48 protein-coding genes and 4 tRNA genes (1 of these 52 running past the window's edge) are annotated in these 57671 nt (G+C 33.8%); 38 read left to right on the forward strand and 14 right to left on the reverse strand.

Translation table 11 applies throughout. The features are described from left to right. Window positions 1-14 precede the first annotated feature (14 nt). Together GKZ88_RS12705 and GKZ88_RS12710 are read right to left on the reverse strand one after the other, a co-directional pair. The gene (locus GKZ88_RS12705) at window positions 15-1772 is read right to left on the reverse strand and encodes an aromatic amino acid hydroxylase (protein ID WP_155102741.1); all 1758 of its coding nucleotides are present in this window, start codon (window positions 1770-1772) and stop codon (window positions 15-17) included. Window positions 1773-1908: 136 nt separating this feature from the next. Continuing rightward, window positions 1909-2319: a group III truncated hemoglobin gene (locus tag GKZ88_RS12710; protein WP_155102742.1), complete on the reverse strand. Its 411-nt coding sequence runs from the start codon at window positions 2317-2319 to the stop codon at window positions 1909-1911. A gap of 383 nt (window positions 2320-2702) precedes the next feature. Between GKZ88_RS12710 and GKZ88_RS22500 the strand changes: the two genes are divergently transcribed. Next, window positions 2703-6083, forward strand: coding sequence for an Ig-like domain-containing protein (locus tag GKZ88_RS22500; protein ID WP_155102743.1), 3381 nt, complete (start codon window positions 2703-2705; stop codon window positions 6081-6083). Between the two features lie 79 nt (window positions 6084-6162). Here the strand turns inward: GKZ88_RS22500 and ilvA are convergent, their stop codons facing one another. The 4 genes from ilvA to GKZ88_RS12735 form a co-directional block, all read right to left on the reverse strand. Then, window positions 6163-7407 carry a threonine ammonia-lyase IlvA gene (ilvA, locus tag GKZ88_RS12720; RefSeq protein WP_155102744.1) on the reverse strand — a complete coding sequence of 415 codons (1245 nt, stop codon included), beginning with the start codon at window positions 7405-7407 and terminating at the stop codon, window positions 6163-6165. 269 nt (window positions 7408-7676) lie between these two features. Further along, complete coding sequence (locus GKZ88_RS12725) at window positions 7677-8222, reverse strand: DUF4136 domain-containing protein (protein ID WP_155102745.1); 546 nt, start codon at window positions 8220-8222, stop codon at window positions 7677-7679. 46 nt (window positions 8223-8268) lie between these two features. Next, the gene (locus tag GKZ88_RS12730) at window positions 8269-10245 is read right to left on the reverse strand and encodes a urocanate hydratase (protein ID WP_155102746.1); all 1977 of its coding nucleotides are present in this window, start codon (window positions 10243-10245) and stop codon (window positions 8269-8271) included. A gap of 462 nt (window positions 10246-10707) precedes the next feature. Beyond that, on the reverse strand, window positions 10708-10893 hold the full coding sequence (locus tag GKZ88_RS12735; protein ID WP_071636586.1) for a DUF5522 domain-containing protein: 186 nt from the start codon (window positions 10891-10893) through the stop codon (window positions 10708-10710). 116 nt (window positions 10894-11009) lie between these two features. On the opposite strand from GKZ88_RS12735, the gene GKZ88_RS12740 reads away from it, so the two are divergent. From GKZ88_RS12740 to GKZ88_RS12765, 6 genes are all read left to right on the forward strand, one after another. Further along, complete coding sequence (locus GKZ88_RS12740) at window positions 11010-11342, forward strand: hypothetical protein (protein ID WP_155102747.1); 333 nt, start codon at window positions 11010-11012, stop codon at window positions 11340-11342. An 84-nt stretch (window positions 11343-11426) separates the two neighbouring features. Continuing rightward, entirely contained in the window at window positions 11427-12335 is a 909-nt protein-coding gene (locus GKZ88_RS12745; RefSeq protein WP_155102748.1) for a pyridoxal-phosphate dependent enzyme, read from the forward strand. Continuing rightward, window positions 12328-13233 carry a glucosaminidase domain-containing protein gene (locus tag GKZ88_RS12750; protein WP_155102749.1) on the forward strand — a complete coding sequence of 302 codons (906 nt, stop codon included), beginning with the start codon at window positions 12328-12330 and terminating at the stop codon, window positions 13231-13233. The genes GKZ88_RS12745 and GKZ88_RS12750 overlap by 8 nt, the downstream gene beginning before the upstream one ends. Window positions 13234-13268: 35 nt before the next feature. Beyond that, the gene (locus GKZ88_RS12755) at window positions 13269-13520 is read left to right on the forward strand and encodes a hypothetical protein (protein ID WP_155102750.1); all 252 of its coding nucleotides are present in this window, start codon (window positions 13269-13271) and stop codon (window positions 13518-13520) included. Window positions 13521-13566: 46 nt separating this feature from the next. After that, on the forward strand, window positions 13567-14853 hold the full coding sequence (gene hemL, locus GKZ88_RS12760) for a glutamate-1-semialdehyde 2,1-aminomutase (RefSeq protein WP_155102751.1): 1287 nt from the start codon (window positions 13567-13569) through the stop codon (window positions 14851-14853). A gap of 168 nt (window positions 14854-15021) precedes the next feature. Next, a complete protein-coding gene (locus tag GKZ88_RS12765) occupies window positions 15022-17493 on the forward strand; it encodes a zinc-dependent metalloprotease (RefSeq protein ID WP_155102752.1) in 2472 nt (823 codons plus the stop codon). Between the two features lie 56 nt (window positions 17494-17549). Here GKZ88_RS12765 and GKZ88_RS12770 read toward each other — a convergent pair whose 3' ends face one another. Then, window positions 17550-17990, reverse strand: coding sequence for a hypothetical protein (locus tag GKZ88_RS12770; protein WP_155102753.1), 441 nt, complete (start codon window positions 17988-17990; stop codon window positions 17550-17552). A gap of 196 nt (window positions 17991-18186) precedes the next feature. Here GKZ88_RS12770 and GKZ88_RS12775 point away from each other — a divergent pair, with 196 nt between their 5' ends. Both GKZ88_RS12775 and GKZ88_RS12780 read left to right on the forward strand, forming a co-directional pair. Continuing rightward, a complete protein-coding gene (locus tag GKZ88_RS12775) occupies window positions 18187-19209 on the forward strand; it encodes a 2-hydroxyacid dehydrogenase (RefSeq protein WP_155102754.1) in 1023 nt (340 codons plus the stop codon). Between the two features lie 66 nt (window positions 19210-19275). Further along, window positions 19276-19872, forward strand: a complete 597-nt coding sequence (locus tag GKZ88_RS12780) for a hypothetical protein (RefSeq protein WP_155102755.1) — start codon at window positions 19276-19278, stop codon at window positions 19870-19872. 55 nt (window positions 19873-19927) lie between these two features. Here GKZ88_RS12780 and GKZ88_RS12785 read toward each other — a convergent pair whose 3' ends face one another. From GKZ88_RS12785 to lysS, 5 genes are all read right to left on the reverse strand, one after another. Continuing rightward, window positions 19928-20068 (reverse strand): hypothetical protein, encoded by a 141-nt coding sequence (locus tag GKZ88_RS12785; RefSeq protein WP_155102756.1) that lies wholly within the window; start codon window positions 20066-20068, stop codon window positions 19928-19930. A gap of 10 nt (window positions 20069-20078) precedes the next feature. Next, the gene (locus GKZ88_RS12790) at window positions 20079-20465 is read right to left on the reverse strand and encodes a hypothetical protein (RefSeq protein ID WP_155102757.1); all 387 of its coding nucleotides are present in this window, start codon (window positions 20463-20465) and stop codon (window positions 20079-20081) included. 264 nt (window positions 20466-20729) lie between these two features. Continuing rightward, window positions 20730-23543, reverse strand: coding sequence for a VIT domain-containing protein (locus GKZ88_RS12795; RefSeq protein ID WP_155102758.1), 2814 nt, complete (start codon window positions 23541-23543; stop codon window positions 20730-20732). Between the two features lie 85 nt (window positions 23544-23628). Next, entirely contained in the window at window positions 23629-24681 is a 1053-nt protein-coding gene (locus tag GKZ88_RS12800) for a serine protease (RefSeq protein WP_196216478.1), read from the reverse strand. A 496-nt stretch (window positions 24682-25177) separates the two neighbouring features. Next, a complete protein-coding gene (gene lysS / locus GKZ88_RS12805) occupies window positions 25178-26881 on the reverse strand; it encodes a lysine--tRNA ligase (protein ID WP_155102760.1) in 1704 nt (567 codons plus the stop codon). A 433-nt stretch (window positions 26882-27314) separates the two neighbouring features. Here lysS and GKZ88_RS12810 point away from each other — a divergent pair, with 433 nt between their 5' ends. The 8 genes from GKZ88_RS12810 to GKZ88_RS12845 all read left to right on the forward strand — a co-directional run bounded on the left by GKZ88_RS12810 (window position 27315) and on the right by GKZ88_RS12845 (window position 37110). Further along, window positions 27315-28046, forward strand: a complete 732-nt coding sequence (locus GKZ88_RS12810) for a hypothetical protein (RefSeq protein WP_155102761.1) — start codon at window positions 27315-27317, stop codon at window positions 28044-28046. Window positions 28047-28123: 77 nt separating this feature from the next. Next, window positions 28124-28879: a hypothetical protein gene (locus GKZ88_RS12815; RefSeq protein WP_155102762.1), complete on the forward strand. Its 756-nt coding sequence runs from the start codon at window positions 28124-28126 to the stop codon at window positions 28877-28879. Between the two features lie 5 nt (window positions 28880-28884). Beyond that, entirely contained in the window at window positions 28885-29583 is a 699-nt protein-coding gene (gene lipB, locus GKZ88_RS12820; RefSeq protein ID WP_155102763.1) for a lipoyl(octanoyl) transferase LipB, read from the forward strand. Window positions 29584-29610: 27 nt separating this feature from the next. After that, complete coding sequence (locus tag GKZ88_RS12825; protein ID WP_155102764.1) at window positions 29611-30429, forward strand: AraC family transcriptional regulator; 819 nt, start codon at window positions 29611-29613, stop codon at window positions 30427-30429. 79 nt (window positions 30430-30508) lie between these two features. Then, window positions 30509-31108 carry an NAD(P)H-dependent oxidoreductase gene (locus GKZ88_RS12830; RefSeq protein ID WP_155102765.1) on the forward strand — a complete coding sequence of 200 codons (600 nt, stop codon included), beginning with the start codon at window positions 30509-30511 and terminating at the stop codon, window positions 31106-31108. A 173-nt stretch (window positions 31109-31281) separates the two neighbouring features. After that, a complete protein-coding gene (locus GKZ88_RS12835) occupies window positions 31282-32133 on the forward strand; it encodes a nuclear transport factor 2 family protein (RefSeq protein WP_155102766.1) in 852 nt (283 codons plus the stop codon). A gap of 263 nt (window positions 32134-32396) precedes the next feature. After that, window positions 32397-35510 (forward strand): TonB-dependent receptor, encoded by a 3114-nt coding sequence (locus GKZ88_RS12840; protein ID WP_155102767.1) that lies wholly within the window; start codon window positions 32397-32399, stop codon window positions 35508-35510. A gap of 10 nt (window positions 35511-35520) precedes the next feature. Continuing rightward, entirely contained in the window at window positions 35521-37110 is a 1590-nt protein-coding gene (locus tag GKZ88_RS12845; protein ID WP_155102768.1) for a RagB/SusD family nutrient uptake outer membrane protein, read from the forward strand. Window positions 37111-37212: 102 nt separating this feature from the next. Here GKZ88_RS12845 and GKZ88_RS12850 read toward each other — a convergent pair whose 3' ends face one another. Next, entirely contained in the window at window positions 37213-37881 is a 669-nt protein-coding gene (locus tag GKZ88_RS12850) for a ribonuclease HII (protein WP_155102769.1), read from the reverse strand. Window positions 37882-38438: 557 nt separating this feature from the next. On the opposite strand from GKZ88_RS12850, the gene GKZ88_RS12855 reads away from it, so the two are divergent. The 7 genes from GKZ88_RS12855 (at window position 38439) to GKZ88_RS12885 (ending at window position 48928) form a co-directional block, all read left to right on the forward strand. After that, the gene (locus GKZ88_RS12855; protein ID WP_155102770.1) at window positions 38439-41561 is read left to right on the forward strand and encodes a TonB-dependent receptor; all 3123 of its coding nucleotides are present in this window, start codon (window positions 38439-38441) and stop codon (window positions 41559-41561) included. A 9-nt stretch (window positions 41562-41570) separates the two neighbouring features. Then, window positions 41571-43136 (forward strand): RagB/SusD family nutrient uptake outer membrane protein, encoded by a 1566-nt coding sequence (locus GKZ88_RS12860; protein ID WP_155102771.1) that lies wholly within the window; start codon window positions 41571-41573, stop codon window positions 43134-43136. Window positions 43137-43404: 268 nt separating this feature from the next. After that, the gene (locus GKZ88_RS12865) at window positions 43405-45285 is read left to right on the forward strand and encodes a putative porin (protein ID WP_230392517.1); all 1881 of its coding nucleotides are present in this window, start codon (window positions 43405-43407) and stop codon (window positions 45283-45285) included. Window positions 45286-45332: 47 nt separating this feature from the next. After that, complete coding sequence (locus GKZ88_RS12870) at window positions 45333-46694, forward strand: pyridoxal-phosphate dependent enzyme (RefSeq protein WP_155102773.1); 1362 nt, start codon at window positions 45333-45335, stop codon at window positions 46692-46694. A gap of 84 nt (window positions 46695-46778) precedes the next feature. Next, window positions 46779-47261 (forward strand): 3'-5' exonuclease, encoded by a 483-nt coding sequence (locus tag GKZ88_RS12875; protein WP_155102774.1) that lies wholly within the window; start codon window positions 46779-46781, stop codon window positions 47259-47261. A 74-nt stretch (window positions 47262-47335) separates the two neighbouring features. Then, window positions 47336-48607 carry a DUF2851 family protein gene (locus GKZ88_RS12880; protein ID WP_155102775.1) on the forward strand — a complete coding sequence of 424 codons (1272 nt, stop codon included), beginning with the start codon at window positions 47336-47338 and terminating at the stop codon, window positions 48605-48607. A gap of 93 nt (window positions 48608-48700) precedes the next feature. Next, window positions 48701-48928 (forward strand): PspC family transcriptional regulator, encoded by a 228-nt coding sequence (locus GKZ88_RS12885; protein WP_007810860.1) that lies wholly within the window; start codon window positions 48701-48703, stop codon window positions 48926-48928. Window positions 48929-48979: 51 nt separating this feature from the next. Here the strand turns inward: GKZ88_RS12885 and GKZ88_RS12890 are convergent, their stop codons facing one another. Next, a complete protein-coding gene (locus GKZ88_RS12890; protein WP_155102776.1) occupies window positions 48980-50449 on the reverse strand; it encodes an amino acid permease in 1470 nt (489 codons plus the stop codon). Between the two features lie 259 nt (window positions 50450-50708). Between GKZ88_RS12890 and GKZ88_RS12895 the strand changes: the two genes are divergently transcribed. From GKZ88_RS12895 to rplA, 14 genes are all read left to right on the forward strand, one after another. Continuing rightward, window positions 50709-51599 carry a helix-hairpin-helix domain-containing protein gene (locus GKZ88_RS12895; RefSeq protein ID WP_155102777.1) on the forward strand — a complete coding sequence of 297 codons (891 nt, stop codon included), beginning with the start codon at window positions 50709-50711 and terminating at the stop codon, window positions 51597-51599. Window positions 51600-51610: 11 nt separating this feature from the next. Continuing rightward, on the forward strand, window positions 51611-52753 hold the full coding sequence (locus tag GKZ88_RS12900; protein WP_155102778.1) for an acyl-CoA dehydrogenase family protein: 1143 nt from the start codon (window positions 51611-51613) through the stop codon (window positions 52751-52753). Window positions 52754-52889: 136 nt separating this feature from the next. Next, window positions 52890-53084, forward strand: coding sequence for a 30S ribosomal protein S21 (rpsU, locus tag GKZ88_RS12905; protein ID WP_115889621.1), 195 nt, complete (start codon window positions 52890-52892; stop codon window positions 53082-53084). Between the two features lie 120 nt (window positions 53085-53204). Continuing rightward, window positions 53205-54098, forward strand: coding sequence for a tyrosine-type recombinase/integrase (locus tag GKZ88_RS12910; protein ID WP_155102779.1), 894 nt, complete (start codon window positions 53205-53207; stop codon window positions 54096-54098). A gap of 35 nt (window positions 54099-54133) precedes the next feature. After that, a complete protein-coding gene (gene raiA / locus GKZ88_RS12915) occupies window positions 54134-54436 on the forward strand; it encodes a ribosome-associated translation inhibitor RaiA (RefSeq protein WP_035652108.1) in 303 nt (100 codons plus the stop codon). Between the two features lie 90 nt (window positions 54437-54526). After that, a tRNA-Thr gene (locus tag GKZ88_RS12920) sits at window positions 54527-54600 on the forward strand. 54 nt (window positions 54601-54654) lie between these two features. After that, window positions 54655-54735, forward strand: a tRNA-Tyr gene (locus GKZ88_RS12925). A gap of 87 nt (window positions 54736-54822) precedes the next feature. Continuing rightward, window positions 54823-54894: transfer RNA gene (locus GKZ88_RS12930), tRNA-Thr, on the forward strand. A 55-nt stretch (window positions 54895-54949) separates the two neighbouring features. Continuing rightward, on the forward strand, window positions 54950-56137 hold the full coding sequence (tuf, locus tag GKZ88_RS12935; protein ID WP_031456758.1) for an elongation factor Tu: 1188 nt from the start codon (window positions 54950-54952) through the stop codon (window positions 56135-56137). 59 nt (window positions 56138-56196) lie between these two features. Then, window positions 56197-56267: transfer RNA gene (locus GKZ88_RS12940), tRNA-Trp, on the forward strand. Between the two features lie 18 nt (window positions 56268-56285). Continuing rightward, window positions 56286-56483: a preprotein translocase subunit SecE gene (gene secE, locus GKZ88_RS12945; protein ID WP_008466927.1), complete on the forward strand. Its 198-nt coding sequence runs from the start codon at window positions 56286-56288 to the stop codon at window positions 56481-56483. Window positions 56484-56493: 10 nt separating this feature from the next. Further along, window positions 56494-57045, forward strand: a complete 552-nt coding sequence (gene nusG, locus GKZ88_RS12950; RefSeq protein WP_029273444.1) for a transcription termination/antitermination protein NusG — start codon at window positions 56494-56496, stop codon at window positions 57043-57045. A gap of 68 nt (window positions 57046-57113) precedes the next feature. Next, the gene (gene rplK, locus GKZ88_RS12955) at window positions 57114-57551 is read left to right on the forward strand and encodes a 50S ribosomal protein L11 (RefSeq protein ID WP_026713295.1); all 438 of its coding nucleotides are present in this window, start codon (window positions 57114-57116) and stop codon (window positions 57549-57551) included. A 13-nt stretch (window positions 57552-57564) separates the two neighbouring features. Beyond that, window positions 57565-57671: the beginning of a 50S ribosomal protein L1 gene (gene rplA / locus GKZ88_RS12960; protein WP_035619180.1), read on the forward strand. Its footprint extends 583 nt past the window's final position; the window shows 107 of its 690 coding nt (coding positions 1-107); the start codon lies at window positions 57565-57567; the stop codon falls past the right edge of the window.

The following is a 57671-nucleotide window of genomic DNA, read 5'->3' on the forward strand; positions in this document are numbered from 1 at the left end:
CTGTGTGCAATAATTTAAGCGGTCTCTTTGTCAAAAATCAAATCCAATCCGCCAGCAATTAAATGCGCAACTTCAGGACGTTTTTCTTTCAATTGATCCAAATGAACCAATACTTCCTGAAGCAGTTGTTTTTCATCAGAATCCTTTAAAAGTTCTGCGATTTCAATTGTTAACAGCCAATCGTTAGAATGATTGTTTTTAACTTTTTCAAAAACAGATTTTAATTCGGTTTTAGCATCTTTATTATTTCTGATGTTTCGAACTGTGGCGTATAAAACTTCCAATTCATCACGCTCATCAGTATGTTTCGCTTTAATTGTTTTAGTTGTCGGAACGATATTGATTAAATCAAAACTATTCACATCGGCTGGACCTGAAAAAGCAGAAACCACTTTTTTACCAATTGCCATATCATAATTTCCCCAATCAGGCTGAAACAAAATCGTTTCGCCATGCGTTACAGTACAGTTTCTAAAGCTAATCAAGATAATTTCGCCGTGTAAATTTCGTGAACCTGTAATAATTTCGCCTTCAACAATAATATTGCCTTCAAATTCCAGTTTCACTGTTTCATTTTCAACGATGCTGTAAGCCTGTAAATCCTTCGGACTCATATCTTCAATCGCTAAATTGAAGCCTTTCAGTTTTCCAATCGGGCTTCCAAATCCGTGAGGATGCGTTAAAGTTCCGTGTCCAACTAATTCTTTTTCGCGATAAGCCAAAGCTGTTTTTCCAGTGGTCTGAATGTAAACTGGTTTTCCTTCTTCTTCAATTACATTGGTAAAAACACCAGAAATCTGCAAACCAGTACTCAATTCAATAGTTCCCAAAGCATTCGACTGAATCAGTTTCTGAATTCCAGAAAGTCCTCCGGTACGTAAAGCCATTTTATTTGCAAATTCTTCTAAAATCAAACTCAAATAAGAGAAAGTTGGCGTTACATACAGCTGTGGCTGTAATTGCGTAATATCAAAATTTTGATTGGCCGCTGAAATATCATAAGGGATTTTCTTAACATTCTCGGTCATACACCAAGCGCTTTCTCCAATAGAAGAAAGTAATCCGGCACCGTATATTTTTGGATTTTCAACTGTTCCAATTAATCCGTATTCCACTGTCCACCAATGTAAATTACGAATTTGAGCCATTTCAGATAATTCGCCCATGTTGTTTTGCAAATCGGCAACGGCTTTTTCGGCTTCGTCAATTTTTTCTTGTGGCGTATCTTCGGCTTCTTTCAAAATCGAAAGCAGACGAATCGCTTCGTACATCTGATAATCTTTATGAGAAGAAATTGCTTTGCATCCAATTTCGCCAAAACGTCTTAAATATTCTGCATATTCAGGATTCGCAATAATAGGAGCATGGCCGGCACCTTCGTGAATAATGTCTGGAGCTGGTGTGTATTCAATATGTTCTAATTGTCGGATATCCGAAGCAATAACCAAAACATTATAAGCTTGAAATTCCATAAAAGCATTTGGCGGAATAAATCCATCAACGGCAACTGCGGCCCATCCAATTTCGGTCAGGATTCGGTTCATTCCGTACATACTCGGAATAGAATCAATTTCGATTCCGGTTTTTTTCAAGCCATCTAAATAGGAGTGATGTGCAACTTTAGAAAGGTAATCTACATTTTTACGCATTACATAACGCCAAACCGCTTGATTGATAGGAGTGTAATCGCTATAGTCTTGAGGTTTAATGAATTGCTTTAAATGTTTAGGCAATCGCTCTAATAATGGATTTGTTTCTATAGATGCATTCATTTCGAAAACGTTGTAGATTAGAATGTAAAATTACGAATTTAGACCGCTAATTTCTGCTATTCATCACAAAATTTTTACTCGAAAGTGTGTTTTATTGCGTTTTTGTAGGTTTTTAAGTTTTGCGTATTTTATTTTTTTACGGCTTCTTTATTGAATTTCTCAATTCATTCTCAGCATTTCTAAAATATTCAATTTTATGATTAAACATAAAAGCCATATTAGTGGCACGCATTTTAGCCTCTTCTGTTAATGGACCTGCAAATTGTTTATCAATAGTAGTGTTGAAAATTTCAATCCAGCGGTCAAAGTGCGTTTTATCAACCGGCAATTGTTTGTGAGGAGGAAAAGGAGTTCCTGAATAAGCACGAACGTCAAACAAAATAGTCTGCCAGAAACCATACATTTTCTGTAAATGCGGTTCCCAGCGATCTTGCAGTTTGTCATTAAAAATGGGTCCAATAAGGTCATCTTTTCTAACATTATCATAAAAACTGTTCACCATTTGTTTGATGTCTTCTATAGTCGAAATATCTTTAAGCGCTGCCATTTTTTCTGTCTAAATATGAATTGCAAAAATACGACTTAACTTCTTCTTATTTCTATGATATTTGTCATTTTCGGCTCTTTTATTTTGATAAGATCGCTATTAATTAATGATTTTTAAGAGGTTTAAAAGATTGATTTTGAGGTTATTGTTTGTAAGATTTTTTTAAAAGTAAGATTTTGCTTGTTTTAAAAATGTATTTATTTGATAATTAAATAGTTGTAAAAAATATTGATAAGTTTTTGTAAAGGTGAAATTTTGTGTTGATGTGTATTTGTAAAGTTAAATAAATATGAATTTAATTAAAATTAACATAATATTGATATGAATTAATAAAATTATGCTTAATAAATAAGAAAAATTTAATTAACAAAAAACCAAAAAAAATGCACAAAACCACTCAAAAACCTACAAATCGAGTAATTGCTTTAATAATGCCAGTCATTATAATGCTTTTACTTATTACTAAAACAAATGCTCAGTCGGTTACTCCATGGATGACTACTGGCGATCAAACGAAATTAATTCAACAGCAGACTGCTGTAAATTTCGGAACCAATTCAGGAACTAATCCTTCTACAGTAACTGTTAATGCAGGAACTACTTATCAAACAATGGACGGCTTTGGTTACACACTTACCGAAGGAAGCTGTGAAGTAATCAGCGGTATGGCGGCAACACAGCAAAATCAGCTTTTGAATGACTTATATAATCCAACAACAGGTTTAAACGCCAATGTTATTCGTATTAGTATAGGAGCATCAGATTTAAGCAGTTCTTCTTATAGTTATAACGAAACTTCGGGAGATACAAATATGAATAACTTTAGTTTAAACGGACCAGATTTAACCTATTTAATTCCGATTATTAAAAAGATTCAGCTTATTAATCCGAACATAAAAATACTTGCAACACCTTGGTCGCCTCCGCGCTGGATGAAAACGAATAATTCGTGGGTTGGAGGGAACTTGCAAACACAATATTATGCCGCTTATGCCAAATATTTTGTCAAATATTTTGATGCAATGGCCGCACAGGGAATTTCAATTTGGGGAATCACACCTCAAAATGAGCCGGAAAATCCAAATAATGAGCCAAGTATGCTGATGAATTCAACAGAGCAAAAGAATTTTATCAATCAGCAGCTTGGTCCACAAATGGCGGCGGCAGGTTATGGAAATATAAAAATTATTGCTTTTGACCATAATTGCGATAATACTGCATATCCGATAGATGTTTTAAATAATAGCAGTTATGTAGATGGCGCAGCATTTCACTTGTATTTAGGAAATATCTCTGCAATGTCAACTGTAAAAACGCAAACAAATAAAAACGTTTATTTTACAGAACAATACACAGGTTCTGGAGGAAATTTCAGCGGCGATTTTGGCTGGCACATGCAAAACGTTGTTATTGGCAGTACAACTAACTGGGCGAAAACAGTTCTAGAATGGAATGCTGCAAACAACTCTAGTTTAGGACCTCACACGCCAGGAGGCTGTAATAGCTGTTTGGGAGCTGTAACGGTAACAAGCAGTACAACTTATACTAAAAATGTAGCGTATTATATTATTGGTCAAATCTCAAAATTTGTAAAACCGGGCGCTTTAAGAATTGCGTCTTCAAGTACAAGCGGCAGTATTCTTTCGGTTGGATTTAAAAATCCTGACGGATCGATTGCGCTTTTGGTTTACAATTCGGGATCATCTTCTAATACCATAAAAGTTGTTTCTGGATCTTCTGCATTTGATTATGCGGTTCCTGCAGGATCGGCAGTAACATTTAATTGGTCGGCGGGAGCTCCTGTTGCAGTGACAGGTGTTAGTGTGAGTCCGACCACTGCAAGCGTTGGGGTAAACAGCACACAACAATTGACAGCAACAGTTGCTCCGAGTAATGCAACAAATCAAAATGTGACATGGAGTTCAAGCAATACGGCGGTTGCAACTGTAAACTCAAGCGGACTTGTAACGGGGGTTTCTGCAGGTACAGCAACAATAACGGTAACAACTCAGGACGGGAATAAAACCGCGACCTCAGCGATTACGGTAACAATTGTTGCGGTAACAGGAGTTACAGTTTCACCAGCTTCGGCTTCAATTTTTGCAGGGCAGACACAGCAATTAACGGCAACAGTTTCGCCAAGCAATGCTTCAAATACAAATGTAACATGGAGTTCGAGCAATACAGCAGTTGCAACCGTAAATTCCAGCGGATTAGTAACAGGTGTAGCACAGGGAACGGCAACAATTACTGCTACAACTGTTAGCGGAAGCAAAACCGCAACAAGCTCATTTACAATTCAAGGACAACAGCCTTACGGAGGAACTCCCGCTTCGATTCCGGGAATAATTCAAGCCGAGAATTATGATTTAGGCGGACAAAATGTAGCTTATAATGATAATGAAACAGCAAATCAAGGAGGTGCATATCGTACTTCTGAAGGTGTTGATGTCACCGGAATTTCAGGAACTTCTGGCTATACTGTTGGCTGGACTGCTAATGGCGAGTGGCTGGAATATACTGCAAATGTTACTGCGGGAACTTATACAATCGACGCAACAGTTTCGACTATAAATTCAGGAAAACAGCTTCGTATTTTATTAGATGGAACTGTTTTGACAACGGTTTCAGTTCCAAATACAGGTTCTTGGGATACTTTTCAAACAGTTTCTATTCCAAATATCACTTTTGCAGGAGGAAATAATAAAGTTTTACGCTTCGAAATTATTGGCGGCGACTTTAATATAGATAAAATTGAAGTAAAAAGTGTAGCAGTTGTTCCAGTAACTTCTGTTGCAGTTAGTCCAACATCAGCTTCAATTTTAGTTGGAAATACAACACAATTAACGGCAACAGTTTCGCCTACAAATGCGACTAACAAAAATGTAACTTGGAGTTCAAGTAATACTTCTGTTGCAACTGTAAATTCATCTGGATTAGTTTCTGGAGTTGCTGCAGGTTCGGCAACAATTACTGTTACAACTGCAGATGGTGCAAAAACAGCCACAAGTGCGATTACTGTTACGGCCTCTTCAACTGGTTTCCCAGGATATTATAATATTATTTCAAGAAATAGCAATAAAGGATTAGATGTTGCGGATAATTCGACTTCGAGCGGTGGACGTATTCAGCAGTATGATATTACAAGCGGAGGCGGAAGCAATCAGCGCTGGAAATTTGTTTCGGATGGAAGCGGGAATTATTACATTATTGTAAAATCGACAGGAATGTATTTAGCTGTTGAAAATAATGGAACTGGTGACGGATTAAAAGTACAGCAGCGAACATTAGCGGCTTCAAATGAATTTAAATGGACCGTTACTGATCTTGGTACTGGTTATTATAAAATTATCAATTTAAACAGCGGAAAATCACTTGATGTAGAAAATGTCTCTACTTCAAATGGGGCAAATATTCAGGTTTGGGCTTATACAGGCGGACTAAATCAGCAATGGCAATTTGTTCAGGTTGAATCTACAGCCAAGAAAGCTTTGGTGCAGACAATTCCGGCAGAAGAAGAGAATCAAAATGACATGGTAATTTTTGTTAGTTCATCAAATGATTATTTAAAAATTGATACCAATCACAAAGGAAATGCGACAGTGGAAATATTCTCAGTTGAAGGTATAAGCGTTCTGAAGAAAAACATGAATTTTGAAGGAAGTCAGGCTGAAATTGAAATTTCAAGATTGCCAAAAGGCATTTATGTGGTAAGAGTAAATGACAGTACGGGAACTTATACTAAAAAAGTGCTGAAACAATAAATTACAAATCTAGAATTCAATTAGTAATTTTATATTTGATTTTAAAAGGCTGTCTACGGTTAATAGACAGCCTTTTTGTTTATCCAATTAATTGTGTGAACAAATCTTGATTATCATTTAAATATTGAAATTCAAAACCGTTTTTTGTCATATTCAGCTTGATATTCATAATGTCTTTTTTGTTTTTTAATTCCAGTCCAACTACAACCGAACCTACTTCGCGATTGTTTTTTTTGTGAAACTGAAAATAAGTGATATCATCATCTGGACCTAAAATATTATTTACAAATTCCTTTAAAGCTCCAGGACGTTGTGGAAACTGAATCATAAAATAATGCATTAAACCTTCATAAAGGAGAGAGCGCTCTTTGATTTCGGCAGTTCTTTCAATGTCGTTATTGCTGCCGCTTACAATGCAAACCACATTTTTGCCTTTAATTTTGTCTTTATAAAAATCCAAAGCAGCAATGGTCAAAGCCCCTGCAGGTTCAACAACCATTGCTTCTTCATTGTATAATCGTAAAATTGTCGTGCAGACCTTTCCTTCGGGAACCAGAATAATATCTTCCAGATTGTATCGGCAGATTTCAAAAGTCATGTCGCCAACTTGTTTTACCGCGGCTCCGTCAACAAATTTGTCAATGGTTTTTAAGGCTGTATTTTTATTTTCTTCAATTGAAGTTTTCATCGAAGGAGCACCTTTTGGTTCAACGCCAATGATTTTAGTATTCGGACTTAAATGTTTAAAAACCTCGGATAATCCGGAAGCTAGTCCGCCACCACCAATTGGAACAAAAACATAATCTATCGGTTCTTTATAGCTTTCAAGAATTTCCAGACCAACCGTTCCTTGTCCGGCAATTACTTTTTGATCATCAAAAGGATGAATAAATGTTTTGTGATTTTTGATGGCATCTGCAGTTGCTGAAGCATAAGCATCATCAAAAGTATCACCAGTCAAAACAATTTCTACAAATGATTTTCCAAACAATTGTACTTGTTTTACTTTTTGTTTCGGAGTTGTTTTTGGCATGTAAATTTTGCCATTTATTTTAAGAAGACTGCAAGAATAAGCAACACCTTGGGCATGATTTCCTGCACTCGCACAGACAATTCCATTTGCTTTTTCTTTTTCACTCAACGACGAAATCTTGTTGTAAGCGCCTCTAATTTTATAAGAACGAACAATTTGTAAATCTTCTCTTTTTAATAAAATAGTCGATTTAAATTCGTCTGAAAGATTTAAATTTTGCGTAAGAGGCGTAGCTGCAACTACATTTTCAAGTTGCTTTTTTGCGTTAAGTACTTCGTTGAATAAACTCATAATGTTTTGTTTTTTGCCACGAATTGCGCGAATTAGCACTAATTTTTTCTTGTCTTTCAGGAAAAAATAATTCGTGTAATTCGTGGCGCATTTTAATTATTATTTAAAATAAAAAAACCTCCCGTTTTGGGAGGTTTTTATAAATTATATTTTACTTATTTATATAACACCTCGCCATTACTGCTGAATTGCAATAATGCTGATAATAGCGATAATAATGTTATTAAAGTTTGTCATTTTTTAGCTGATTGAATAGCAAATGTACTTAATTATTTTTTTACTGGCGGATATTGAGCTAAAATTTTGGTTACAAACTCATTAATTCGGGCATCTTTTTTATCTATGTTTTTGTATAAAGTACCAATACCTTGACCTTGCCAAATCATTTCTTTCTTTTTAGCATCAATTAAATCAATAAACAAAGTTCCTTCAGTATATCTTGAAACAGATGTTCCTCCGTACATATAAGGACTGTAGCCCCATCCCCAGCCGTAACCCCATCCATAACCATATCCTCCATAAAACTGACTAACATTAACTTGTTCTTTAGCTTTAGTAAAAATGTTTATTAGTATATCTGGATTTTCGCTTTTAGTAAAACCTTTAGCTAGCATTTGATCGTCTATCGCTTTCAGAATTCTTTTTTTGTCCAAATCTGATATTTCGACCTTATCAATTCCGGGCTTAAAATAGGCGTAAGTTTTATAAGGCGTAAAATCTACGGTTTTGTCGTAGTCAGAGTAGGCACTAACCGTGTCACATGACGCAGCAAGTATCAAAAGCAGAAAAATCGGAATTAATTTGAATGTTTTCATAATTATTGGAAATTTAATGTTCTCTATTTTATGAGCGGCTTTACTTTTAAAAGAGACTTTCGTCAACAATATTAGGCAAAGTTACTTTTAGTAAAGGCTCAGCTTGCATGGCTCTTTTTATTGCAAAAATAGCTTCGTCATTTCTAGCCCAGCTTCTTCTTGAAATTCCATTGTTAACATCCCAAAAAAGCATTGATGCTAAACGCTTTGAAGCTTCTTTAGACCCATCAAGAACCATACCAAATCCGCCGTTTATAACCTCTCCCCAGCCAACGCCGCCGCCGTTGTGAATGGATACCCAAGTTGCGCCTCTAAAGCTGTCTCCAATTACGTTTTGAATTGCCATATCGGCTGTAAAACGTGATCCGTCGTAGATGTTTGAAGTCTCTCTGTAAGGAGAATCGGTTCCAGAAACATCATGATGATCGCGTCCTAAAACAACTGCACCAATTTCACCTTTTGCAATCGCTTGGTTAAAAGCTTCAGCAATTTTGATTCTTCCTTCAGCATCGGCATATAAAATACGAGCTTGAGAACCTACAACCAGTTTGTTTTCCTGCGCACCTTTTATCCATTTGATATTGTCCTGCATTTGTTGCTGAATTTCACTTGGAGAAGTCTTCGCTAATTCTTCTAGAACCTGGCTTGCAATGGTATCTGTTTTTTGTAAATCTTCTGGTTTACCCGAAGTACAAACCCAACGGAAAGGACCAAATCCGTAGTCAAAACACATTGGTCCCATAATATCCTGCACATAACTTGGATATTTAAAATCGATATTATTTTCGGCCATTACATCGCCACCTGCACGTGAAGCTTCGAGTAAAAAAGCATTTCCATAATCAAAAAAGTACGTTCCTTTTGCAGTATGTTTGTTAATGGCTGCTGCGTGACGACGTAACGTTTCCTGAACTTTTTCTTTGAAAGATTCGGGATTATTGGCCATCAAATCATTGGCTTCTTCAAAAGAAATTCCGACTGGATAATAACCTCCAGCCCAAGGATTATGAAGCGAAGTCTGATCTGAACCTAAATCAATTTTGATGTTTTCTTGATCAAAACGTTCCCAAACATCAACTACATTTCCTAAATAAGCAATAGAAACCGTTTCTTTATTGGCTTTCGCCAAAGTTACTCTCGCCACCAATTCATCTGTAGAAGTTACCACTTCATTAATCCATCCTTGTTCGTGACGGATTTTAGTTATTTTCGGATTTACTTCGGCACAAACTGTAATACAACCGGCAATATTTCCGGCTTTTGGTTGTGCGCCAGACATGCCGCCCAATCCAGAAGTTACAAATAGACTTCCTTCAGGATTTTGTTTTATTTTTCTGAAACCGTTTAAAACTGTAATTGTTGTTCCGTGTACAATTCCTTGTGGGCCAATGTACATATAACTTCCTGCGGTCATTTGTCCGTATTGCGAAACGCCCAATGCATTCATTTTTTCCCAATCATCCGGTTTAGAATAATTTGGGATCACCATTCCATTTGTAACTACAACTCTTGGTGCTTCTGAATGTGAAGGAAATAATCCCATCGGATGTCCTGAATACATGGTTAAAGTCTGTTCATCTGTCATCTCAGACAAATACTGCATCGTCAATAAATATTGTGCCCAGTTTTGGAAAACTGCTCCATTTCCGCCATAAGTAATCAATTCATGTGGATGCTGCGCCACGGCATAATCCAGATTGTTCTGAATCATGTGCATAATCGCTTTTGCCTGCAATGATTTTCCCGGATATTCATCAATCGGACGTGCATACATTCTGTAATCCGGACGCAGACGATACATATAAATACGCCCGTATTTTTCTAATTCTTCTGAAAATTCAGGAAGTAATTCGGCGTGATGCTGAGGTTCAAAATAACGTAATGCATTTTTTAAAGCCAGTTTTTTTTCTTCTGCCGAAAGAATTTCTTTTCTTTTCGGAGCATGATTAATAGCCGGATCGTACACTGCTTTTTGAGGTAATATATTTGGAATTCCTTGTTGTATTTGTTCTTTGAAAGTCATTTTTTTAAGATTCTAAGGTGCTGAGGATCTAAGATGCTAAGATATTGCGGTTAGATTAACAACAGATTAATTTTTTGTTTTTTTAGATTATGTCGTCCCGCTGGGACTTAAATTCTGACCGATACATTTTATTTCTATAAATATTACGCTCCTAAGGAGCTGTACTAAGCCTTGGAAAGGCGAAATATTTGTAGAAAACAATACGGTCGGTTGATAAAAGCTCCATCGGAGCGAAATACCTGTCAATGTAAATTCGATCTGAAATAATTATCTCATTTTCAAATTAACGCATTGGCACATTGACAAATTTTCTAATTAAAAAACTAGGGATAACGGATATCCGACCTATGATAGGATTTGTGGATTTTAATCCTGAATTTTCTCGAATGGATATCCATATAATATTTTAAATTGTTGAATTAGCTAATTGGCACATTTTCAAATTGACTAATTAAAAATTGACTAATTAGTCTTCTTTCTTATTTCACCTGTTCGTTTATCAAATCCGTACGGACAGTGACGACAGCCGCTTTTGCAGCAATATCCTCTTTTTAAATGATGTTTTTCAGTGAAGCATTTATAACCTTCGGGCGTATAGTAAAAATCTTCACCTTCGATTAATTTATTTTCATTACTTTGCTCTTTCATAAATCTGCTTCGCGTTCGTGTTTTGATAATTTTAAAATCAAAAATATAAATATTTGATTATGATTTTAATGAAATCGAATAATTTTATAGCTACAAATTTATAAATTTTACAGCCAATGTTTCTGATTGTTGCCAAATATTTAATTCCGAAAGGATATCGCGGTATGGCTGTATTTCCCTTTGTGATTGTTAAATATGATTTTGACAAAACGAATGGAATTTTCGTAAATCATGAAAAAATACATTTAAAACAGCAATTAGAACTTTTAGTAATTCCGTTTTTTATCTGGTATTTTTTAGAATATCTAATTCGTTTAATTCAATACAAAAACGGCGCTTTGGCCTATCGAAATATCAGTTTTGAAAGAGAAGCTTACGCTAAAGAAACCGACATGAATTATTTGAAAAACCGATCATTTTTTCAATTTCTACATTACATAAAAAAATAATATGGTATAGGCTTTAAGCTTTAAAAATATTAAGATAAGAATTGTCACTTTTGACTTTCGACTTTTGACTTTCAACTTTAAAAAATGAATCCAGTTTTCAATCAATATATAAATATCAGTTTTCCGAATGCTATTTCTCTCACAATAAAACGTGAAGATTTAATTCATCCGTTTGTTTCGGGAAATAAATTTCGAAAATTAAAATACAATTTACTTCAGGCGAAAGCCGAAAATAAAAAAACGCTTTTGACTTTCGGAGGCGCATTTTCAAATCATATTGCAGCTGTGGCTTTTGCCGGAAAAGAACAAGGTTTTAAAACTATCGGAATTATTCGCGGTGACGAACTTTTCGATAAAATAGAAGAAAATCCGACTTTAAAATTCGCTCAGGAAAACGGAATGGAATTTGAGTTTGTTTCGAGAGAAGATTATAGGTTAAAAAGCGAAATTTCTTTTATAGAAAAGCTAAAAGATAAGTTTGATGCTTTTTATTTAGTACCCGAAGGCGGTACAAATGAACTTGCTGTAAAAGGATGCGAAGAGATTTTGACCAATGAAGATTCGGTTTTTAATTACGTTTGCTGTGCCGTTGGAACGGGCGGAACCATTTCAGGATTAATTAATAGCGCGTTGCCAAATCAGAAAATTTTAGGGTTTCCGGCACTAAAAGGTGACTTTTTAAACGATGAAATTCGTATTTTTGCAAAAAAAGATAACTGGAATTTAATTTCTGACTATCATTTTGGAGGTTATGGCAAAGTAAATTTGGAATTAATCGAATTTATAAATGCTTTTTTTGAAAAAACAAAAGTGCCCTTAGATCCAATTTATACAGGAAAGATGGTTTTTGGCGTTATAGATTTAATCAGCAAAAATTATTTTCCTGCACATTCAAAAATTTTACTCATTCACACCGGCGGATTACAGGGAATTGAAGGAATGAATTTAAAATTGAAGCAGAAAAAATTACCAATACTCAAAAACAATGATTAAAAAAATAGTATTGCTCTTTACAGTTATAGTTTTGGCAAGCTGTTCGTCAAGCAAACCTGCTATTGTGACCACAAAAAAACAGGCAGCGGCAGTTCAGAGGCCCAGGACAGTGGCGACTAAAAAACAAACTCCAGTTAAACCAATTGGTAAAAATTACCCTTCTACAAATAATACAACTGAGGTTATTCAATCTACTTCAAAAACAGTTGTTACCAGCGATTTAGTTAATTCTTATATCTTGCAGTTTAAAGATATTGCAATGGGAAATATGCAGAAATACGGAATTCCGGCGAGTATTATTTTGGCTCAGGGAATTTTAGAATCGGGTGCAGGAAAAGGTGACTTGGCGGTTGAAGCTAATAATCATTTCGGGATAAAATGTCATAAAGACTGGCTTGGCGAAAGTGTTCGCCATGACGATGATGCAGAGCAGGAATGTTTCAGAAAATATCCAGAAGCTTCAGAATCATACAGAGATCACGCTTTGTTTTTGGTTGGAAAAAACAGATACGCAACTTTATTTACTTACGAAAAAGATGATTACAAAGCTTGGGCAAAAGGGTTGAGAGCCTGTGGTTATGCAACAGATCCAAATTATCCAGATAAATTAATCAGTTATATTGAGCGTTATAATCTGCATCAATATGATTGTCAGGTTACGGGAAAAAATTATGTTGCGATTAATAAAACAGCTCCACCAAGAAAATCATCTTATGATGTGGCTTCCGATCCAAAGATAAATATGGACTCAAACGATCCAAATTTATATGAAGTTCAAAAAGGTGATACTTTGTATTCGATTTCAAAAAAATTCAATGTATTGGTTGATGATTTAAAGCAAAAAAATAGTTTAACAGATAATGCAATTTCGATAGGACAGAAGTTGCGAGTTAAGTAAAAATTTTCAGTCTCAGTGGCAGTTTTCAATAGATAATGAAGAAGAAAATTTCAATTGTAATTTTTATTTCTGCAGTAGTTTTAACTGTCAGATTTTTTTGTGGAGTTTATGAGCATGATGAATTTGCAGAAACAAATTTTTTCATAAAACATAGACCAACTTGGAAGTGGAAGTTTTATTCACCAATTGGAATGTCGGATAAGAAAATAGAAAAGCTTTCAAAAGAAGAACAAACAGAACAAAAATATTTCAATGAGTTTGTGAGAGATCAAGGCTTAAGCAGATAATCTAAGAAGTCTAAAATCTAACAATCTAAAAAATTTAAAATAAAAAATGTTATATAAAAGAAGTAGTCAGCTTTTTGCTGAAGCAGAAAAAGTAATTCCAGGAGGAGTAAATTCACCAGTTAGAGCATTTAAAGCAGTTGGCGGAACTCCAATTTTTGTAAAAAGTGCCAAAGGTGCTTATTTGTATGATGAAGATGGAAACAAATTAATTGATTACATCAACTCTTGGGGACCAATGGTTTTAGGTCACGCTTATCAGCCGGTTGTTGATGCCGTAATCGAAAAAGCAAAACTGGGAACTTCATTTGGAATGCCAACAGAATTGGAAACAGAAATTGCCGCTTTGGCCGTTTCTATGGTTCCGAATATCGATAAAATTCGTTTTGTAAATTCAGGTACAGAAGCTTGTATGAGCGCGATTCGTCTTGCAAGAGGATTTACAAAAAGAGATAAAATCATCAAATTTGCAGGTTGTTATCACGGACATTCTGATTCGTTTTTGATTCAGGCTGGGAGTGGAGCAGTAACTTTTGGATCTCCAAATAGCCCAGGTGTTACGGAAGGAACTGCAAAAGATACTTTATTAGCTAAATACAATGATTTAGAGAATGTAAAAACTTTAATCGAAGCGAATAAAGGTGAAATTGCGGCCATTATTATTGAAGCGGTTGCAGGAAATATGGGCTGTATTCCGCCTGCAAAAGGTTTCTTAGAAGGTTTAAGAGAATTGTGTACGGCAAACGGAATCTTATTGATTTTTGATGAGGTAATGACTGGTTTCCGTTTGGCACGTGGAGGAGTTCAGGAATTGTATAACATCAATGCTGATATTGTAACTTTCGGAAAAGTAATTGGTGGAGGACTTCCGGTTGGAGCTTTTGCGGCTCGTGAAGAAATCATGAATTATTTGGCGCCTCTTGGGCCAGTTTATCAGGCCGGAACATTGTCAGGAAATCCGTTAGCAATGGCTGCCGGATTAGCAATGTTGCAATCGTTGAATAATGACCGTGAAATTTTTACTCGTTTAGAAGAAAAAACAGCTTATTTAGAAGCAGGAATCGACAGAGTTTTAAAAGCAAATAATGTTGTTTTCACCATCAATAGAGTAGGTTCTATGATTTCTGTTCACTTCGATGCAAATCCGGTTACCGATTTTCAAACTGCTGCAAAAGGAGATAATGAAACATTTAAAAAATTCTTCCACGGATTGTTGCAGGAAGGTGTTTATATTGCACCATCCGCATACGAAACTTGGTTTATAACCGATGCTTTGACGTATGAAGATTTAGATTTTACAATTAATGCGATCGATAAAGTTTCGAAAACATTTTAAATCAAATAAAAAATATTTCTCAAAGGTTCAGTTTTACAAGCTGAACCTTTTTTTATTATTATAAACCTTATTTTGTAGTTAATAAAAAGTTAATGAAGACGTATTGGCTTGTGTTATTGTAATCAAAAATTATTTTTGTTTATCAAATAACCATTAAACCTGCAATAAATGAAGAAATTTTTCATTTTATCTACAATAGCGGCTTTTGCGCTATTTCCAACCAACCAATTTGCCCAGTCGAAAAAGAAAAAAGACGAAACTCAAACTGCTCCTCCGCCAGAAAAAAAATCGGAATCAACCATTAAAGACTACAGCAAAGTAATCACAAAAGATGCTGTTTCTGATGAAGGACTTTTTACGGTTCACAAAGTCGATAAAAAATACTACTTCGAAATTCCAAACAAATATTTAGATAAAGATATGTTGCTGGTAAGCAGACTTGCAAAACTGCCTTCAAATTTAGGAGGAGGTTATGTAAATGCGGGTTCTGAAACCAATGAGCAATTAATTGTATGGCAGCGTTTTCAAGATAAGATTCTGATCAAATCAAAATCGTATAATTCGGTTGCAAATGATACTTTGCCAATTAGTATTTCGGTTAAATCAAATAATTACGAGCCAACATTATTTGCTTTTGATATTGTAGCTTTCAGCAAAGATTCGGCTAACACTGTAATCGATGTAACTAAATTCTACAGTACAGATGTGAAAGCAATCAGCGGAATTTCTGCGGAAATGCGTGAAACTTATAAAGTAAAAGGTCTTGATGATTCGAGAAGTTTTATTAATAAAATTAAAAGTTTTCCAATGAATATTGAAGTTGTTCAGGACATGACCTACAATGCTTCAAAACCGTCAATGCTGGAAGATACAGAGTCAATCAGTATTCAAATGAATCAGTCGATGATTTTATTGCCAGAAGTTCCTATGAAACCTAGATTGGCAGATCCGCGAGTTGGCTTTTTCACCGTTAGTCAATACGATTATGGAAGCAATGAATTAAAATCAGATTTAAAAACTTATATCAGACGTTGGAGATTAGAACCAAAAGATCCAGAAGCATACGCAAGAGGAGAATTGGTTGAACCAATAAAACCAATTGTATATTATTTAGATCCTGCCACTCCTGAAAAATTGAAAAAATACATCAAGCAGGGAATTGAAGAATGGCAAAAACCTTTTGAAACTGCCGGATTTAAAAATGCCATTATTGCAAAAGATGCACCGACAAAAGAAGAAGATCCAGATTTTAGTCCGGAGGATGTTCGTTATTCTGTGATCAGATATGTTGCAAGCACGACTAGAAATGCAGTTGGACCAAGTGTTTCTGACCCTAGAACAGGAGAGATTATAGAGAGTGATGTTATTTGGTATCACAATCATTTGCGTTCGTACAGAAACAGATATTTGCTAGAAACAGGAGCAGCGAATCCATCAGCAAGAACGCTGCAGACAAGTGATGAAGAAATGGGCGAAATGATGCGAATGGTAATTGCACATGAAGTGGGACATGCATTAGGTTTTCCGCACAATATGGGAGCAAGCTGTTCATATGATGTTGAGAGTTATAGAAACGGACCTTTTACACAAGAAAACGGTATTTCAGCCAGTATAATGGATTATGCGCGTTATAATTATATTGCACAGCCTGGAGATCAAAATATTCGTTTTATCCGCAAAATGGGCGCTTATGATCATTATGCATTGAATTGGGGATATAGAGTAATTCCAAATGCAAAATCATCACAGGATGAAAAAGCAACATTAGACAAATGGATTTTAGACAAAGCTGGAAATCCAATTTATAAATTCGGAAAGCAGAGCAGTACTTTTGATCCATCTTCTCAAACAGAAGATATTGGGAATAATTCTATGAAAGCCAGTACATACGGAATGAAAAATCTGGAATATGTGGCAAATCATTTAAGCGAATGGACCAACAAGGTTACTAATGATTACGACGATTTAGGTGAATTATACAAAGAATTATTAGATGTTTGGGGAAGATATGTTGGGCACGTTGTGACTAATGTTGGTGGTGTTTATGAAAACACAAAAAATCCAAATCAGCCAGGAAATGTTTATGAAGTTGTTCCAAAAGCAAAACAAATTGAAGCAATGAACTGGCTTCAGGCAAATGCTTTTGCATCGCCAACTTGGATTGTTAATATTAACACATTAAAAAACACAGATTACGCAGGTTATACCGAGACTTTCAGAAATATTCAAGTAAGACATCTAAACAGTTTGTTGAGTTTAAGCCGAATTGGAAGATTAATGGATAATGAAATTTTAGGTGCTGATACCTATAAAGCTTTAGATTTCTTTAAAGATCTTCGCAAAGGAATTTGGAAAGAAACTGCTGCTGCATCAAATGTTACCATTTACCGCAGAAATCTGCAGAGAGCTTACATTGACCGAATGGGGAATTTAATGACTGAAGAACTTAAACCAAATGACCGATCGGCTACGTATTACAATGTAGCACAATCTGATCTTAGAGCTTTGGTTCGCGGTGAATTAAACACTTTGAAAAAATCACTTACTGCAGCAAAAGCGACAGCAGTAAATACAGAAACAAAATACCATTATGAAGATTGTATCAAACGAATTGATTTGATTTTAAATCCAATTAAATAAGAAAGTTTATAAAACAAAAAAGAGGCCTTAAAAGCCTCTTTTTTTATGCAAGCAAATTAATTGCTGTCATTTCTGTATTCTTTCATTTTTTCTCTAGCCTTGTCTTTGTTTTCTTCCTGAATTTTTTTCCATTTTGTGTATTGGTCGGCATTCAGGATCGATTTCATTTTAGCGTCGTTTGCATCTCTTTCGGCTAGCATATCTTTTTTAAAGGCTTCTCTTTCAGCAGCAGTTGGTTTAGTTCCGCTGTCTTTATTCGCTTGACGGGCTTCTCTCATTTTTTCTGCTTTTGCGCTTCGATCAGCCAAAAGCTGTTTTACCTGAGTTTGCTGATTAGCATCTAAATTTAATTCAGAAGTTAATTTTTTCAGCTGTTTTTCATTGCGCTGTTCTGGCGTCATTCTTTCTCTTTGATCACCTGCTGGTTTTTGATCCATGTCTTGTGCAAAAGATGCCACTCCAACAAATAACAAAGCTGCGATAAATAGTTTTTTCATGATGTAAGTTTTTTAATTGTTTATAACGATTAGACTTTAGCAAATTCATTAGGTTTAATTCTGACTAATAGATTTGTATTTTATTTAATAGATTGATTCGTAATTCATTAAAACGTTAACAAGAAGAGTAATAGTATCGAAATAATTGCTTATTTTTAAAGTATCAACACATATAGGGATCTACAACACAATTGATATGAGTTCAAATACTGCATTACATAATAAAATTGCCTTTTTTTCGACACAGCCGTACGATAAATCTTTTTTCAACAAATACAACAGTGATTTTGGTTTTGAATTGGATTATTATGAAACGCCATTGAATCTTCAAACTGTTGCTTTAATTGAAAACGCGAGTATTGTATGTGTTTTTGTAAATGATATTGTAAACGAATCGGTAATTAAGCAATTGGCCGAAAAAAATGTAAAAATTATTGCTTTGAGATGTGCAGGTTTTAATAATGTCGATCTAGAAGCTGCAAAAAAATACGATATAAAAGTTTGCCGAGTTCCGGCTTATTCACCTCAGGCAGTTGCTGAACACGCAATGGCAATGATTTTAACTTTAAACAGAAAAACGCATAAAGCCTATAACAGAGTCCGCGAACAGAATTTCTCGTTAAATGGATTATTAGGTTTTGATTTATTCGGAAAAACAATTGGAATTATTGGAACCGGAAATATAGGGAAAGCTTTTGCTAAAATTGCTTTAGGTTTTGGCTGTAAAGTATTGGCTTATGATATTGTTGAAAATGTTGAAATGATTAAAGATGGTGTTTCTTTTGTTAGTTTAGAGGAGATATTTAAATGGAGTGATATTATCTCGCTTCATTGTCCGCTAAACGACCAGACAAAACATGTAATCAACGATGATTCTATTGCTTTGATGAAAGAAAGCGTTATGATCATCAATACCAGCCGTGGCGGTTTAATTGAAACTTCGTCTGTTATTGAAGGTTTGAAGGAAGGAAAAATCGGTTATCTAGGAATTGATGTTTACGAACAGGAAGAAAAGCTTTTTTTCAGAGATTTATCTGCAGATATAATTCAGGACGACGCAATTCAGCGTTTAATGAGTTTTCCGAATGTGCTGGTAACCGCGCATCAGGCGTTTTTTACCAATGAAGCTTTAACGCAGATTGCCTTAGTGACTTTCAATAATATAAAGTCATTATTGACGCAAAATGATATTGAAAACAAAGCAGCACTGCTGGTTTAAATTGTCGAATATTTTTCGTAATTTAAGTACTTGTAAAGTAAAATGTAGATTTTAAAATATCAGATTATGAAAAGTAAAATTCTAATTTTAATCGGGATTCTGGCATTTTATTCCTGCCAAAACAAAAACGAATCAAGTAACATTGTTAAAACTATTATTCAGGATACTTTATCAAAAACGGTTGGAGGAACAGCAAATTTAAATGATGCACCGCCAAGAGATGATAAAGCAGTTGAATTGATTAGAACGCAGTTAAATATTCTGCTGGAGAAAGATCTGCCGGCGATGACAAAAGCAGATAGATTTTTTTATTACCAAGCTTTTGATTTAAATAACGACAGTAAAAACGAATATTTTGTTGGGTTTTCAAATTCTTATTTCTGCGGAAGCGGAGGCTGTTCAGGTTATATTTTAAATAATGATGGAAGCTTAATAAACCGTTTTTCAGTAACTGAATTTCCAATTCTTATAGCCACTTCATCAACAGAAAATTTCTCTGATTTAATCATACAAAGCGGAAATGAATTTCATCTAATAAAAATGAAAAACGGAAAATATCCCTCAAATCCGTCTGTTCAGGAAATTTGGAAAGGTGTAAGGCCAAAAGAAAGCGCAAAGGTTTTGGATATTACAGATAAAAAATTTGAGAAGTATTCGTTTTAAAATACAAAACCCGACAGTCCCGAAGCCTCGGGATAAAACCTGTCGGGTTTGAATATCATATTTCAGAAAGCCATTCAAGATCTTCTTTATCTAAATCTTCTTGAGAAATGACTCTTCCGTGTTTTATATCTTCTTCACTGTCTTTAAGCATGTCTAATTCATGTTGTTCAAACTGATAAATTTTTGAAATTTTCATATCTTATAGTTTATTTTTTATTTCGTTCTGCTCTTTTTTCTCCAATATAACTTTCGGTTTCAAAAATTATTTTAGAAACAGTGTTGCTAGAATATTTTGCTAAATTTTTTAATGTGTCAAAGAACACTTCTACAGGCATTTCTACCCAATCTCGATTGTCAATGTTTTTACAGTAAAAATGAATTTTGCATAATTTTTTAATGTCCTCTTCGATTATTGAGATATCTAAATATACTTTTAAAACATTTGACTTGTTTCTGTCTCCTGCTAAAATGTATTCAAATAATATATTTTTATTGTTTACAGAATATTCGAAGAAACCTAGATCATTTTCTTTTAATCCTTCATATTTATTTTCTAGCAATTCGAAAATTTTTTGTCTTCTTTTTGAAGCCATTTTTTTTAAAATAACTCTTTCGAAGTAAATTTCATAACAAACAAATATCAAGATTATAAGAACTATTATAACGTAAAGCATTCTTAAAGTATTTAAATTCTATGGTTTCTAATTTGATCTTTTTTGATCCATCATTTATTTACGAATTTCAATAAAAAAACCGACAGGTTTTAAAATCTGTCGGATTGAATATTAATTAAATTTTGGAATTTAGATTTTGGAATTTGGAATTTGGAATTTCCAAAATTGGGATTTTAAAACTTTCTAAAACTCAAATTCTCCAATCAGAATTTTGCTGTCATTTTCACGTTTGTTTTCTTTCTGACTCTGGAAAACAGCAATTTTGCGTTCTTGTCTTCCATCAGAATAGTACAGGTAAACTTCTGCCATCACAGTCGTTGGCCCAGAAAGAATATTCTGTCTCTCACCAAAAAAATTGGTTTTAATTTTATATTTCCCTTTTATGGCTTTCTTTAGCAAAAATTGTTCAGGACCAAAACCTTGAGTAAAATCGTTGCTTAATCTTCCTCCAATTTCCGTAGATCTATGTGAGTAGGAGCAATCTTCTCCTCTTGGATCTGTAACCCAAAGATCAATATCTGTATTGTCTTTATTCCAGTTAATGACAATACGGATGTCAACCGGCAGATTTGCTTTTAGACGATCATCTATTTTGCTTGCATCAACAGTTTTGTTTTGGATCAAAATATTATTGATTTCCATAATCAAAATCTCTTCAATACCGGTATCTCTAACAGAAATCTCATCGGTATATTCTTGATAAAGCATAGATTTATAGATATTAAGAGCTTCTTGAGGTTTTTTATTGTCTACCAAAGCCAACGCATAATCTCTGTGACTTTGAGGATCAAACGGTCTCCATTCTAGAATCTTTTGGGTAATCCACAATTCTTTATCATAATTACCTCTTTGTTTCAACAAATAAGATATCGTTTTATACAACTCTTCATTTTCCAAATCAAGTTCTGCCAATGTGCTTAAAACCTTTAGAGAAAGTACCTTGTCTCCTTTTTTGAATAACAGTTTAGAAACATCAAAATAGTACGTTACCTGTTTTTCATATTTAGGACGGTTTTCAAGATATTTCTGGTAAATCAATTCAGGAGATTGTAAAGCTTGAAAATCTTTCATGTATTCTTGATTGCTTTCTACCTCTACCAAAGTTATTTTACCTGTGGATTTTTTATCGGCAATGGAGTTGCTTTCTTCAGCGTATACAGCATCTGAATCACCATTGCGAGAACTGACACTTTCTTGTCCCGATTTTAGTGACTGCTTAGAAACTGTAGGATACTGTTTTTTCTCTGAAGGTTTAAATTCGCTATTCCACCAAGTTGTCAGTTCACGTGTTTTATCAAAAGCTTTGGATAGAAGATTTTTTCTTTGTTCTAAAACTTGTCTTTTGTTTTGCGAAACGATTTTGTTGTATTCTGATAATAATTCCTGTGGAGGAGTGATGCCAAAACGCACATAATCATCGACATCGTCCAATACGATAAGACTGGTATTTTTACTTACCACTCCAAACTGTTCGCTCAGATTTCTGATTTCATCACTGTTTTGAGTTGAATTAAGTTCAAGCTCATTAATTTTTCGTTGTGCCCAGAATTGTGCAATTGGCCATTTATCTGCTTGTACAGCGGCATTAAAATCTACTGGTATTTCATATTTCTTATTCGCTACTGAAAAAACAGCTGTAAGTTTGCCCAAATTCGCAGATGCAATTCCAAATATATTCACAGGCTCATTTACTGCAGTTCCAACATTTGGAAACAACTCCTGAATCGTATTAGTTTCTTTAAAGCCTAAAAATAGAATAGGAAGCCTGTTATATGTTTTTAGAGCAGATTGAGTATCTAATTCATTAAGATTGATGAAATTTCCTCCTGATTGTGACGCTAAAAGTTTAAGCAGATTAAAATCAGAAGTCGGCGTACTTGCTATGCTGTTGAGCGGTTTTTTGAATTTTAAAGTTAAATCTCCAAAATTTGAAATTCCGTCAGAAAATAAAAGATATTCGTCTATTTGCGGGATTTCTTTTAAAGCACCAAAGTCGGTTCCACCATCGTATTTCAAATTAAGAATTCTGTCTTTTAATGCGCTCCAGTTTCCTCCAGAAACAGTAAATTCTTCTGTTTTTTCTAGAATATTATTTAAAAGAACAAAAGATACCGTAATATTCTTGTTCTCTAAAAAATAAGCATTTAGAAAGTCCAGCTCTTTTTGATGGTCTCTCTTTGATCCGCTGAATGAATTGTCCCAAATAATCGCAATTTTTTGAGATTTTGTTTTCTCTTTTACAGGGAAATTCATCGAAACACTTGCTGCAAAATAAAATTTATCATCAGAAGCTTTTTGAAGCAGCACATTTGATGACTCGTTTACTTTTGGAATCGTTATTTTAAGACTTTCATTTGGCGTAAAATTCGCTTTATTAATCTCAGCAATCCATTGACTTCCTTGTTTCTGAAAAGCAAAACTTCCATCTGGATTTTCGGTAATTTTAGGAGTTGTCAGACTTTCATTAACCAATACTTTAAGATTAAACTTTGGGATATTGACTGCGTTGGCAAAACTTAAAAAATACAGATAATCCGTAGCAGAATTTTTTAATTCCTGATTGTATGTAATCTTAATCATTCTGCTCCCTCGAGCCGTAATTGGATAGATTCTGGTTCTAAAATTATTTCCGGCTACTTTTTCAATAATACCGGGATCGATATTTCTTTTTTCAATACTTTCAAATACTTCTTTAGCTCGTTCTTTTGGAACAGGAACTGCATCTCTAAAGCTTCCGTTAATATCTAAAGCATAGCCGCTAACACTTACTCCTTCAGGTAACGGAATGGTAAGGTTTCCTTCTAAAATTCTGTCGCCAGGATTGTAGAATATATAAGTTGCTGTTGTTGAAGCTAGATTTCCTAAAATTTGGGTTTCAATTTTTACTTCTTGTAAGATTACTGTATTTTTTTTCTGATTTGCAACATCCAGAGTTGGAATCTGTGAAAAAACGGCACTAAAGAACAATAGCGCACATATATTAAAAATTTTATTCATAATTAATAAGTGTGATTTTTTATTTGATTAGAAATGTGAAAGCCCGATTAGTTTTGAGAGTCTTTATTTTTGGGATTTTTTCAAATTATAGAGCGTGAACATGCTTTGCTACAATTCCAAAATTGATCCCCTGAACTTGATCGACTCCACTGAAATTAACCGCAATCAGTTGACCGCATTCATTAAAAACGGGTGCGCCACTAGCACCATGCGTAGAAGTTATACTATATTGAATTGTATTGCCGTCGGATTCTTTACTTATTTGGCCATTATAAAGCTGGACTTTTATCCCTGAATTTGTTTGTGCCAAATCCATTCCCAACGGATAGCCCACCATTATTGCTTTTTGGCCTGGGGCTAATGATTTATCATCGTCAACTGCATTATCAAGATTGATTACATTGGTAACACTTGCTGGAGTTTGCTGATCAGCAAGCTGTAAAATGCCTAAATCAATATTGGTGTCTTCTGATACTTTTTTAATTTCACAAGTAAGCCACTCATTATCAGAATTATGAAGAGCTACTTCAATATTAATGGTTTTTACATATACTTCGATTTCATCTATAGAAACATAGTCTTTTACTGGAATAGATGCGGCAATATCAGTTGATGCCTGTGCTGTATCTGCTGGTGTTTCATTAGAACTTACAAATTCTTCACCGGCTGGCTCACTAGTTTCTTCGTCTGATTCTTCATAATCTCCTTCTCCCTCACCTTCGTCATACGACACTGAAGCATGTGACCAGTTGCTGTCAATAAAACTTTCGTACTGATCTTCAGAAACATCTTTAGTAAGGATAGAAGCAACCTTCATTCTTAGATTGCTTATAGTAGTATTAACTTTTTCAGTCTCTTCATCCGATGAATTCCAAGGTTGTAAAACATGTTTATTCGTTAACATGCTTCCGTTTGCATCTACAAAAAATCCAGTTCCATAAATAGTTTCTTCCTTGGCATCCTCAACATTAAGTTGGAATTCTTTCCCATTAATTTTAGCAAAATAGCCATATTTATGTTTTACAAGCACAACCGCGTCTTTGTAAGTATCATAAATTTTGGTGTCTGTACCTAAACAGACAGTTTTAGTTTCAGTTTTAAAATACTTAAATCCAAAAAAGCCTGCTGCGGAGAGCAATATAATACCAATTATGGCGAATTTGTAACGATTTGTTTTTTTCTTGTTTGTTGCTGCAGCTAGATCTTCGTTAGGTTCTATTTTTCTAATTTTCATTTATAGTTTTGGTTGAAAAATGTTAGTTAAATGGATTTGGATAAAAAAAAATTAGACTTTAAATAAAGCCTAATTTTTTTCAAATGTAGTAATTTGTTTGCTAAAAAAAGTGCAAAAATTGAACCAATTGTAGGGTCAATATTAACCCAATATTATTTTATTTGGTTGCATTATATCAGTATTTACAAATGTATTTTGCTTTAAAATAATTTATTAAATGTTAAATTGTTGTTTTTCAATTGTTTAGTTACGAGGTTTAATTCTGGTCTTAATTTTTTGACCTAAATATTTCTAGATATTAAATCCAAATAAAAAACCCGACAGGTTTTTGAAGACCTGTCGGGTTTGAATATCAGTTAATTTTGGAATTTATAATTTCCAAAATTGGAATTTTAAAAATTTACTCCACCAATTCAACAAATTTAAACTCACCGTCAACGGCAACTTTAGTCAAGCCATGTTTTGATAGATTTTTCATAGAAACATCCCATTTTTTACCGCTTAAAGCAGAAGTAACTTTTAGCTGTCCTAATTCCATTTTATTTTCGTTTGCTTTTAATAAAGTAATAATTACTTTTTCTTCATCAGACAATTCAAGCTGAGCTAGTTTTTTCTCCGGACGCATTTGCGGGAACAATAAAACTTCTTGAATAGAAGCATTATTTGTCAAATACATAATCAAACGATCCATTCCAATTCCCATTCCAGAAGTAGGAGGCATACCGTATTCAAGAGCTCTTAAGAAATCTTCGTCGATAATTCCGTTTGCTTCATCATCACCTTTTGCCGCCAAACGCATTTGATCTTCAAAACGCTCTCTTTGATCAATTGGGTCATTTAATTCAGAATAAGCATTTGCAATTTCTTTACCACAAACCATTAATTCAAAACGCTCTGTTAAGTCTGGATTATCGCGGTGTTCTTTACAAAGAGGCGACATTTCTTTCGGATAATCTGTAATGAAAGTAGGCTGAATGTAATTTCCTTCACATTTTGCTCCAAAAATTTCATCAATCAATTTTCCTTTACCCATTGTTTTGTCCACTTCAATTCCCATTCCTCTTGCAGCTTCGAACAATTCTTCTTCTGTTTTTCCAGAAATATCAAAACCAGTAAAATGTTTGATAGAATCTGTCATCGTAACACGAGCGTAAGGCGCTTTAAAGTTAATTTGGTGTTCTCCAAAAGTAACTTCGCTTGTACCATTTACAGCAATTGCACAATGTTCCAATAAACCTTCTGCAAATTCCATCATCCAGTTGTAGTCTTTATAAGCTACATATATTTCCATTGCAGTAAATTCAGGATTATGCGTTCTGTCCATTCCTTCGTTACGGAAGTTTCTCGAGAACTCATAAACACCTTCAAATCCACCAACAATTAATCTTTTCAAATACAATTCATTCGCAATACGCATGTAAAGCGGAATATCAAGCGAATTATGGTGCGTAATAAATGGTCTCGCCGAAGCACCACCAGGAATCGATTGCAAAACCGGAGTATCAACTTCAAGGTATCCAGCATCGTTAAAATAACCACGCATTGCAGTAAACAACTTGGTACGTTTGATGAAAGTTTCTTTAACTTGTGGATTTACAGTTAAATCTACATAACGCATTCTGTAACGCAATTCAGCATCATTAAACGCATCGTGTACATTTCCTTCTTCATCCACTTTCGGTAAAGGTAACGGACGTAAAGTTTTGCTCAAAAAAGTAAATCCGCTCACACGAATACATTTTGCACCAACCTGAGTCGTAAACAATTCACCTTCAATTCCAATAAAATCTCCTAAATCGGTTAATTTTTTAAAAACCTGATTGTACAAAGTTTTATCATCGCCTTCACACAAAACATCGCGATTCACGTACAATTGAATACGTCCTTCGCTGTCCTGCAATTCAGCAAAACACGCTTTACCCTGATCACGAACACTCATCAAACGCCCCGCAACGATCACCTTCTTACCTTCTTCAAACGACTCCTTAATTTGCTTAGAAGTATGATTTACAGGAAAAAGATTAGCCGGATAAGGATTGATTCCTAAGTTGCGTAAGTTTTGAAGTTTTTCTCTTCTGATGATTTCTTGTTCTGATAATGCCATTTTGTGCTTTTTTTTAAGAGTGCAAAGATAAAATTTTTGTTTCAAGTTTCCACTCAAAGTGTTAAGGTTTTTTGAAGCAGAAATTTAAGGCATTTCAAGAACCTTTTGTCCCACTATCCGCTATATTCCCGATTTAGAAAAACTACGGCTAAAAAGCCTTGTTTTTCTAAATCGGGAGATACCGCTTCTATCGGGGCTAGATGAGAGGTTTTTGTTTTCAAAAGACCTATGAGTTGCGGTGTTTTTTTTGTCATCCTGAGGAACGAAGGATCCCACCAGTTGATCGACAAAGATTGTCGATTTAGTTTGCGGAGTTTCTTTTGTGATCCTTCGTTCCTCAGGATGACAAAAAAGCGTATGAAAAATCATGTAAGAAATTATTTTAAAAACTTAGTATCTTAGCTACTTAGAAACTCAGAACCTTTAAAAAAAAATGAAAAAACTACAAGCCTTTCTTTTTTTAATTCTACTTTCAAGTTGTCAAATTACAGAAACCATCAATCTCAATTCAGATGGAAGCGGAACTATCGAATATTATAATCTTCGCGATGAAAACAGCTTCGCGCAGTTAGGAAGGCAAAATGTTCAATATGAGAAATTTAGAGATACAATTTTTACGTTTCAAGATTATATTACCAAGTACCACGATACTTTTGTAAGGTTCAATAAAGTGGATCAAGCATTATTTACGGAACACGCAAATGTAAAAATGCATATCAAAACTGACCCCATTCAAATGGAAAATTTTAATCGAGTATCGCTTGATTTTAAAAAAATAGATGCAATACCAGATGTTTATGAAAGCCTCATATTAGCAAATTCACTAAAAGAAAATTATCCGATCAATAGAAGAAGCTATAGAATAAAATACTCTTTTGATGGCACAGTTTTCAAAAGAGTTTTTACCATAACCAACCAAGAAAAATTTGAAAAAGACAAAAAAGAAATGGAAGACAGGGAAAGAATATATTCAAAGTATAAAATAGTACAATCCTATACACTGAAATATTATTTTCCAAAAAGAATAAAATCGGTTTCAAATGAAAAAGCGATTCTCAGTTCAGATAAAAAATCATTAACCGTAGAATTCCAGATTTCAGATTGTTATCAAAATCCTGAAATGACAAATTTAGAAGTAGTTTTGGAGCAAAAAGACTTTCAATAAATTTGTCTTAGCATCTTAGAACCTTAGTATCTTAGAATCTAAAAAAAGACTTCGTATCTTTGATAAAAAATTAGATTATGGTAAAATTATATAAACTGCTTAGTTTTTCTTTTCTGTTAGTAGTATTAACTAGCTGTACATTCACAGAAAATATTACAATAAACGATAACGGATCAGGAAAGTTTTCTGTAGACATGGACGGATCCTCTTTAATGCAGATGGCTGGTGACCAAATTGGAAGCCAAGTAGGAGCCGATGCCAAAAAAGATATTGATTCGACTTTTACCTTCAAGCAATTGCTTGCAGAGAAAAAAGACAGCATCGCAAAATTATCGCCAGAAGTGCAAAAAGAACTTAAAAAACTGGAGAATTTTGTCGTTACCACAAAAATGAGTGCCGAGAAAAAACAGTTTTTAATGACTCTGGCAACTGATTTTAAAAGTGTAAATGAACTTCAGGATATTTTGCAGACAGCCAGTACGCTTCAAAAGTTAGAAGGCAGTACAGCAGCAAGTCCTCTTGGAAGCGGTTTTGGAAACAACAACAGTAAGTTGAACTATACTTATGACGGAAAGAAATTTACAAGAAAAGCAACTATAGATCAGCAAAAGTTAACAGAAAAACTCAATGATACTTCTGCTGATATGTCTAAAATGATTTTTGCATCGTCAAATTATATCGTCAAATATCATTTCCCGAAAAAAATCAAAAAAGTTTCGAACCCGAGCGCTTTATTCAGCGACGATAGAAAATCAATTACAATTCAATATTCTTTCACGGATTATATGGAGAATCCGGACAAACTAAACTTTGATGTTGAGTTTGAAAAATAATTAAAATGAATAAAAAAATTCAACTTCAGGATCTGGGAAACAGAGATTACAAATCGACTTGGGAATATCAAGAAGAACTTTTCAAGGATATTGTCGATCTAAAAATCAAAAACAGAAGAGAAGAACTAGACTTGCCAACTCCAAATTATTTAATTTTTGTTGAGCATCCGCATGTTTATACTTTGGGAAAAAGCGGTGATCTGGAAAACTTATTATTAAACGAAAAACAGCTCGAAGCTAAAGGAGCGACTTTTTATAAAATCAACCGCGGCGGTGATATTACGTATCACGGACCCGGACAAATTGTGGGTTATCCAATTCTGGATTTAGAAAATTTCTTTACCGATATTCATAAATACTTGCGTTTTCTGGAAGAAGCGATCATTCTGACATTAGCAGAATACGGTTTAGAATCGGGCAGAAGCGAGGGCGAAACTGGAGTTTGGCTTGGTGTCGGCACTCCGTTTGCGCGAAAAATTTGCGCAATGGGCGTTCGTGCTTCTCGCTGGGTAACCATGCATGGATTCGCTTTAAATGTAAATGTCGATTTAGGGTATTTTGATAACATAATTCCGTGTGGAATTCGCGGTAAGAGCGTTACTTCTTTGCAAGTCGAACTTGGAGTGGAAAAGGTTGATGAAGAAGAAGTAAAAGCCAAAATCCAAAAACACTTAGCAGAATTGTTTGAAGCAGAATTGGTGTAAAAATTAGCTTCAAAAATAAATTATAGTATGAAAAATGCTGAAGAAAATAACAATTATAGAATTGCAGTTCCTTCAGCATTTGAAACTGTTTTTTCACACTTCTATTTTGCCGAAAATAAAACGGAAATCGCAATAACCAAAACATTATTGCCAAGTTTTCAAACCATTATGGTTTTTAACTTCGGAACAAAATCATTTTTAAAATCACAGCAGAATACTTTTTTAGAAGTAGAAAAATGCATTGTTCTAGGACCAATAAAGCAGGCTTTTGATTATACTTTAGAGCCAGGTTCACAGATTTTAGTTGCCAATTTTAAAGAAAATGCTTTTTACAGATTCTTTGGCAATGCCCTTTTTGATTCACTGCCCATTCATCCAGATGATTTAATTCATGAAAACTGTTTTGCCTTTTTATGGGAAGAGCTTCAGAAAATTCCTGATAATGAGGAGCGTGTAGCTTATATTTTAGATTTCTGTAAGCCTTATTTGCGGGAACAAAATACAATTACTACGCTTTTGAATGATTTTCAGAACGAGAATTTAAATCCGATAAAAGCGATTGCTTCACAGATAAACCAAACCGAAAGAAATATTCAGTTGAACCAAAAAAAGATTTTTGGATATTCGATTAAAGAAGCCAATCGATATGAAAGATTTTTAAAAGCTGTAAATCAAATTCAGAAAAACATAGTAAACGAGTCTAAAACAGATTGGTTAACGATTGTTGACGAATGCGGTTATTATGATCAAAGCCAGCTTATTCACGACTTTAAATATTATATGAATATTTCTCCAACAAAGTTTCTCAAATTTCAAAGCGATATCTGCAGTTCAAAACCTCAATAAAGCCGATTTCGTTTTCTTACAATTACTGCTAAAACCTGCGTTATACATTTGTCATGTTCAATCTTAAAAACAAGAAAACATGAAAAATTTAATTATTTACGCACATCCAAACGAAGCGAGTTTAAACCATTTTTTCAAAAACACAATTGTAGAATCTTTAGAAAAATCAGGGCAGGAAATTGTTTTTCGCGATTTAAATGAAATCAATTTTAATCCGGTTCTTTCATTGCAGGATATGCAGGGTCAAAGAATGGGGCAAGTTGCTGAAGATGTCAAAACAGAACAGGACTTTATTTCGTGGGCAAATCAGATTATTTTTGTTTACCCAATTTGGTGGACAGGAATGCCGGCTATTATGAAAGGTTATATTGACCGTGTTTTTAGTTATGGATTTGCGTATCGATACGATCAGGGTGTTCAAAAAGGTCTGCTGACAGGAAAACAAGCGATTATTGTAAATTCTCACGGAAAATCGAATGCTGAATATGAGGCAATGGGAATGGACAAAGCTTTGGAATTAACTTCAGATACCGGAATTTTCAGGTATTGTGGATTAAAAGTCAAAAAGCATTTTTATTTTGACAAGGCAGACAGAGCTTCGGCAGAAAGTGTTTTAGAATGGGAAAATGAGCTTAAAAATGCTCTTAAACGGATTGATGAAGTTTCTGTTTTTCAATAGAAATTTATTTTTCAAAAGAATAATTGAAAAAAATCTAAAAATGGCCGGTTCAGAGCCTAGATTTTCAATTGATGGTAAATTACAGGAATATCGTGGTTTTTCTAATGTTTTTATGGTAAATTTGGTTATATACTTTAAATATAAGCTATTAACGAAATCTAATCTGACAACTTATGAGAAAAATCTACTTTGTATGTTTGCTATTTATGCTAAATGGTCTTTTTGCTCAAAAGAAAGATAAATTATATCCCGTTACGATTTACGAAAAAGCCTGGCAGGAAAAAAATAGTGATGCACGACTGAAATTGATTAAATCAATTTGGCTTGACGACAGTACTTTTGAAGATCCTTCGGCCTCTATTAAAGGCGCTGTGGCTTTGAATAATGTGATCAATGAGTTTTATAAAAAAGTACCTGATGCGGTTTTAACTTCAGGAGAAAAAATTGTAAAAGACAACTACGTTACGTGGGAATGGAAAATTCTGGATTCTAAAAATAAGCTTGTAATGGGTGGGAGAGATTTTGCCAGATTAAATGGAAAAGGACAGGTGAGCAAAATTATTGGTTTTTGGGATACTGGAGTAACTTTATCTGAAGCAGATGTTCTGAAAAATCTTGAATCTGATAATTTTAAAGTGGTTGCAAAGTATTATGAATGTCTTTTTAAAACAAGGGATTTTGATACTATGGCTACTTTAATTGAAGATGGAGCTGTTTACACTCAAGCGACAGGATTGCCATATGGAGGAACTTTTGTAGGCTTTACAGAATGGACAAAAATGTTCGCAAAATCAAGTGAATTTTTTGAATTGCAGATTGAGAAAGAACCAGTTTATTTAAGCGATGCCTCAAAAAATGAAGTGATTATTTATTTCACCATAAATTGCAAATCAAAAAAATCAGGCAAGACGCTATCAATGCCGATTTCTGAACATTTTGATTTGAAAGATGGAAAAATTACAGCAGTAAGACCATTTTATTATGATACAAAACAATTCGCTGAATTCTTGAAAAGCAAGAAATAATAAAGATAGATTTTACCTTTTACGAAGGAATTAATATAAAAGGAGGCTTGTCATTTTTTGATAAGCCTCCTTTTATATTTATGAGAAAAATGAATTTTACGTTTCCATAGACTTGAAAATGTTTTGATTGAATGTATTTGTAAGATAAATAAATAATTTAAACAAGAATAAAGTAGGAAAAATATTTAATTTTAACATGTTTAAATTTGTATTGTAAGAAAATAATTTCATTTTTGTGGAATTATTAACGCAAATCATTTAATATGAGATTAAAATTTACCTTTATTTTAACATGGGTACTGCTATTTTTCATGCAGTTATCTTTTGGGCAGGAGAGAACTATTTCGGGGAACGTATCAGATAAAACGGGTGTAATTCCAGGAGTAAATGTTCTTGTAAAAGGGACTAAAGCAAGTACCCAGACAGATTTTGATGGAGGTTACTCAATCAAAGCAAAAACAGGAGACATTTTAGTCTTTTCATACGTTGGTATGAATAGCAAAAGTGTAACGGTTACTTCATCAAATAAATTAAATGTGACGTTAGATTCTGAAGCACAATTAATGGATGAAGTTGTTGTTGTGGGATATGGTGTACAGAAAAAAAAGGAAGTTACAGGTTCTATTTCTAAAATTTCTGGAAAAGACATTTCTAACTTAATTACTCCTTCTGTCGAAGGTATTTTAGCAGGTAGAGCTACAGGAGTTCAGGTTGTTACTAATACAGGACTTCTCGGAGCGGCTCCAAAAATTAGGATTAGAGGTGTGGCTTCTATATCTGGAGTCACAGATCCGCTTATTGTTGTTGACGGTATTCCAATTTTTTCTGGTGATATTGGAGGTGTATCAGCTACAAACGGTTTAGCTGATATTAATCCAGAAGATATCGAATCTTTTGATGTGTTAAAAGATGGTGCTGCAACAGCTATTTATGGTTCTAGAGCCGCGAATGGCGTAATCTTGATTACTACTAAAAGCGGTAAAAAAGGTACTTTGAAAGTAAATTACTCAAGTGTTTTTGGTGTTGCTAGTGCTGCTAAAAAATATGATGTATTAGGAACGCCTGATTTTTTAACTATCTCTAATGAGAAAAGAACAAATGCAGGACAAACTCCATGGGCTGCTGGCAATGCATTCAATACAGACTGGCAAGGAGCAGTTTTAAGAAATGCGCCTCAAATGACACACAATCTTAATTTTAGTGGAGGTTCTGATAAAACTAAGTATTACTTATCATTAGGGGTTACTGATTTAGATGGTATAAATAAATCAAATAGCATGAAAAAATATTCAGTTCGTGCTAATATTGATCAGGATGTCAATAAGTGGTTAAGTATTGGTACCAATCTAAACGTAAACAGAACGGAGTATGACGGTGTGAACAGCAGTACATCTGGTCTTTCAGGGAACTTCTTTAATACAATCAGACAATTGCCTAATACACCAATTTATGATGCAGCTAATCCGACAGGTTATAACATTTCGCCAAATGGAGCGGCGGTTGGACAATGGGACAACTTGGCTCCTGTAGGAGATAATATTACCAATATTATTTATGTTCTTGATCATAATAAATATAAATCAACAACAACAAGAATAATTGCCAGTGCTTTTGCAAATGCAAAAATCACTTCTGATTTGAGTTATAAATTGCAAGTGAGCGGAGATAATGCTTCAACAGATGGTTTTCAATACTGGAATCCGGTTCATGGAGACGGACGTGGATATAATGGATATGTATATCAAGACAATACAAATCAGTTGAGATGGAACTGGCAAAATATTTTGAACTACAAACATACTTTTGCTGAAAATCATAATATTGGTATTACTGGCGTTGCCGAATATCAAAAATCTAGAACCAAAGTATTATGGGGTTCAGGACAAGATCTTTTAAGTGATTTCTTCGATAAAAATTTAGTAACAAATACTTTTAATACTAAAGATACTGGCGGTAGTGTAACTGAAAAAGGAATTATATCCTACTTAGGCCGTTTTACATACAATTATAAGGAGAAGTATTTTATTCAGGGATCTCTTAGACGTGATGGAATTTCACAATTTGAAAAAGACGTTAGATATCATAACTTCCCTGGTGTTTCTGCAGGTTGGACTGTTTCTAAAGAAAATTTCATGGAAGGAATCAGTAAAGTAGTTTCTGATTTTAAGTTAAGAGGTTCTTATTCTGAAGTTGGTAACGTTGAGATTTTAAATGGAGCATCTTATCCTTCAAAAGGACTTACTATTGGTTCTCCTTATGCGGCTTCGACAGGTATTGGTTATTATCAATTTGGGAATAATCTATTACAATGGGAGACTAGTGATAAAATTGACTTTGGCGCTGATTTCGGTTTCTTAAATAACCGTTTGACTTTGGCATTTGATTATTATAAAAATGACATTAATGGAATAGTTTTGGCAGCTCCAGTTGCTCCATCTCTAGGAATTCCTAATAACACAATCAATCAGAACGTTGGTAAAATGTACAACGAAGGATATGAATTTGCTGCTAGTTTTAAAGCAATTAATAATGCAAATTTCACATGGGATGTTTCTTCAAACCTGACACTTACTAAAAACGTTGTTACAGCTTTGTATAATGGGCAAGCTATTGTGGGAGGTTCTTCTACAGATACAAATATTGCTCCTAATATTATTATTAAAGAAGGTGAATCGATCAATTCTTTATATGGCTTTAAATACTGGGGTGTTAACAAAGCAAATGGTAACCCAGTTTACTATAAAGCTGATGGAAGTTTAGTGCAGGGAAATCTTAGCAATTCAACATATTATAAATTTGATCCAGCTAATCCAGCAGCGGCTATAACTAAAGAAACAGCATCCTCTTTAAGTAGTGCAGATAAAACGATTTTAGGAAATACTTTGCCAAAATACTACGGGTCATTTTCTTCTAACATGAAATATAAAAATCTTGATTTAGGTTTCATGTTCAGATTTAGTGGAGGAAATAAAATTTTCAACGCTACAAGAAGAGAATTGATGAACCAAAACTTAAATAATAATACAACAGAAATTTTAGGAAGATGGCAGAGCATCGACAATCCTGGTGACGGATGGACACCAAGATTATATGCAAGTTCAAATACATTTACTAATCTTTCGGGAAGTGCCAGTACACGTTTTGTTGAGAAAGGTGATTTTATATCACTTGACAATGTCAGTTTAGGTTATACACTGCCTAAAATGCTAATGGATAAAATAGGAGTAGATAATTTTAGATTTTTTGTTCAGGGACAAAACATTTGGCTGATTTCTAAATATAAAGGTCTAAATCCTGAAATGGAAACATTTGGAGTAGATATTAATGGTACACCTCGTTCTAAAGTGATATCAGTAGGGTTAAATGTAAGTTTATAATAAAAGACATATGAAAAATATAATGAAAATAATGCTGCTTTTTGCAGTTGTGCTGGGGATGAACTCATGTACAGAAGAAAAAATACTGGATTTAAATCCAATAAATAATATTTCAGATAAAGATGCCTTTACAACACCAACATTGATAGCTTCTTATATGACTGGTGTCTACAACGCAGCTGCAGTTGGTCAGTATAACGCTATACCAACAAGTCCAAATGGAGGTAGAGGTTACGTTTGGGGAGCGGCTTTCGTAGAACAAGGAGAGGCTAGAGGAGAGGATGTAGTAAATATGGCTACTTTTTATGAATTGACCTATAAGGCGACTTATGATCCTACTACAGCTAATAATGTTTACTACTGGGTTGATGGTTATAGGCTGATTAACAGATGTAATCTTATGATTGAAGGCGTAACAGATGCTGTTGCTAAAGGGATTATTGCAAAAACTGTTGGAGACGATTATATTGGGCAGGCTAAATTTTTACGAGCGATCACTCATTTGGAGCTGCTTACTTATTTTGCAAGACCATATAATTTTACTGCTGGTGCCACTCATCCTGGTATTCCTTACAGAGAAGTGGGTATTAATACCGCAGGTGAAATTACTTCAGAAGTGTCAAAACCAAGAAATACTGTTGCAGAATGTTATGCTAAAATTCTTGCTGATTTAAATGATGCGGAAACGTTAATAACTACAGGTAATGGAACTGCAATTTCAGGAAGGGTTGTAGGACGAGCTTCGAAATGGGCTGCAATTGCTTTTAAAACCAGGCTTTATCTTCAAAAAAGAGATTGGGCAAATGTTATTGCTGAAGGAAATAAGCTAAAAGGCGCATTTGCACTAACCGCTGATCCTTATGCACCTTTTGTGGGTACTACTGCTATTGCTCCTCCCAATACAGAGTCTATCTTCTCTATCCAGCATTCCGCTACAGCTAATCCTGGTGTAAATGGATCTTTGCCAAGTATTTTGAGAAACAGAGCTTTAGTTTGCATTAGCCCAATTCTTTGGAGAGATCCACAATGGCTGGCAGATGACAAACGAAGAGAAGAAGGAAAGTTTATTTACACTGCTTCTGGTATTAAATATACTAACAAATATACTGATATTACTAGTCAGAGTGATGCTGCGCCGGTTATTAGATATGCTGAAGTGGTATTGAATATGGCTGAAGCCGAAGCTAGACTGTCTAACTTGCCTGCTGCTTTAACTTTATTGAATTCTGTAAGAGATAGAGCTTTGGCGAATAAAGCTACTCAATCTTATACATCGGCTTCTTTTACTACAAACGCTGACATGGTTGCAGCAATTCTAAAAGAAAGAAGAATTGAGTTTTTACAGGAAGGACGCAGATGGACTGATATCCACAGATTACAAGGTGATCCTATAGCTGCGGTGGCTACTGACGGAATTCCTGCAAAATATGCAAGTGGAGCTCCACCATCAAAAGACGCATTTGTATTAGGAAACGGTTTTGTTGTTTCTACTGCTGTTGCCGCTATTCCCGGTTCTGACTATAGATTCTTGTGGCCAATACCACAAATTGAATTAAATACTAATCCTGGATTAGGTCAAAATATCGGTTGGGCAAACTAAAGTCTGAAAAATTAAATTGTTGATTATAAATAAGCCGTCTCAATATTTTGAGACGGCTTATTTTTTTGATTTTTTACTGTTTCTAAAATTGCTTCAATGAAATTAGTCACCAAAAAAATTAAGTTCCAGCTGGTCCGGCAAAAGTCTGAAACTCATTCGGTGATATTTTGTGGTTCCGTATTTTTTTATTGCCTCACGATGCTCTTTGGTTGGATAACCTTTGTTTTGTTTCCAATTGTACATTGGAAATTCTTCATGAATTTGATCCATATATTCATCGCGGTATGTTTTTGCTAAAACAGAAGCTGCTGCTATACTTAAATATTTAGCATCACCCTTAATGATGCTTTGATTTGGAATTGATTTTAGTAATTCAATTTCATCTGGCGAAAATTGTTTCCCAAAAGTGCTTTTAATTCCGAGTTTTGCATTTAGAGAACGGTTTCCATCTACAATAATATATTCAGGAACATGTTTTAATTTTAAAATGCATTCCTGCATTCCTTTCATTGACGCATTCAGGATATTTATTTCGTCAATCTCATCTGGAAATAAATGTGTAACTGCAAAACATACTGCTTGTTGTTCAATAATTGGTTTTAAAAGCGCCCTAGTTTTTTCAGACAGCTGTTTACTGTCGTTTAAGATTTGATTTTCAAAATCTTGAGGCAGAATTATTGCTGCGGCAGTTACTGGTCCTGCAAGACATCCTCGCCCTGCTTCATCGGTTCCAGTTTCTAAAATAAATCCTGAGAAATTTTTTTCGAGCATTTTTTAAGCTTTTTATAGAGCAAAGATTATAAAAATTTCTGCGAATAGGTAAAATGATGTCTGAAATTCGATGATTGTGTTATAAAAAAGCGTGTTTTTTAGTGGCTTAGGCTTCTTTTTTTGCTTCTAAATTGCATGTTTTTTACACTTTATCTTAATAATTTAGATAGATACACTATTTTTTTTGAACTTTTGAGCGACTATTATTTAAAAAACTTAAAAAAAATCGATGTTTTTCGCGATTTAGTGCTTGTTTTTATCAAAAGTTCAAAAAAAACAATCAAATTAACGAACTTAATAAAAGATATTGGTGTTTTTTATGAGTTTAACTATTTGATTTTCTTAAATGTTAAAATTTATTAACATTTTACTATTGAAAATACTGCATTTTTTATTTTTTTTGAAAGAAAAATAGTATTTAAACTTCAAAATAGTTATATTTTGGGGGAATGTATTACGCTTTTGTTAATAATCGAAAGGAAATTTAAATTGAAATAGTTTGTTATTTTAAGAAATAATTAAGATGTTTGTCGCATACTAATTCAAAATAAATTAAAATGAAATTAAAATTTAAATGGATTTTTACGCTCCTTGTAGCGTTATCTATGCAGTTTTCTTTCGCTCAAGAGAGAACTGTTACTGGAAAGGTATCTGATAAAACAGGTGTTATTCCAGGAGTAAATGTTCTTGTTAAGGGAACAAAAGTAAGCACTCAGACAGATTTTGACGGAAGTTATTCTGTAAAAGCGAAAACAGGAGATGTTTTAGTTTTTTCATATGTAGGTATGAATAACAAAACTGTAACTGTTGGAACTTCAAACACAGTTAATGTGGAGCTGGAGTCTGAGGCACAATTAATGAATGAAGTAGTAGTAGTAGGTTACGGTGTTCAGAAAAGAAAAGAAGTTACGGGTTCTATTTCTAAAATTGCTGGAAAAGACATCGCTAACTTAGTAACTCCATCTTTCGAAGGTGTTTTAGCAGGTAGAGCAACTGGAGTTCAAGTTTTAACTAACACAGGACTTATTGGAGCTGCTCCAAAAATTAGAATTAGAGGTATTTCTACTATTTCTGGTGTAACTGAGCCATTAATCGTTGTAGATGGTATTCCAATTTACTCTGGTGATATTGGAGGTCTTACTTCTACAAATGGTTTAGCAGATATTAATCCAGAAGATATCGAATCTTTTGACGTATTAAAAGATGGTGCTGCAACAGCTATTTATGGTTCTAGAGCTGCAAATGGTGTAGTTTTGATTACTACTAAAAGCGGTAAAAAAGGTACTTTAAAAGTAAATTACTCAAGTGTTTTAGGTGTTGCTAGTGCAGCAAAAACTTATGATTTGCTTCAAACTCCAGATTTCTTAACGATTTCTAACGAGAAAAGAACAAATGCAGGACAAACTCCATGGGCTGTTGGTAGTACATTCAATACTGACTGGCAATCTGCAGTTTTGAGAAATGCTCCTCAAATGACGCATAACCTTAACTTTAGTGGAGGTTCTGATAAAACTAAATATTATTTATCTTTGGGTTATTCAGATTTAGATGGTATCAACTTATCTAATGACATGAAAAAGTATACTGTTAGAGCTAACATTGACCAAGAAATTAACAAATGGTTAAGTTTTGGAACTAACTTAAATGTGAGCAGAACTGAAATCAATGGATTAAACAGTAATGCAAGTGGTTTGTCTGGAAATATCTTTAACACAATCAGACAATTACCAAATACACCAATTTACGATGCTTTAGATCCGACAGGTTACAACCTTTCTTCTAACAATGCAACTGTTGGTCAGTGGGATAACTTAGCTCCTGTAGGAGATAATATCACTAATATCTTATATGTTCTTGATCACAATAAATATCAATCAAGCACAACAAGATTTATATTCAGTACTTTTGCTAATGCAAAAATTACTTCTGATTTAAGTTATAAATTACAAGTAAGTGCTGATAACGCAATGACAGATGGTCTTCAATACTGGAACCCAGTTCACGGTGATGGACGTGGATCAAACGGTATCCTTTTACAAGATAATACAAACCTTTTAAGATGGAACTGGCAAAATATTTTGAATTACAAACATACTTTTGCTGAAGATCATAACTTAGGAGTAACTGGTGTTGCTGAATACCAAAAATCTAGAAGTAAATATTTCTGGGGTCAAGGAAGTGATTTGTTAAGTGATTACTTTGATAAAAACTTAGTAAACAATACATTTAATACTAAAGATGCTGGTGGTAGTGTTACTGAAAAAGGAATTATTTCTTACTTAGGTCGTGTGACTTATAACTATAAAGAAAAATACTTTGTTCAAGGATCTATCAGACGTGACGGAATTTCTCAATATGAGAAAGATGTTAGATGGCATAACTTCCCTGGAGTTTCTGCAGGTTGGACTGTTTCTAAAGAAAACTTTATGGAAGGAATCAGTAAAGTAGTTTCTGATTTGAAATTCAGAGGTTCTTACTCAGAAGTTGGTAACGTTGATGTATTAGGCGGAACTGCTTACCCTTCTAAAGGTCTTACTGTTGGTTCTCCTTACGGTGGTTTAAACGGTATTGGATATTCTCAATATGGTAACAATTTATTACAATGGGAAACTAGTAATAAAGTTGACTTTGGTGCTGATTTCGGTTTCTTAGACAACCGTTTAACTTTACAATTTGATTATTACAAAAATAATATCGATGGAATCGTTTTAGCGGCTCCAGTAGATCCTTCTCTTGGTCTTCCAGGTGCAAATGGTGGAATTATCAATACTAACATTGGTAAAATGTACAACCAAGGATATGAGTTTGCTGTGTCGTTTAAAGCAATCAACAATGCAAACTTTACATGGGATGTTTCATCTAACGTAACATTATCTAAAAACGTTGTAACTGGTTTAGTTGACGGACAAGATATCGTGGGAGGTTCTTCTACAGATACAAATATTGCTCCAAATATTATTATCAGACAGGGTGAATCAATCAACTCTTTATACGGTTTCAGATACTATGGTGTTAACAAAGCAAATGGTAACCCAGTTTATTATAAAGCAAATGGTACATTAGTACAAGGAAATCTTAATAACTCATTATACTATACATATGATCCTGCTAATCCAGGAGCTGCTATGAATGCTGCTAGCCAGTCTTCTTTAGTTACTGCTGATAAAACGATCTTAGGTAATACATTACCAACATACTTTGGATCAGTTTCATCTAGTATGAAATACAAAAATCTTGATTTTGGTTTTATGTTCAGATTTAGTGGAGGAAATAAAATCTTCAACTCTACAAGAAGAGAGTTAATGAACCAAAACTTTAACAACAATGGAACTGAGATTTTAGGAAGATGGCAAAGTATTGACAATCCTGGTGACGGATGGACACCTAGATTAATTGCAAGTTCAAATACATTTACTAACCTTTCAGGAAGTGCTAGTACACGTTTCGTTGAAAAAGGTGATTTTATCTCTCTTGACAACATTAGTTTAGGTTATACATTACCTAAATCTGTTATGGAGAAAATTGGAGTTGATAACTTTAGACTTTTTGTTCAAGGACAAAATATCTGGTTAATTTCAGACTATAAAGGTATCAATCCTGAAATGGAAACGTCTGGAGTTGATGTAAACGGAACTCCACGTTCTAAAGTGATCTCAATGGGTATAAATGTAAGTTTATAATAAAAACATATGAAAAATATATTTAAAACAATTCTACTTTCTGTAGTTGTACTCGGGATGAGCTCATGTACAGAAGAAAAACTATTGGATTTAGAGCCAGTAAACAATATTTCTGACGCGCAAGCTTTTTCTACACCTTCACTAATTGCATCTTATATGTCGGGTGTTTATAATGCAGCTGCTATAGGTATGTATAACTCAACAACTACAAATGGTGGTAGAGGATATGTATGGGGTGCTGCGTTTGTTGAACAAGGAGAAGCAAGAGGAGAAGATGTTGTTAACATGGCAACTTTTTACCAATTGACTTATACTGCAACTTATGATGCAACAACAGCTAACAACGTTTTTTATTGGATCGATGGATACAAATTAATCAACAGATGTAACCTTATGATTGAAGGTGCTCAAGGTGCTGTAGCAAAAGGTGTTATTACACAAGCTGTTGCAAATGATTATATTGGACAAGCTAAATTTTTAAGAGCAATCACACATTTTGAATTACTTAATTATTTTGCAAGACCATATAACTTTACTGCTGGTGCTACTCACCCTGGAGTAATTTATAGAGAAGTTGGTGTTAATACAGCTGGTGAATTAGCTTCAGAAGACAATAAAGCAAGAAATACTGTTGCTGAATGTTATACAAAAGTTTTAGCAGATTTAGATGATGCTGAAAAATTAATTGCTACTAATGGTGCTGGTAATGCTACTACTAATGGTGCTATTGGAAGAGCTTCAAAAGCTGCAGCAATCGCTTTCAAGACTAGAGTATATCTTCAAAAAAGAGACTGGGCTAACGTAATTGCTGAAGGAACAAAATTAAATGGACGTTATACATTAACAGCAGATCCATATACTCCTTTTGCTAGTAATATTGCTAATACTGAATCTATTTTCTCTATTGTACATACAGCTACAATGAACCCTCAGGTTAATGCTGCTTTAGCAAGTGTTTTGAAAAACAGAGCTTTAGTTTGTATTAGTCCAATTCTTTGGAGAGATTCTCAGTGGTTAACTGATGATAAACGTAGAGAAGACGGAAAATTCATTTATACAGCATCTGGAATTAAATATACTAACAAGTATTATGATGTTACTAACATGACTGACCCGGCTCCAGTTATCAGATATGCTGAAGTAGTATTAAACATGGCTGAAGCTCAGGCACGTTTAGCTACTCCAAACTTGACAACTGCTTTAACATTGTTAAATTCTGTTAGAGATAGATCTTTAGCGAATAAAGCTGCTCAGACATACACTACTGCATCTTATACTACTCAAGCGGATTTGGTAAAATTAATTCTTAAAGAAAGAAGAATTGAGTTTTTACAAGAAGGACGCAGATGGTCTGATATCCACAGATTGCAAGGTGATGATTTAGCTCCAATTGATGGAATTCCTTCAAAAGTTGCTAATGCTGTACCTGCTGTTGCTGCTTTCGATTTAACAGCTGCGTATACAGTTACACGTCCTGTAGCTGCTGTTCCAGGAGCTGATTTCAAATTCTTGTGGCCAATACCACAATTAGAAATGAATACTAACTTAGGTATCCAACAAAATACTGGATGGTAAGAAAATAAATATTTTGATTTTTTTAAAACCCTCAATCATTTTCTTGATTGGGGGTTTTTCTATTTTTATTTTATTGTGATAAAAACTTCCCAATCATACTGATTTGTTTTTTTATACGTTTTTATCTTTTACCTTTGCTTGACTAATTTTGTCGAATATAATTTCAATTTAAAGCTATCAAATGAGAATACTCTTTTTTCTATATCTAATAATAATGCCTGCCTTATTGTTTTCTCAAGAAAAAAATACTTCTAAAAGTAATTTGGATATGAACACAAAATATTCAAGTATTACAGATACTGTAAAAAAGAAAAAATCTAAGATTGCAAAAATTGAGCAATATCAGATTATTACTTTAGAACATGATACCACTTATGCTGATACGTCTTTAACATTAAAAAGCGCTTACAGACAAAATTACCTGCGTAAGGATAATTTTGGACTTTTAGAATTTTCGAATATTGGACAAACTTATAATACGCTGAACTATGGTTTGACTAGTTTTTCGCCATATCCTGAGATTGGTTTTTCAGGAAAGCATTTTGATTACATGCAGGCTTCGGATATTAAATATTATTCGGCAGCAACACCGTTTACCGAATTGTTTTTTAACACAACTATAAATAAAGGTCAAAACGTAGATTCATTTATTACATTGAATACCTCTAAAAATCTCAATTTTTCTGTTGCTTACAGAGGGCTTCGTTCAGAGGGAAATTATATTAATCAATTAGTAAGTGCAGGTAATTTTAGATTTACTACAAGTTATGCCACTACTAATAAAAGGTATATTTTAAACGCTCATGCAACCTATCAGGATGTTACAAATGAAGAAAATGGAGGGATTACCACTCCGGCAGATTTTGAAAATAATGATCCCGATTTTAAAAACCGCCAGCGTCTTCAAGTATATTTGACAGATGCAAAATCTTTATTAAAAGGGCATCGTTTCTTTTTCGATCATGCATTTAGAATTAATCCTACAAATGGTGATAATAACTTATATGTAACGCATCAGTTTAATTATGAATATAAAATTTTTGAGTACAAACAGCCAACAGTACTTTCATCTGTAGGAACAACTCCAGTTGCTCGTTTTGGTGAATCGTATGTGACGAGCAATATAAGTGACCGAACTCGTTTTGAAAAATTATACAACAAGGCTGGTCTTGCTTATGAGAATTCGCTTTTAGGAAAATTCTATTTTTTTATTGACGATTACAGATCAAACTATGAATACAACAGAATTATTGTAAAGAAAGATGGACATATTATTCCGGATAATTTATTTCTTCAGATTAATAATGTTGGCGGACAATATGAATATCAAAAGAATAAATGGAATGGACGTTTCTTGTACACAAGGTCAATCACAAATCAGTCGCTTTCTGATTTAGATGCTAAATTAAGATACAATTTAAACAAAGATATTCAGTTTGATTTTAGATATAGAAACATAAATAAGCTTCCAAATAATAATTATAATTTGTACCAAAGCAGCTATGTCGAGTACAATTGGTCAAATGATTTTAAAAACGAAAAAATCAATCAGCTTGGTGCAAATATTTTTACGCCTTGGTTAAATGCAGAAGTTCAATATTCTGTTTTAAAAGATCATTTGTATTTTGCAGATGTTTCGTCAAAGGCTGATATTTTAGTTCATACTCAAATTATAAAACCGGCACAGTATGGCAATGCTATCAATTATTTCTCAGTAAAGGCGAACAAAGAATTTAAATTTGGAAAATTCGGTTTTGATAACACTTTATTGTATCAAAAGGTTGATCAGTCGGAGTTAATTGTAAATGTTCCAGATTTTATGACTAGAAATACACTGTATTATTCAAGCTATTTTTTCAAAAAAGCTTTGTTTATGCAGACAGGACTTGTCTTTAATTATTTTACGAAATATTACGGAAATGATTACAATCCTGTTATTGGAGAATTCTTTGTTCAGAATACTAAGGAAATTGGTAATTATGCTACTTTCGATTTTTTTGTTAATGCAAGAATTCGTCAAACTCGATTTTATTTAAAAGCAGAGCATTTTAATTCTTCTTTTTCTAAAAACGATTACTACTCAGCGCCTAATAATCCATATCGTGATTTCTTAATCCGATTTGGTTTGGTTTGGAATTTCTTCCAATAAAATTAGGTCTTGATTTATTTTAAAACCAAATATTAAATTAATACAAAATGGACTTTTCAAATAATATTTTAGAAACAATTGGTAATACACCATTGGTAAAACTCAACAAAATTGTTGCTGAAATTGATGCGCTAGTATTGGCAAAAGTCGAAACTTTTAATCCAGGGAATTCTGTTAAAGACAGAATGGCTGTAAAAATGATTGAAGACGCTGAAGCTGACGGCAGATTAAAACCTGGTGGAACTATTATTGAAGGAACTTCAGGAAATACCGGAATGGGACTGGCACTTGTTGCTATCGTAAAAGGTTATAAACTGATTTGTGTAATATCAGACAAGCAGTCTAAAGAAAAAATGGATATACTTCGTGCCGTTGGTGCAAAAGTAGTGGTTTGTCCTACTGATGTTGAACCTACAGATCCTCGTTCGTATTACTCAGTTTCAAAGCGTTTAGCTGATGAAACCCCAAATTCTTGGTACGTAAATCAGTATGATAATATGTCAAATTCTTTGGCACATTACGAACAGACTGGGCCAGAAATCTGGAAACAGACTGAAGGCAAAATCACACATTTTGTTGTTGGTGTTGGAACTGGAGGAACAATTTCTGGAGTTGGAAAATACTTAAAAGAGAAAAACCCGAATATTAAAATCTGGGGAATTGATACATATGGATCTGTTTTTAAGAAATATCATGAAACGGGAATTTTTGATGAAAACGAAATCTATTCTTATATCACAGAAGGAATTGGAGAAGATATTTTGCCAAAAAATGTTGACTTTTCTTTAATTGACGGCTTTACAAAAGTTACAGATAAAGACGCTGCTGTTTACACCCGAAAAATTGCACTTGAAGAAGGAATTTTTGTTGGGAATTCGGCTGGAGCTTGTATTAAAGGTCTTCTGCAGTTAAAAGAACATTTTAAGCCAGATGATGTTGTAGTTGTTCTATTTCACGATTCTGGAAGCCGTTATGTTGGAAAAATGTTTAACGATGATTGGATGCGTGAACGTGGATTTTTAGAAGAAAATGTTACAAAAGCCGAAGATGTTATCAAAGATCATATTGACAAAGAATTGATTGTTGTTCGTACCGAAGAATTGGTTTCGCACGCAATTGAGCGTATGCGTAAGTATAAAATTTCTCAAATTCCGGTAGTCGATATAAACGGTTTTGTTGGATCTGTTGATGAAACAGATTTATTCAGAAGTTATGTTGCGGATAAAAATGTTGCTGAGAAACCAATTAAAGAAGTAATGGGCAAACCATTCCCTATTGTTAAATTAGGAACTCCGATTGAAGAAGTGTCGAAACTTTTTACAAAAGAAAATGATGCCGTTTTAGTTGAATTAGGAAACGGTGCTCATCATATTATCACAAAATATGATATCATTGGCTCAATAAAATAAAACGCATAAAATAAAAATTATCCATAAATCTGATTGTTAAGCGACAAGATGATTTATGGATTTTCTTTTTTAAAATTTATAAAAATGAATTTTACCGCAATAGATTTTGAAACTGCAACAGGGCATCATCCGTGTTCGGTTGGGATTGTTACTGTTCAGAATGGTGTAATAGTCGATGAATTTGTTACTTTAATTAAACCTCCAAATAATATTTATAATCCGTTTACAATTCAGGTACATGGCATTTATCCTCGTGATACTGTCAACGCAAAATCGTTTGTACAAGTTTATCCTGAAATTGAAAAAAGATTAAAGAATAGGGTTGTTGTTGCGCATAATGAAAGTTTTGACCGAAATGTTTTGGTTAAATCAATGTTGGCTAATAACTTGAATTATGAAGATTTGAATATCGCTTCAAAATGGGAATGTACAGTCAAAATTTACAAAGCAAAAGGTATTAAGCCTACAAAATTAAGTGATTGCTGTCGCGAAATGAATATTAAGCTAAACCATCACGAAGCATTGTCAGATGCTCGAGCCTGTGCTAAATTGTATATGATGCGTTAAAGTAATTATTTTGTAGGAATAATTTTAATATTTTGTGTATTTTTAAGTTTTGTAATTTGTTATAAAACTTAAAAATGAAAGAAGATTTTCTTCATTATCTCTGGAAATTCAAGAAGTTTGATACCTTGAATTTGGAAACCGCTCAAAAAGAACAAATTGTCATTTATAAAACAGGTGATTATTTAGAGCTTTCAGGCCCGGATTTTTTTAATGCTCAAATTAAAATTGGAGAGCAAAAATGGGCAGGCAATGTCGAAATTCATTTAAAATCTTCAGATTGGTACCTGCATCATCACGAAAAAGACATTGCTTATGAAAATGTAATCCTGCATGTTGTGTGGGAACATGATGCCGAAATATTCAGAGAAAATAATTCTGAAATTCCGGTTTTAGTCTTAAAAGATTATGTTTCGAAAGAAATAATAGCAAACTATAATGCGCTGGTAGCGGTCAAAACATGGATTTCTTGTGAGAAACAGCTTAAGGAAATTGATGATTTTGTTTTGAGAAATTGGCAGGAGCGATTGTTTTTTGAAAAATTAGAACGCAAATCACAGTTTATTTATCAATTGCTAGAGGAGACAAATCAGGATTGGGAAGCTGTTTTATTCTGTATTCTGGCTAAAAATTTTGGGCTAAATACAAATGGGAATTCTTTTCTGCAAATGGCAAAATCAATACCTTTTTCTGTTTTTAGAAAAGAAAGTTTTGAAGTAGAAAATCTAGAAGCGCTCTTTTTTGGGACATGTGGTCTGCTGGATGTAGAGAAAGAAGATGTATATTTTAAAGATTTGAAATTCCGTTATTTTTTCCTGCTTCATAAATATAATTTAGAAAGAACTTATGTCGATCCGGTTCAGTTTTTTAAGCATCGGCCAGATAATTTTCCTACTATTAGGCTCTCTCAATTAGCAAATTTATATCATAAATATCAAAACTTATTTTCGAAAGTTATAGAGCTAAAATCAGCAGAAAGTGTATATAATTTACTTTCTGTTTCATCAAGTTTTTATTGGCAGAATCATTATCAGTTTGATAAAGAAAGTCCGAAAAAAGCAAAAAGACTTTCAAATTCATTTTTAGATTTGCTGATTATAAATACAATAATTCCGCTTCAATTTGCCTATTCCAATATAATGGGTGAGACAATCGCTGAAAATTTAATTGATTTTATGATTGGTGTTTCTTCAGAGAAAAATTCCATTATTGAAAAATTTGCTTCTTTTGGGATAAAATCAAAAAATGCATTTGAAAGTCAAACTTTATTAGAACTTAAAAATGAATATTGTGATCATAAAGCTTGCTTGAAATGTGCAATAGGAATGGAATTACTCAAAAGTAATTAGTGAATTAGAAAATGTGATAATGAGATAATTTGTATTTTTGTCATTCTTCGCGAAGTCGAAGGAAATCTAAAATCTTAAAAACAAAATAAAAAAATGTCAGCAATTTTAAAACTTAAATTTTTCTTTGAAAAATACGGCTTTCACGTTTCATCACGTCTTGCAGACAAATTAGGAATGCGTGTAACAAGTGTGCGATTATTTTTTATTTATATATCGTTTGTTACAGCAGGTTTAGGCTTTGGAGTTTATTTGACTCTGGCATTTTGGATCAGATTAAAAGATTTAATCAGGGCAAAACGAACTTCTGTTTTTGATCTATAAAAAAAGCTCCAAATACTATTTGGAGCTTTTTTTAAGAAACGAAATTGATATTTATTCAATTTCTGTATTGTTGTTAAGTCTAGATCTTTTTTTGCTATATCCAAAATAAACTAAAATACCAATTGCTAACCATCCTAATGAAAGTAATTGAGCATCTAAACTCAAATTAATCATTAAATAAGTGTTAATTGAAATTCCGCAAATAGCGATTATTGGAAGTGCAGGAACTTTAAAAGTTCTTGTTAATTGAGGTTGTTTTACTCTTAAAATCCAAACTGCAATACAAACCATTGTAAAGGCAAATAAAGTTCCAAAACTAGTCATGTCTGCTAATTTGTTGATTGGAGTAAAAGCAGCAACAGTTGCAATAATACCTCCTAAAATAATTAAATTAGTTTTTGGAGTTCCAGAAATCGGGTTAACTTTAGAGAAAACAGAAGGAATTAATCCGTCTTTAGACATACCCAAGAAAATTCTTGATTGTCCCATAATCATTACCATTAATACTGAAATTAAACCAATAGTAGCAGCAACGGTGATTATAAAACCAGCCCAGCCTTGTCCAGCAATATCAAATGCGTATGCAACAGGCGCTTTTATTGCTTCAGGATATTTTCCTAGTGGATTAAAATCTTGATAGTTCATCATACCTGTTAATACTAGAGAAACAAGGATGTATAAAGTAGTACATATTAATAAAGAAGCAATAATTGCAAAAGGAACATCTTTTTTAGGATTGATAGCTTCTCCTGCTTGAGTAGAAACAGCATCAAAACCTACATAGGCAAAGAAAATCGCAGCAGCTCCAGATACAATTCCTCCAATTCCATAAGCATTATGCGTTGTTTCTTTTTCAACGATTTGAGTAGCTTCTGGAATAAATGGATGCCAGTTTGCTGTATTAATGAAGAAAAGACCAGCTATAATTACGAAGATTACGGCAGAAACTTTTAGAATTACAATAGCATTATTTGCTTTAGCAGCACTTTTTGTACCTTTAATAAGTAATGAAATAACCAATAGCACAATTAAAAAAGCAGGCAAATTCATCGAAAAACCTTCTCCAGTATAACTTGCAGGATCTGTTGTAAGCCATTCAGGGAGTTTGATGTGAAACATTTTAAGTAATTTATTAAAATATCCGGACCAGGATACTGCGACGGTCATTGATCCCATTGCATATTCTAGGACAAGTCCCCAGCCAATTATCCAAGCAAAAATCTCTCCAATTGTCCCGTATGCATAGGCATAAGCTGAACCTTCAACTGGTAAAATTGATGCAAACTCAGAATAACAAAGAGCAGCAAAAACACAGGCAATACCTGCAATAATAAATGAAATAGCTAAGGCCGGACCTGCATGATAATAAGCTCCAGTACCAGTAAGAACAAAAATTCCTCCTCCGATAATAGCACCAACTCCAATGGCAGTAAGGCTCCATTTTCCAAGAACTCTTTTTAAATCACTTTTTTTCATATCGGCTTCAAAAGCAGATATAGGTTTGACTCTCCAAATTGACATATAATTATATTGGTTTATTGTTATTAAGCTCCAAATGTATTGTTTTTTGTAAAAAATAAAAACAATTAAAGAGTTTTAAGTTATAAAATGTTTAAAATATTCACAAATGTGAGATAAAACACGCTTTGAGTCCTTGAATTTCTCAATTTAATTCACTTTTATTTTTGGTTAATATAATTTCGCTCTAAAAATAAATTTAGTAAATTTCTTACTAAATTAATACTTTTGAAATCACAATAATTATAAAGAATGATAGCAAATGAAAAGTTACAGACCGTTTAAATCATATTTTCAATTTACGCAACAGCAGCGTACAGGCATAATTGGGCTTTTTATTATTATAATTGTATTGGAGGTTCTGTATTTCGTGATAGATTTTAATTTGGCTGATAAATCTTTTCCTGAGAGTGAAAAATGGATGGCATTACAGTCTCAAGTCGATTCTCTTAAGCAGATAAAAAATGATAAGAAACCAATGCAGTATTCTTTTAATCCAAACTTCATTTCAGATTATAAAGGTTATAAGCTAGGAATGTCAGTTTTGGAAATAGACAGATTGCTTGCCTTCCGTAAAGAAAACAAGTATGTAAACTCAGCTGAAGAGTTTCAGGAAGTAACAAAAATATCAGATTCTTTGTTAAAAGAAATTTCTCCGTTATTTAAATTTCCTGATTGGACTCGGAACAAATCAAGTTTTAAAATTGAGAAAAAAGAGTACGTTCATAAAGAAGATATTAAAAAAGAAAAGATCATTATAAAGGATATTAATCAGGCATCTCAGGAAGATTTAATTAAGATTTACGGTATAGGGGAGGCGCTTTCATTGCGAATTTTAAAGCAAAAAGAAATATTAGGAAGTTTTGTTTCCATGGATCAAATGAATGAAATATGGGGATTGTCTCCTGAAGTTATAGCCGAATTAAATTCGCATTTTAAAATTACGATCCCTAAAGATTTAAAAAAGATTGCAATAAATGACGCGTCATTAAAAGAGCTTTCTCAGTTTCCATATTTTAAATATGCATTATCAAAAGAAATTATAACGTATAGGAGCATGAATGGAAATTTCAATAATATTGAGGATTTGATAAAAATTAAAGGTTTTCCTGTTGAAAAAGCAAAAATAATTAGTTTATATTTGGAGTTCTAAAAAAAGCCAACATGAATTTTGATTATAACGAAACGCAGTCTATGATTGCTCAGTCTATTAAAGAATTTGCAGAAAAAAACATTAGACCTAATATTATGGAGTGGGATGAAGCTCAAATCTTTCCTGTTTCACTCTTTAAAAAATTAGGAGAAATGGGTTTTATGGGAGTTTTAGTGCCAGAAGAATTTGGAGGATCGGGATTAGGGTATCATGAATATATTACAGTAATTGAAGAAATCTCAAAAGTAGATCCATCTATAGGATTATCTGTTGCGGCTCATAATTCATTATGTACGAACCATATTTTGACTTTTGGGAATGAAGAACAAAAGAAAAAATACTTGCCAAAACTGGCAACAGCAGAATATATTGGAGCATGGGGATTAACGGAACATAATACGGGGTCTGATGCAGGAGGAATGAATACCACTGCGGTTAAAGATGGTGATTTTTGGATTATCAATGGTGCAAAAAATTTTATTACACATGCTATATCTGGTGATGTTGCTGTTGTAATAGTACGAACAGGCGAAAAAGGAGATTCTAAAGGAATGACTGCTTTTGTGTTAGAAAAAGGTATGACTGGTTTTTCTTCGGGTAAAAAAGAGAACAAATTAGGAATGCGTGCAAGTGAAACAGCCGAGTTGGTTTTTGATAATTGCCGAGTGCCAGACGCGAACAGATTAGGTGAAATAGGTCAAGGATTTGTTCAGGCCATGAAAATTTTAGATGGCGGCAGAATTTCTATTGGAGCTTTATCATTAGGAATCGCAAAAGGAGCTTATGAGGCAGCATTAAAATATTCGAAGGAAAGACATCAGTTTGGTCAACCAATTAGCAGCTTTCAAGGTATTTCATTTAAATTAGCTGATATGGCAACCGAAATTGAAGCTTCGGAATTGTTGCTTCACAAGGCAGCATATTTGAAACAACATCACAAGCCAGTCACAACATTAGGAGCAATGGCAAAAATGTATGCATCTGAAGCTTGTGTGAAAATTGCCAATGAAGCAGTTCAAATACATGGAGGTTATGGTTATACCAAAGATTTTCCGGTAGAGAAATTTTATAGAGATTCTAAATTATGTACTATAGGCGAGGGAACAACTGAAATTCAAAAATTAGTTATCTCTAGAAATCTGCTTAAAGAATAAAGAATAAAGAATAATTGATCTATTCTCTTTATTCTATATTCTCTTTTCTTTTTTTTAAAATAATTCACAATTTATAATTGATAATCCATAATTAATTCTTACGTTTGCAGCCTTAACGAGAGGAGGTGTCTATATTATGTTAATTATACCAATTAAAGACGGAGAAAATATCGATAGAGCATTAAAGCGCTATAAAAGAAAATTTGATAAAACAGGAACTGTTCGTCAATTAAGAGCACGTACTGCTTTTATTAAGCCTTCTGTTATCAAAAGAGCTCAAATTCAAAAAGCGGCTTACATTCAAGGCTTGAGAGATAGTTTAGAAAGTTAGTATTAGCTTTTTCAAAAATAATTACCGTTAGTAATCGAAAAATTTGATTGCTAACGGTTTTTTTTATGCTTAATTTTGAAACAGCTGTATTTGTGTTTTAAAAATAAATAATTGGTTTTGATGAAATCAAATAAAGATGCTTTTCGTGATTATCTTGAACTAGAGAAAAAATATTCTGCTCATACGGTTAATGCGTATTTGAGTGATATTTCTTTTTTTGAGATATTTAATAAGATCCACTTTGAACAGGAAACAATTGATGGTGTCAATTATAGTCAAATTAGAAGTTGGATTGTTTCTTTGGTTGATGAAGATGTTTCTAATGTTTCGGTTAATAGAAAGATGGCTTCTTTGAAGGCGTTTTATAAATTCCTTCTAAAAACAAAACAAATTGAAGTAAATCCTATGTTGAAACATAAAGCTTTGAAAACCCCAAAAATTGTTCAGATTCCTTTTTCGGAAAAAGAACTTGGTGATTTGATGCAGGGAATTGATTCTCCAACGGGTTTTGAGGAAGTGAGGGATAAGTTGATTGTTGATTTGTTTTATACTACTGGAATGCGTAGGGCGGAGCTGATAAATTTGATGCTTTATAATGTTGATTTAGGATCAAATGTGGTAAAGGTTTTGGGGAAGCGAAATAAAGAAAGGATTATTCCGATATTGCCTGTTGTTGTTGATGGGTTGAAGGTGTATTTAAAAGAGCGTGCCTCTATTGAAAATATTCCAGATAATGATTATTTTTTTATTTCAAAAAAAGGATTAAAATTGAGTGAATCTTTTGTGTATCGATTAATAAATTCTTACTTTAGTAGGGTCTCTGAAAAGGTGAAAAAAAGTCCGCATGTGCTTCGGCATACTTTTGCAACTCACTTGTTAAATAATGGAGCAGATTTAAATTCAGTTAAGGAATTGTTAGGGCATTCGAGTTTGGCATCAACTCAGGTATATACTCATAATAGTTTGGCGGAACTCAAAAAGACATACAATGATGCGCATCCTCGAAATAAATAATGATTTCTGAAATGTTTAACCCTAAAATTAGTATTATGAAGGTAGATGTTCATGCAGTTAACTTTACTGTTGACAGAAAATTGGTGGATTTTATTCAGGAGAGAATGGATAAGTTAGAAAAATATTACGACCGAGTAGTGTCGTCAGACGTTTTTTTAAAAGTGGAGAGAACAAGTGATAAGGAGAATAAGGCAGTAGAGATAAAGATTAATGTTCCCGGGGATGATTTTTTGGTAAAAAAGCAGTGTAAGACATTTGAAGAAGCGGTTGAGCTTTCGGCAGAATCGCTAGAACGTTTACTGGTAAAAAGGAAAGAAAAAATAAGAGCACACATATAATTGAAATTTTTTTTAAAAAATGTTTTGATTCAAAGATAAAATAGCTACATTTGCAGTCCGTTAGAAATAGCGGACTTTTTTAATGTAATTGCCAGCGTAGCTCAGTTGGCTAGAGCAGCTGATTTGTAATCAGCAGGTCGTGGGTTCGAGTCCCTCCGCCGGCTCTAAATATTTCAAATGAGATTTGAAATTGTTCATGCAATTATTGATAAAAAGAAGGGGAGATACTCAAGCGGCCAACGAGGGCAGACTGTAAATCTGCTGTGTGAACTTCGCAGGTTCGAATCCTGCTCTCCCCACAAAAAATGAAGTCTAGGTTTTGGGTTACGATTTTTGGTTTTTTTAAATCTGAAATCTGAATTCAAAATCTAAAATCAGAACTCTCTGCCGGTGTAGCTCAGGGGTAGAGTGCTTCCTTGGTAAGGAAGAGGTCTCGGGTTCAAATCCCGACATTGGCTCAAGTAAGTAGGAAATTGAAAATTAATATATAACTAAGATTAAAAATTAAGTAAAATGGCAAAGGAGAATTTTAATCGTTCCAAACCGCACTTAAACATAGGTACAATTGGACACGTGGATCACGGAAAAACTACATTAACTGCTGCAATTACAAAAGTATTGTCAGATGCTGGTTACTGTCAAGCAAAATCGTTTGATCAAATCGATAACGCTCCAGAGGAGAAAGAAAGAGGTATTACTATTAATACATCGCACGTAGAGTACGAAACAGCTAACCGTCACTACGCTCACGTTGACTGTCCAGGTCACGCGGATTACGTAAAAAACATGGTTACTGGTGCTGCTCAAATGGACGGTGCTATCTTAGTAGTTGCTGCTACAGATGGTCCAATGCCACAAACTCGTGAGCACATCCTTTTAGGTCGTCAGGTTGGTATTCCAAGAATCGTTGTTTTCATGAACAAAGTGGATATGGTTGATGATGCTGAGTTGTTAGAGCTTGTTGAAATGGAAATTAGAGATTTGTTATCTTTCTACGAATATGATGGAGATAATGGTCCTGTAGTTCAAGGTTCTGCTTTAGGAGGATTGAATAATGATCCTGCTTGGGTACCAAAAATCATTGAATTAATGGAAGCTGTTGATGCTTGGATCGAAGAGCCAGTGCGTGACGTTGCTAAACCATTCTTGATGCCGGTTGAAGACGTATTTACAATTACTGGTCGTGGAACTGTTGCTACAGGTCGTATCGAAACAGGTATTGCTAATACAGGAGATCCAGTTGAAATCATTGGTATGGGAGCTGATAAATTAACTTCTACTATTACAGGAGTTGAGATGTTCCGTAAAATCCTTGATAGAGGTGAAGCTGGAGATAACGTAGGTTTATTGTTAAGAGGTATTGATAAAGAATCTATCAAAAGAGGAATGGTTATCATTAAGCCAGGATCAGTAAAACCACACGCTACTTTCAAAGCTGAGGTTTATATCTTGAAAAAAGAAGAAGGTGGACGTCATACACCATTCCATAATAACTACCGTCCACAGTTCTACGTACGTACAACTGACGTAACAGGAGTTATTACTTTACCAGAAGGAGTAGAGATGGTAATGCCAGGAGATAACTTGACTATCAATGTTGCTTTGTTAAGCCCAATCGCAATGAGCGTAGGTTTACGTTTTGCTATCCGTGAAGGTGGTAGAACTGTAGGTGCAGGTCAGGTGACTGAAATCGTAGGTTAATCCTATAAAACTATAAAAAGCCAGTTGATTTTCTTAACTGAAATCACTGGCTTTTAATTACGGGCGTAGTTCAAGGGTAGAATAGCGGTCTCCAAAACCGTTGATGGGGGTTCGAATCCCTCCGCCCGTGCAATATAAAATATATCAAATGACAAAAGTTACTAATTATTTATCAGAGGCTTTCGAGGAGTTAAAGTCAAATGTTACTTGGCCAGCTTGGGCTGAGGTTCAAAAATTGACAATTGTTGTGGCTGTATTTTCGATTCTATTTGCTTTGGCAACTTGGGGAGTAGACGAATTTTTTGCAAAAGCTTTGGCTGGATTTTTTAACTGGTTAAAAGGATAATTTTTTTGTGATGGCAGATAATAATGTGAAAAAATGGTATGTAGTTAGAGCTGTAAGCGGACAAGAGAATAAAGTCAAAGCTTATATCGAAACTGAGATTGCCAGACTAGGTATGGGTGATTATGTTTCCCAAGTTTTAGTGCCTACAGAAAAAGTAGTTACTGTAAAAGAAGGAAAAAAAATGTCTAAGGATAAAGTTTACTTTCCTGGATATGTTATGATCGAAGCCAATTTAGTTGGTGAGATACCTCATATTATTAAGTCTATTACAAGTGTAATTGGATTTTTAGGAGAAATTAAAGGCGGAGAACCTGTTCCTTTAAGACTTTCTGAAGTAAATCGTATGTTAGGTAAGGTAGATGAGTTAGCTGTAAATACAGATACTCGTGCTATTCCTTTCAACTTAGGAGAAACTGTTAAAGTGATCGACGGTCCATTTAACGGATTCAACGGAACGGTTGAAAAAATAAATGAAGAAAAGCGTAAACTTGAAGTAATGGTGAAAATTTTCGGAAGAAAAACGCCATTAGAATTGAGTTTTATGCAAGTTGAAAAAGTATAATTTTTTGTTACATATATAATATCCATCGCAATCGCTTCCAATTGATTGTGGTGTTAAATTTTTTAAAAATGGCTAAAGAAATTAGTAAGGTAGTTAAACTACAAGTTAAGGGAGGTGCTGCGAATCCGTCGCCACCGGTTGGACCTGCTTTAGGAGCTGCTGGGGTAAACATCATGGAGTTCTGTAAGCAATTTAATGCTAGAACTCAAGATAAACCTGGCAAAATTTGTCCAGTGCAAATCACTGTGTACAAAGACAAATCATTTGATTTTGTTGTTAAGACTCCTCCAGCAGCAGTTCAGTTAATGGAAGCTGCAAAGCTAAAATCTGGTTCTGGTGAGCCTAATCGTAAAAAAGTAGCTAGTGTTACTTGGGAACAAATTAGAGCAATTGCTGAAGACAAAATGCCTGACTTAAATGCTTTTACAGTAGAAAAAGCAATGAGTATGGTTGCTGGAACAGCTAGATCTATGGGTATAACTGTATCAGGAGATGCTCCTTTTTAATTAAGAAAAAGACATGGCAAAATTAACAAAAAAGCAAAAAGAGGCTGCTTCAAAAATTGAAAAGAACAAATTATACTCTCTTAAAGATGCTGCGGCATTATTGAAAGTTGTTGCTTCTGC

Source organism: Flavobacterium sp. LC2016-01, from assembly GCF_009711135.1.
Classification (GTDB): domain Bacteria; phylum Bacteroidota; class Bacteroidia; order Flavobacteriales; family Flavobacteriaceae; genus Flavobacterium.

What these genes read in the sequence shown, in the direction of transcription:
- GKZ88_RS12705 (WP_155102741.1), bottom strand. Translation starts at nt 1,772, where the DNA reads ATGAATGCATCTATAGAAACAAATCCATTATTAGAGCGATTGCCTAAA.
- GKZ88_RS12710 (WP_155102742.1), bottom strand. Translation starts at nt 2,319, where the DNA reads ATGGCAGCGCTTAAAGATATTTCGACTATAGAAGACATCAAACAAATG.
- GKZ88_RS22500 (WP_155102743.1), top strand. Translation starts at nt 2,703, where the DNA reads ATGCACAAAACCACTCAAAAACCTACAAATCGAGTAATTGCTTTAATA.
- ilvA (WP_155102744.1), bottom strand. Translation starts at nt 7,407, where the DNA reads ATGAGTTTATTCAACGAAGTACTTAACGCAAAAAAGCAACTTGAAAAT.
- GKZ88_RS12725 (WP_155102745.1), bottom strand. Translation starts at nt 8,222, where the DNA reads ATGAAAACATTCAAATTAATTCCGATTTTTCTGCTTTTGATACTTGCT.
- GKZ88_RS12730 (WP_155102746.1), bottom strand. Translation starts at nt 10,245, where the DNA reads ATGACTTTCAAAGAACAAATACAACAAGGAATTCCAAATATATTACCT.
- GKZ88_RS12735 (WP_071636586.1), bottom strand. Translation starts at nt 10,893, where the DNA reads ATGAAAGAGCAAAGTAATGAAAATAAATTAATCGAAGGTGAAGATTTT.
- GKZ88_RS12740 (WP_155102747.1), top strand. Translation starts at nt 11,010, where the DNA reads ATGTTTCTGATTGTTGCCAAATATTTAATTCCGAAAGGATATCGCGGT.
- GKZ88_RS12745 (WP_155102748.1), top strand. Translation starts at nt 11,427, where the DNA reads ATGAATCCAGTTTTCAATCAATATATAAATATCAGTTTTCCGAATGCT.
- GKZ88_RS12750 (WP_155102749.1), top strand. Translation starts at nt 12,328, where the DNA reads ATGATTAAAAAAATAGTATTGCTCTTTACAGTTATAGTTTTGGCAAGC.
- GKZ88_RS12755 (WP_155102750.1), top strand. Translation starts at nt 13,269, where the DNA reads ATGAAGAAGAAAATTTCAATTGTAATTTTTATTTCTGCAGTAGTTTTA.
- hemL (WP_155102751.1), top strand. Translation starts at nt 13,567, where the DNA reads ATGTTATATAAAAGAAGTAGTCAGCTTTTTGCTGAAGCAGAAAAAGTA.
- GKZ88_RS12765 (WP_155102752.1), top strand. Translation starts at nt 15,022, where the DNA reads ATGAAGAAATTTTTCATTTTATCTACAATAGCGGCTTTTGCGCTATTT.
- GKZ88_RS12770 (WP_155102753.1), bottom strand. Translation starts at nt 17,990, where the DNA reads ATGAAAAAACTATTTATCGCAGCTTTGTTATTTGTTGGAGTGGCATCT.
- GKZ88_RS12775 (WP_155102754.1), top strand. Translation starts at nt 18,187, where the DNA reads ATGAGTTCAAATACTGCATTACATAATAAAATTGCCTTTTTTTCGACA.
- GKZ88_RS12780 (WP_155102755.1), top strand. Translation starts at nt 19,276, where the DNA reads ATGAAAAGTAAAATTCTAATTTTAATCGGGATTCTGGCATTTTATTCC.
- GKZ88_RS12785 (WP_155102756.1), bottom strand. Translation starts at nt 20,068, where the DNA reads ATGAAAATTTCAAAAATTTATCAGTTTGAACAACATGAATTAGACATG.
- GKZ88_RS12790 (WP_155102757.1), bottom strand. Translation starts at nt 20,465, where the DNA reads ATGGCTTCAAAAAGAAGACAAAAAATTTTCGAATTGCTAGAAAATAAA.
- GKZ88_RS12795 (WP_155102758.1), bottom strand. Translation starts at nt 23,543, where the DNA reads ATGAATAAAATTTTTAATATATGTGCGCTATTGTTCTTTAGTGCCGTT.
- lysS (WP_155102760.1), bottom strand. Translation starts at nt 26,881, where the DNA reads ATGGCATTATCAGAACAAGAAATCATCAGAAGAGAAAAACTTCAAAAC.
- GKZ88_RS12810 (WP_155102761.1), top strand. Translation starts at nt 27,315, where the DNA reads ATGAAAAAACTACAAGCCTTTCTTTTTTTAATTCTACTTTCAAGTTGT.
- GKZ88_RS12815 (WP_155102762.1), top strand. Translation starts at nt 28,124, where the DNA reads ATGGTAAAATTATATAAACTGCTTAGTTTTTCTTTTCTGTTAGTAGTA.
- lipB (WP_155102763.1), top strand. Translation starts at nt 28,885, where the DNA reads ATGAATAAAAAAATTCAACTTCAGGATCTGGGAAACAGAGATTACAAA.
- GKZ88_RS12825 (WP_155102764.1), top strand. Translation starts at nt 29,611, where the DNA reads ATGAAAAATGCTGAAGAAAATAACAATTATAGAATTGCAGTTCCTTCA.
- GKZ88_RS12830 (WP_155102765.1), top strand. Translation starts at nt 30,509, where the DNA reads ATGAAAAATTTAATTATTTACGCACATCCAAACGAAGCGAGTTTAAAC.
- GKZ88_RS12835 (WP_155102766.1), top strand. Translation starts at nt 31,282, where the DNA reads ATGAGAAAAATCTACTTTGTATGTTTGCTATTTATGCTAAATGGTCTT.
- GKZ88_RS12840 (WP_155102767.1), top strand. Translation starts at nt 32,397, where the DNA reads ATGAGATTAAAATTTACCTTTATTTTAACATGGGTACTGCTATTTTTC.
- GKZ88_RS12845 (WP_155102768.1), top strand. Translation starts at nt 35,521, where the DNA reads ATGAAAAATATAATGAAAATAATGCTGCTTTTTGCAGTTGTGCTGGGG.
- GKZ88_RS12850 (WP_155102769.1), bottom strand. Translation starts at nt 37,881, where the DNA reads ATGCTCGAAAAAAATTTCTCAGGATTTATTTTAGAAACTGGAACCGAT.
- GKZ88_RS12855 (WP_155102770.1), top strand. Translation starts at nt 38,439, where the DNA reads ATGAAATTAAAATTTAAATGGATTTTTACGCTCCTTGTAGCGTTATCT.
- GKZ88_RS12860 (WP_155102771.1), top strand. Translation starts at nt 41,571, where the DNA reads ATGAAAAATATATTTAAAACAATTCTACTTTCTGTAGTTGTACTCGGG.
- GKZ88_RS12865 (WP_230392517.1), top strand. Translation starts at nt 43,405, where the DNA reads ATGAACACAAAATATTCAAGTATTACAGATACTGTAAAAAAGAAAAAA.
- GKZ88_RS12870 (WP_155102773.1), top strand. Translation starts at nt 45,333, where the DNA reads ATGGACTTTTCAAATAATATTTTAGAAACAATTGGTAATACACCATTG.
- GKZ88_RS12875 (WP_155102774.1), top strand. Translation starts at nt 46,779, where the DNA reads ATGAATTTTACCGCAATAGATTTTGAAACTGCAACAGGGCATCATCCG.
- GKZ88_RS12880 (WP_155102775.1), top strand. Translation starts at nt 47,336, where the DNA reads ATGAAAGAAGATTTTCTTCATTATCTCTGGAAATTCAAGAAGTTTGAT.
- GKZ88_RS12885 (WP_007810860.1), top strand. Translation starts at nt 48,701, where the DNA reads ATGTCAGCAATTTTAAAACTTAAATTTTTCTTTGAAAAATACGGCTTT.
- GKZ88_RS12890 (WP_155102776.1), bottom strand. Translation starts at nt 50,449, where the DNA reads ATGTCAATTTGGAGAGTCAAACCTATATCTGCTTTTGAAGCCGATATG.
- GKZ88_RS12895 (WP_155102777.1), top strand. Translation starts at nt 50,709, where the DNA reads ATGAAAAGTTACAGACCGTTTAAATCATATTTTCAATTTACGCAACAG.
- GKZ88_RS12900 (WP_155102778.1), top strand. Translation starts at nt 51,611, where the DNA reads ATGAATTTTGATTATAACGAAACGCAGTCTATGATTGCTCAGTCTATT.
- rpsU (WP_115889621.1), top strand. Translation starts at nt 52,890, where the DNA reads ATGTTAATTATACCAATTAAAGACGGAGAAAATATCGATAGAGCATTA.
- GKZ88_RS12910 (WP_155102779.1), top strand. Translation starts at nt 53,205, where the DNA reads ATGAAATCAAATAAAGATGCTTTTCGTGATTATCTTGAACTAGAGAAA.
- raiA (WP_035652108.1), top strand. Translation starts at nt 54,134, where the DNA reads ATGAAGGTAGATGTTCATGCAGTTAACTTTACTGTTGACAGAAAATTG.
- tuf (WP_031456758.1), top strand. Translation starts at nt 54,950, where the DNA reads ATGGCAAAGGAGAATTTTAATCGTTCCAAACCGCACTTAAACATAGGT.
- secE (WP_008466927.1), top strand. Translation starts at nt 56,286, where the DNA reads ATGACAAAAGTTACTAATTATTTATCAGAGGCTTTCGAGGAGTTAAAG.
- nusG (WP_029273444.1), top strand. Translation starts at nt 56,494, where the DNA reads ATGGCAGATAATAATGTGAAAAAATGGTATGTAGTTAGAGCTGTAAGC.
- rplK (WP_026713295.1), top strand. Translation starts at nt 57,114, where the DNA reads ATGGCTAAAGAAATTAGTAAGGTAGTTAAACTACAAGTTAAGGGAGGT.